The sequence below is a fragment of the Parasphingorhabdus pacifica genome (genome assembly GCF_054779195.1).
The window spans coordinates 115,343-172,535 of sequence record NZ_BAAGYS010000002.1 but is presented as its reverse complement, the minus strand read 5'-3'; the positions used below and the strand labels follow the sequence as shown (position 1 = coordinate 172,535).

General features: G+C 68.3%; 54 protein-coding genes and 1 pseudogene (2 of these 55 cut by a window edge). 37 read left to right on the top strand and 18 right to left on the bottom strand.

Translation table 11 applies throughout. The features are described 5' to 3' along the window. Nucleotides 1–74, bottom strand: partial view of a Gfo/Idh/MocA family protein gene (locus tag ACYVAN_RS00770; RefSeq protein WP_460954466.1) — the beginning only. The gene continues 979 nt to the left of window position 1, outside the view; 74 of the gene's 1,053 nt are visible here — the first part of the coding sequence; its start codon is at nt 72–74; the stop codon falls past the left edge of the window. A 95-nt stretch (nt 75–169) separates the two neighbouring features. Between ACYVAN_RS00770 and ACYVAN_RS00765 the strand changes: the two genes are divergently transcribed. The 3 genes from ACYVAN_RS00765 (at nt 170) to ACYVAN_RS00755 (ending at nt 3,543) form a co-directional block, all read left to right on the top strand. Continuing rightward, the gene (locus tag ACYVAN_RS00765) at nt 170–928 is read left to right on the top strand and encodes an IclR family transcriptional regulator (protein ID WP_460954464.1); all 759 of its coding nucleotides are present in this window, start codon (nt 170–172) and stop codon (nt 926–928) included. Nucleotides 929–1,069: 141 nt separating this feature from the next. Then, a complete protein-coding gene (locus ACYVAN_RS00760; protein WP_460954462.1) occupies nt 1,070–2,425 on the top strand; it encodes a M14 family zinc carboxypeptidase in 1,356 nt (451 codons plus the stop codon). A gap of 155 nt (nt 2,426–2,580) precedes the next feature. Further along, nucleotides 2,581–3,543, top strand: a complete 963-nt coding sequence (locus tag ACYVAN_RS00755) for an iron-siderophore ABC transporter substrate-binding protein (protein ID WP_460954460.1) — start codon at nt 2,581–2,583, stop codon at nt 3,541–3,543. Nucleotides 3,544–3,615: 72 nt separating this feature from the next. Here the strand turns inward: ACYVAN_RS00755 and ACYVAN_RS00750 are convergent, their stop codons facing one another. After that, nucleotides 3,616–3,822, bottom strand: a complete 207-nt coding sequence (locus tag ACYVAN_RS00750; RefSeq protein ID WP_460954458.1) for a DUF397 domain-containing protein — start codon at nt 3,820–3,822, stop codon at nt 3,616–3,618. A gap of 15 nt (nt 3,823–3,837) precedes the next feature. Then, nucleotides 3,838–4,698, bottom strand: a pseudogene (locus ACYVAN_RS00745) (helix-turn-helix domain-containing protein). Nucleotides 4,699–5,036: 338 nt separating this feature from the next. Between ACYVAN_RS00745 and ACYVAN_RS00740 the strand changes: the two are divergent. Continuing rightward, a complete protein-coding gene (locus ACYVAN_RS00740; RefSeq protein ID WP_460954456.1) occupies nt 5,037–5,300 on the top strand; it encodes a hypothetical protein in 264 nt (87 codons plus the stop codon). A 162-nt stretch (nt 5,301–5,462) separates the two neighbouring features. Here ACYVAN_RS00740 and ACYVAN_RS00735 read toward each other — a convergent pair whose 3' ends face one another. Next, nucleotides 5,463–5,999, bottom strand: coding sequence for a DUF3558 domain-containing protein (locus ACYVAN_RS00735; protein ID WP_460955263.1), 537 nt, complete (start codon nt 5,997–5,999; stop codon nt 5,463–5,465). Between the two features lie 13 nt (nt 6,000–6,012). Beyond that, the gene (locus ACYVAN_RS00730; RefSeq protein WP_460954454.1) at nt 6,013–6,315 is read right to left on the bottom strand and encodes a hypothetical protein; all 303 of its coding nucleotides are present in this window, start codon (nt 6,313–6,315) and stop codon (nt 6,013–6,015) included. Nucleotides 6,316–7,031: 716 nt separating this feature from the next. On the opposite strand from ACYVAN_RS00730, the gene ACYVAN_RS00725 reads away from it, so the two are divergent. Next, nucleotides 7,032–7,247, top strand: coding sequence for a hypothetical protein (locus tag ACYVAN_RS00725; protein ID WP_460954452.1), 216 nt, complete (start codon nt 7,032–7,034; stop codon nt 7,245–7,247). A 66-nt stretch (nt 7,248–7,313) separates the two neighbouring features. Here ACYVAN_RS00725 and ACYVAN_RS00720 read toward each other — a convergent pair whose 3' ends face one another. The 3 genes from ACYVAN_RS00720 to ACYVAN_RS00710 form a co-directional block, all read right to left on the bottom strand. Continuing rightward, nucleotides 7,314–7,574: a Txe/YoeB family addiction module toxin gene (locus ACYVAN_RS00720; protein ID WP_460954450.1), complete on the bottom strand. Its 261-nt coding sequence runs from the start codon at nt 7,572–7,574 to the stop codon at nt 7,314–7,316. Beyond that, nucleotides 7,571–7,822: a type II toxin-antitoxin system Phd/YefM family antitoxin gene (locus ACYVAN_RS00715; RefSeq protein WP_460954448.1), complete on the bottom strand. Its 252-nt coding sequence runs from the start codon at nt 7,820–7,822 to the stop codon at nt 7,571–7,573. Before ACYVAN_RS00715 ends, ACYVAN_RS00720 begins: the two co-directional genes overlap by 4 nt. Before the next feature lie 172 nt (nt 7,823–7,994). Then, the gene (locus ACYVAN_RS00710) at nt 7,995–8,828 is read right to left on the bottom strand and encodes a lysophospholipid acyltransferase family protein (RefSeq protein WP_460954446.1); all 834 of its coding nucleotides are present in this window, start codon (nt 8,826–8,828) and stop codon (nt 7,995–7,997) included. Nucleotides 8,829–8,971: 143 nt separating this feature from the next. Between ACYVAN_RS00710 and ACYVAN_RS00705 the strand changes: the two genes are divergently transcribed. Further along, nucleotides 8,972–11,668: a DNA translocase FtsK gene (locus ACYVAN_RS00705; RefSeq protein ID WP_460954444.1), complete on the top strand. Its 2,697-nt coding sequence runs from the start codon at nt 8,972–8,974 to the stop codon at nt 11,666–11,668. Nucleotides 11,669–11,907: 239 nt separating this feature from the next. Beyond that, nucleotides 11,908–13,182 (top strand): sialidase family protein, encoded by a 1,275-nt coding sequence (locus ACYVAN_RS00700; protein ID WP_460954442.1) that lies wholly within the window; start codon nt 11,908–11,910, stop codon nt 13,180–13,182. Between the two features lie 76 nt (nt 13,183–13,258). On the opposite strand, the gene ACYVAN_RS00695 is transcribed toward ACYVAN_RS00700, so the two are convergent. The 4 genes from ACYVAN_RS00695 to ACYVAN_RS00680 all read right to left on the bottom strand — a co-directional run bounded on the left by ACYVAN_RS00695 (nt 13,259) and on the right by ACYVAN_RS00680 (nt 16,267). Next, on the bottom strand, nt 13,259–14,473 hold the full coding sequence (locus ACYVAN_RS00695) for an alpha-hydroxy acid oxidase (RefSeq protein ID WP_460954440.1): 1,215 nt from the start codon (nt 14,471–14,473) through the stop codon (nt 13,259–13,261). Between the two features lie 143 nt (nt 14,474–14,616). Then, nucleotides 14,617–15,195, bottom strand: coding sequence for a phospholipase (locus ACYVAN_RS00690; RefSeq protein ID WP_460954438.1), 579 nt, complete (start codon nt 15,193–15,195; stop codon nt 14,617–14,619). A gap of 120 nt (nt 15,196–15,315) precedes the next feature. Further along, nucleotides 15,316–15,852, bottom strand: a complete 537-nt coding sequence (locus ACYVAN_RS00685; RefSeq protein WP_460954436.1) for an amino-acid N-acetyltransferase — start codon at nt 15,850–15,852, stop codon at nt 15,316–15,318. Nucleotides 15,853–16,003: 151 nt separating this feature from the next. Further along, the gene (locus ACYVAN_RS00680; protein ID WP_460954434.1) at nt 16,004–16,267 is read right to left on the bottom strand and encodes a hypothetical protein; all 264 of its coding nucleotides are present in this window, start codon (nt 16,265–16,267) and stop codon (nt 16,004–16,006) included. An 80-nt stretch (nt 16,268–16,347) separates the two neighbouring features. Between ACYVAN_RS00680 and pgsA the strand changes: the two genes are divergently transcribed. The 6 genes from pgsA (at nt 16,348) to ACYVAN_RS00650 (ending at nt 21,640) form a co-directional block, all read left to right on the top strand. Further along, entirely contained in the window at nt 16,348–16,980 is a 633-nt protein-coding gene (gene pgsA, locus ACYVAN_RS00675; RefSeq protein ID WP_460954432.1) for a CDP-diacylglycerol--glycerol-3-phosphate 3-phosphatidyltransferase, read from the top strand. Beyond that, on the top strand, nt 16,977–17,465 hold the full coding sequence (locus ACYVAN_RS00670) for a CinA family protein (RefSeq protein ID WP_460954430.1): 489 nt from the start codon (nt 16,977–16,979) through the stop codon (nt 17,463–17,465). The genes pgsA and ACYVAN_RS00670 overlap by 4 nt, the downstream gene beginning before the upstream one ends. A 204-nt stretch (nt 17,466–17,669) precedes the next feature. Further along, nucleotides 17,670–18,158 (top strand): helix-turn-helix domain-containing protein, encoded by a 489-nt coding sequence (locus tag ACYVAN_RS00665; RefSeq protein ID WP_460954427.1) that lies wholly within the window; start codon nt 17,670–17,672, stop codon nt 18,156–18,158. A gap of 335 nt (nt 18,159–18,493) precedes the next feature. Then, on the top strand, nt 18,494–19,321 hold the full coding sequence (locus tag ACYVAN_RS00660; protein ID WP_460955261.1) for a PspA/IM30 family protein: 828 nt from the start codon (nt 18,494–18,496) through the stop codon (nt 19,319–19,321). An 8-nt stretch (nt 19,322–19,329) separates the two neighbouring features. After that, nucleotides 19,330–20,208: a phage shock envelope stress response protein PspM gene (pspM, locus tag ACYVAN_RS00655; protein ID WP_460954425.1), complete on the top strand. Its 879-nt coding sequence runs from the start codon at nt 19,330–19,332 to the stop codon at nt 20,206–20,208. 226 nt (nt 20,209–20,434) lie between these two features. After that, a complete protein-coding gene (locus ACYVAN_RS00650) occupies nt 20,435–21,640 on the top strand; it encodes a uracil-xanthine permease family protein (RefSeq protein ID WP_460954423.1) in 1,206 nt (401 codons plus the stop codon). Between the two features lie 79 nt (nt 21,641–21,719). On the opposite strand, the gene ACYVAN_RS00645 is transcribed toward ACYVAN_RS00650, so the two are convergent. Together ACYVAN_RS00645 and ACYVAN_RS00640 are read right to left on the bottom strand one after the other, a co-directional pair. Further along, nucleotides 21,720–22,493, bottom strand: coding sequence for a DNA-formamidopyrimidine glycosylase family protein (locus tag ACYVAN_RS00645; protein ID WP_460954421.1), 774 nt, complete (start codon nt 22,491–22,493; stop codon nt 21,720–21,722). A gap of 73 nt (nt 22,494–22,566) precedes the next feature. Continuing rightward, the gene (locus ACYVAN_RS00640; RefSeq protein WP_460954419.1) at nt 22,567–23,424 is read right to left on the bottom strand and encodes a ParA family protein; all 858 of its coding nucleotides are present in this window, start codon (nt 23,422–23,424) and stop codon (nt 22,567–22,569) included. Nucleotides 23,425–23,528: 104 nt separating this feature from the next. On the opposite strand from ACYVAN_RS00640, the gene ACYVAN_RS00635 reads away from it, so the two are divergent. Further along, nucleotides 23,529–24,314 (top strand): methyltransferase domain-containing protein, encoded by a 786-nt coding sequence (locus tag ACYVAN_RS00635; RefSeq protein WP_460954417.1) that lies wholly within the window; start codon nt 23,529–23,531, stop codon nt 24,312–24,314. Between the two features lie 136 nt (nt 24,315–24,450). Then, on the top strand, nt 24,451–24,870 hold the full coding sequence (locus ACYVAN_RS00630) for a DUF3040 domain-containing protein (RefSeq protein WP_460954415.1): 420 nt from the start codon (nt 24,451–24,453) through the stop codon (nt 24,868–24,870). Nucleotides 24,871–25,170: 300 nt separating this feature from the next. On the opposite strand, the gene ACYVAN_RS00625 is transcribed toward ACYVAN_RS00630, so the two are convergent. From ACYVAN_RS00625 to ACYVAN_RS00615, 3 genes are read right to left on the bottom strand one after another with little or no spacing between them, the layout of a single operon-like run. After that, entirely contained in the window at nt 25,171–27,381 is a 2,211-nt protein-coding gene (locus ACYVAN_RS00625) for a transglutaminase family protein (RefSeq protein WP_460954413.1), read from the bottom strand. Continuing rightward, nucleotides 27,378–28,637, bottom strand: a complete 1,260-nt coding sequence (locus tag ACYVAN_RS00620; protein WP_460954411.1) for a DUF58 domain-containing protein — start codon at nt 28,635–28,637, stop codon at nt 27,378–27,380. Before ACYVAN_RS00620 ends, ACYVAN_RS00625 begins: the two co-directional genes overlap by 4 nt. 2 nt (nt 28,638–28,639) lie before the next feature. Further along, a complete protein-coding gene (locus ACYVAN_RS00615; RefSeq protein ID WP_460954409.1) occupies nt 28,640–29,689 on the bottom strand; it encodes an AAA family ATPase in 1,050 nt (349 codons plus the stop codon). A gap of 724 nt (nt 29,690–30,413) precedes the next feature. On the opposite strand from ACYVAN_RS00615, the gene mraZ reads away from it, so the two are divergent. From mraZ to ACYVAN_RS00545, 14 genes are all read left to right on the top strand, one after another. Beyond that, nucleotides 30,414–30,845, top strand: coding sequence for a division/cell wall cluster transcriptional repressor MraZ (gene mraZ, locus ACYVAN_RS00610; RefSeq protein ID WP_460954407.1), 432 nt, complete (start codon nt 30,414–30,416; stop codon nt 30,843–30,845). Nucleotides 30,846–31,095: 250 nt separating this feature from the next. Continuing rightward, the gene (gene rsmH / locus ACYVAN_RS00605; RefSeq protein ID WP_460954405.1) at nt 31,096–32,100 is read left to right on the top strand and encodes a 16S rRNA (cytosine(1402)-N(4))-methyltransferase RsmH; all 1,005 of its coding nucleotides are present in this window, start codon (nt 31,096–31,098) and stop codon (nt 32,098–32,100) included. Continuing rightward, the gene (locus ACYVAN_RS00600; RefSeq protein ID WP_460954403.1) at nt 32,097–32,885 is read left to right on the top strand and encodes a hypothetical protein; all 789 of its coding nucleotides are present in this window, start codon (nt 32,097–32,099) and stop codon (nt 32,883–32,885) included. Before rsmH ends, ACYVAN_RS00600 begins: the two co-directional genes overlap by 4 nt. Then, nucleotides 32,885–34,756 (top strand): peptidoglycan D,D-transpeptidase FtsI family protein, encoded by a 1,872-nt coding sequence (locus ACYVAN_RS00595; protein WP_460954401.1) that lies wholly within the window; start codon nt 32,885–32,887, stop codon nt 34,754–34,756. The genes ACYVAN_RS00600 and ACYVAN_RS00595 overlap by 1 nt, the downstream gene beginning before the upstream one ends. A gap of 122 nt (nt 34,757–34,878) precedes the next feature. Continuing rightward, nucleotides 34,879–36,483: a UDP-N-acetylmuramoyl-L-alanyl-D-glutamate--2,6-diaminopimelate ligase gene (locus ACYVAN_RS00590; RefSeq protein WP_460954399.1), complete on the top strand. Its 1,605-nt coding sequence runs from the start codon at nt 34,879–34,881 to the stop codon at nt 36,481–36,483. Beyond that, nucleotides 36,480–37,943: a UDP-N-acetylmuramoyl-tripeptide--D-alanyl-D-alanine ligase gene (locus ACYVAN_RS00585; protein WP_460954397.1), complete on the top strand. Its 1,464-nt coding sequence runs from the start codon at nt 36,480–36,482 to the stop codon at nt 37,941–37,943. Before ACYVAN_RS00590 ends, ACYVAN_RS00585 begins: the two co-directional genes overlap by 4 nt. Continuing rightward, nucleotides 37,940–39,016 (top strand): phospho-N-acetylmuramoyl-pentapeptide-transferase, encoded by a 1,077-nt coding sequence (gene mraY, locus ACYVAN_RS00580; protein ID WP_460954395.1) that lies wholly within the window; start codon nt 37,940–37,942, stop codon nt 39,014–39,016. Before ACYVAN_RS00585 ends, mraY begins: the two co-directional genes overlap by 4 nt. A gap of 100 nt (nt 39,017–39,116) precedes the next feature. After that, nucleotides 39,117–40,514, top strand: coding sequence for a UDP-N-acetylmuramoyl-L-alanine--D-glutamate ligase (gene murD, locus ACYVAN_RS00575; protein WP_460954393.1), 1,398 nt, complete (start codon nt 39,117–39,119; stop codon nt 40,512–40,514). An 8-nt stretch (nt 40,515–40,522) separates the two neighbouring features. Further along, complete coding sequence (gene ftsW, locus ACYVAN_RS00570; protein WP_460954391.1) at nt 40,523–41,965, top strand: putative lipid II flippase FtsW; 1,443 nt, start codon at nt 40,523–40,525, stop codon at nt 41,963–41,965. A 56-nt stretch (nt 41,966–42,021) separates the two neighbouring features. Further along, nucleotides 42,022–43,113 carry an undecaprenyldiphospho-muramoylpentapeptide beta-N-acetylglucosaminyltransferase gene (gene murG / locus ACYVAN_RS00565; protein WP_460954389.1) on the top strand — a complete coding sequence of 364 codons (1,092 nt, stop codon included), beginning with the start codon at nt 42,022–42,024 and terminating at the stop codon, nt 43,111–43,113. Beyond that, on the top strand, nt 43,110–44,609 hold the full coding sequence (gene murC, locus ACYVAN_RS00560; RefSeq protein ID WP_460954387.1) for a UDP-N-acetylmuramate--L-alanine ligase: 1,500 nt from the start codon (nt 43,110–43,112) through the stop codon (nt 44,607–44,609). The genes murG and murC overlap by 4 nt, the downstream gene beginning before the upstream one ends. Nucleotides 44,610–44,722: 113 nt before the next feature. Continuing rightward, nucleotides 44,723–45,352, top strand: coding sequence for a cell division protein FtsQ/DivIB (locus ACYVAN_RS00555; protein WP_460954385.1), 630 nt, complete (start codon nt 44,723–44,725; stop codon nt 45,350–45,352). A 111-nt stretch (nt 45,353–45,463) separates the two neighbouring features. Then, the gene (locus tag ACYVAN_RS00550; protein WP_460954383.1) at nt 45,464–46,711 is read left to right on the top strand and encodes a nitric oxide synthase oxygenase; all 1,248 of its coding nucleotides are present in this window, start codon (nt 45,464–45,466) and stop codon (nt 46,709–46,711) included. Nucleotides 46,712–46,831: 120 nt separating this feature from the next. Beyond that, nucleotides 46,832–47,806: a helix-turn-helix transcriptional regulator gene (locus ACYVAN_RS00545; RefSeq protein WP_460954381.1), complete on the top strand. Its 975-nt coding sequence runs from the start codon at nt 46,832–46,834 to the stop codon at nt 47,804–47,806. On the opposite strand, the gene ACYVAN_RS00540 is transcribed toward ACYVAN_RS00545, so the two are convergent. Next, on the bottom strand, nt 47,797–48,714 hold the full coding sequence (locus ACYVAN_RS00540; RefSeq protein ID WP_460954379.1) for an SDR family oxidoreductase: 918 nt from the start codon (nt 48,712–48,714) through the stop codon (nt 47,797–47,799). The genes ACYVAN_RS00545 and ACYVAN_RS00540 overlap by 10 nt on opposite strands. 504 nt (nt 48,715–49,218) lie before the next feature. Between ACYVAN_RS00540 and ftsZ the strand changes: the two genes are divergently transcribed. The 8 genes from ftsZ to ileS all read left to right on the top strand — a co-directional run. Further along, complete coding sequence (gene ftsZ, locus ACYVAN_RS00535) at nt 49,219–50,697, top strand: cell division protein FtsZ (RefSeq protein WP_460954377.1); 1,479 nt, start codon at nt 49,219–49,221, stop codon at nt 50,695–50,697. Nucleotides 50,698–50,793: 96 nt separating this feature from the next. Further along, nucleotides 50,794–51,549, top strand: a complete 756-nt coding sequence (gene pgeF / locus ACYVAN_RS00530; RefSeq protein WP_460954375.1) for a peptidoglycan editing factor PgeF — start codon at nt 50,794–50,796, stop codon at nt 51,547–51,549. Next, complete coding sequence (locus ACYVAN_RS00525; protein WP_460954373.1) at nt 51,546–52,289, top strand: YggS family pyridoxal phosphate-dependent enzyme; 744 nt, start codon at nt 51,546–51,548, stop codon at nt 52,287–52,289. The genes pgeF and ACYVAN_RS00525 overlap by 4 nt, the downstream gene beginning before the upstream one ends. A 70-nt stretch (nt 52,290–52,359) precedes the next feature. Beyond that, the gene (locus ACYVAN_RS00520) at nt 52,360–52,998 is read left to right on the top strand and encodes a cell division protein SepF (protein ID WP_460954371.1); all 639 of its coding nucleotides are present in this window, start codon (nt 52,360–52,362) and stop codon (nt 52,996–52,998) included. A 19-nt stretch (nt 52,999–53,017) separates the two neighbouring features. Beyond that, entirely contained in the window at nt 53,018–53,302 is a 285-nt protein-coding gene (locus tag ACYVAN_RS00515) for a YggT family protein (protein WP_460954369.1), read from the top strand. Between the two features lie 47 nt (nt 53,303–53,349). Further along, entirely contained in the window at nt 53,350–54,216 is an 867-nt protein-coding gene (wag31, locus tag ACYVAN_RS00510) for a DivIVA-like cell division protein Wag31 (protein ID WP_460954367.1), read from the top strand. A gap of 222 nt (nt 54,217–54,438) precedes the next feature. Then, on the top strand, nt 54,439–55,002 hold the full coding sequence (locus ACYVAN_RS00505; protein WP_460954365.1) for a hypothetical protein: 564 nt from the start codon (nt 54,439–54,441) through the stop codon (nt 55,000–55,002). A gap of 306 nt (nt 55,003–55,308) precedes the next feature. Then, on the top strand, nt 55,309–57,193 hold the 5' portion of the coding sequence (gene ileS / locus ACYVAN_RS00500; RefSeq protein ID WP_460954363.1) for an isoleucine--tRNA ligase. 1,301 nt of this gene lie beyond the right edge of the window; 1,885 of the gene's 3,186 nt are visible here — the first part of the coding sequence; it begins with the start codon at nt 55,309–55,311; its stop codon lies off the right edge, out of view.

Here is a 57,193-nt window from a genome sequence, read left to right as displayed (position 1 = left end):
AGCCGGGGGTGGTCCTGGACTCGTCGAGCGTGTTCGCGCCCGATCAAGCCGGCCCCGACGACGGCGATGCGCATGGAACGATCCTCAGTACTTTCAAATAATGGCAATAGCTGCTATATGTTGAATAGAAGGATGAAGTGACGGAATACACGTGTCAAGGAGGTCCCGGGTGACCGAACAGCGACAGGGCACGGTCGGCAAGGCGTTGGGACTGCTCACGCTGGTGGGTGAGTACCCGCACGGGGTCACCGCCGGGGAGATCACCGAGGTCGTCGACTACCCCTTCAGCACCGTCTACCGGCTGTTGAACTCGCTGCTCAGCGCGGAGTTCGTGGCATACGACCCGCAGGACAAACGCTATCGGCTGGGATTGCGGATCTACCAGCTGGGCCAGAAGGTCTCCAGCACGCAGGGCTTCGACGGGATGGCGCTGCCGGTGCTGCAACGGCTCACCGAACTTACCCGGGAAAGTTCGATCCTGTCGGTGCTCGACGGTTCCCAGTACCTGACGATCCACAAGGTCGACGGTCCCCAGTTCCGCATCACGACCGACCCCGGCGACCACGGTTCGCTGCACACCACGGCGGTGGGCAAGGCGCTGCTGGCCTTCGCCGACGAGCCGACCCGCACCCACCTGCTCGACACGGTGGAGCTCCGTGCGCGCACCGAGCACTCCGTCACCGACCGCGACCGACTCCGCGGCCAGGTGGAGCGGATCCGCGACCAGGGCTGGGTCGGCCAGAGTGAGGAGAACGACGAGGGCATGGTCGCCGTCGCCGTTCCGGTGTTGGCCGAGGGCGGCCGGTTGATCGCCGCGGTGGCCCTGGCGGCGCCGATCTTCCGGCGGACCCTGGACGAACTCCAGGAATGCCTTCCGGCGCTGCGCCAGGCCGCGGCCGAACTGTCCGTGAAGCTCCCACTTCGGTAGCGCCCGCGCGCTCCGGTTGCGCCCGCCCGCTCCGCCGATGCCACGGGCGGCGGGCGCCGGTACGGCTCCGTGGCAGAGTTCCCGTGTCGTCCCTCGTGCGGTGCATTCCTCGTGGAGGGGTCCTGCGGGAAAGGAACGGGTGTGTTCGAGCGAATCGCGGAACTGGTCGATGCGGTACCGGAGTTCGACCGGTTCGCGGGGGTCGACGAGTTGGTGGAAGCGATTCGGGAGATCGCTCGGCGGCACCCCGACCTGGCGGAGATGCACCGCATCGGCACCTCGCGCGACGGTGAACCGCTGTGGTCGCTGACCATCCGAGGTGGTGACCGGCAGGTGCTGGTCGTCGGCGGGGTGCATCCCAACGAGCCGATCGGGGGAGTGTCGGCGCTGCACCTGGCCCGAACCCTGGTCGCGGACGACGAGCTGCGCCGGGAATGGGGATGCACCTGGCACATCGTCGCCTGCATCGACCCGGACGGGACGCGGTTGAACGAGCCGTGGTTCGAGCCGCCGCTCACGATGGCCAAGTACGGCCGCTCGTTCTATCGGCCCGCGGCCGACGAGCAGGTCGAGTGGTCGTTCCCGTTCGCCTACAAGGACACCGTGTTCGACCGGGTGATGCCGGAGACCGAAGCGCTGATGCGGCTGATCGACGAGACCCGCCCGATGTTGTTGTGCTCGTTGCACAACGGCGAGTACGGCGGCGTCTTCCACTACCTCAGCGACACCAGTCCGCGGCTGAACGAGCAGCTCACGTCCATTCCGGACCGCCTCGGCCTGCCGCTGCACACGGGCGAGGGCGAGGCGCCGTTCATCGAGCAGCTCGCTCCGGCGATCTTCCGGGCGTTCACCGCCGAGCAGGAGTACGACTACCTCGAAGGGCTCGGTATCGATCCGGCCGAACGCGCGGGCGGGGAGTCGAGCCACGCCTACGCGAGCCGCTACGGCACGGCGTACCTGGCCACGGAGGTGCCGTACTGGGCGAACGCCGACGCGGACGACCACACCCGGCTGGCGGTGTCCTATTCGGACCTGCTGGGTGAGCGCGCGGAACTCACCCACGAGACCGCACGCGTGCTCACGGCGGCGTTCGACGCGGTCCGGCCCGCATTCCAGGTGCGTTCGCCGCAGCTGCGGGCGATGGAATGCTTCCTGCCGTTCCTGCGCATCGCGGCGGAAGCCGATCGGGTACGGGCAGGGCAGGAGGACGCGCTGCGTCCCGCTGTCGTCGCGGAACGGTTCATGGTCACGGCCACGACGCATTCGACGCGGGTCCGATTCGCGGGGATGTTGCTCTCGGCGCTGGGTTCGGAGATCGCGCGGGGCAACGACGCGGAGGTGCTGCGGGTGGAGCACGCCCGGCTGACGCGGGTTTTCGACCGCTGGGCAGCGGAGGCCGATGCCGACGTGCCACCCCGGCCGATCCCGATCCGAAAGCTGGTGGGTGTCCAATGTGGAGCGATGTTGGCCACTGCCGCTGATCTTCTCGACCGATAGCTCGTGCGGTGCTTCGACACGCTGTGATTCGGGCGAAATGTGGCGATTCGCGTGATGGGGAGCACGGACGCTGGTTCCGCGAAAAAGGTTAGGCTAACCTCATCATCCGTGTTCGGATGTGATCGTCCGATGCTTTCCAACGGATCGGAGCCGCCATGATCAGCAGAACAGGTCCATTCGCCGCCGCGATCCTCGCGCTGGTCCTGGCGCTCACTTCTTGCGGGGCCGCTGGCGGAAGTGACGGCGAATCGGCTGACGGACCGACGATCGAGACCATGTTCGGCCCGGTCACGGTTCCGGCGGAGCCGAAGCGCGTGGTGGCGCTCGGGTGGTCGGATGCCGAGATGGCCCTCGCGCTCGGGGTGGAACCGGTCGGCGTCAGCGACTGGCAGGGCTTCGGTGGCGATGGTGTCGGCCCTTGGGCGGAAGGTCTGTACACGGAGTCGCCGACCCGGCTCGGCACCACCGAGGTCAACTTCGAGGAGCTGGCAGCGCTCAAGCCCGACCTGATCCTCAACACCCGGTCTGCGGGCGAACCCACTCAGCACGAAACCCTCTCGAAGATCGCACCGACCGTCGCCCCACCGCCGGACACGCCGAGCTACGGCACGGAATGGCGCGAGCAGTTGCGCATGGTGTCGACGGCGCTGGGCAAGCAGTCCGAGGGGCAGCAGCGGATCGCCGAGGTGGAAGGTGTTTTCGACGAGGCCGCGCGGGAGCACCCGCGGTTCGCGGGCAAGACGGTGGGCGTCGCGGGCTACCACGGCCGCAAGTGGGGTGCTTACCTGTCGGGCGACCCGCGGGTGGATTTCATGCAGGACCTGGGCTTTCGGAACAAGCCGGAGATCGACGAGCTCGCGAATGACTCGTTCTACGTCGACGTCTCGAACGAACAGCTCGACCTGCTCAGCGCCGACCTGACGGTGGTCATGGCCATCAACGGCGATCCGGAGCAGATCCGCGAGGATCCCGTGCTCAACCAGATTTCCGCCGCTCGCGCCGGCAATCTCGTCGTCCTCGACGACCCGACCCTGGTGGCGGCCTTCTCCGCGGGCTCCACGCTCGGCATCAAGTACGCCATCGAACGCGCCGTCCCGCTGTTCGCCGAACACCTCTAAGACAGCGGAGCCTCTCAGGGCAGCGGGGCCTCGGGGCAACATCTCGGCGAGAAATCGCCCCGAGGCAGCCGCTCAGGTGTGGTGGCGGCTGGTCTTGAGGTGATTCAGGAAGTTGGACCAGGCGGTGTGGGGAAAGAGGAGCGTGCCACCGTCGCGGTCTTTGGTGTCCCGGACTCCGGTGACGCCGGGAACAAGCGCCACTTCAACGCACTCATTCTGGGTCCTGCTGTAGCTGCTCTTGAGCCACGTTGCGTTCCGCAGGTTGCTCTGCTGGGGCATGGTGGGGCCTCATCTTCACTCCGAGTGCTGTTCTCCCACCGATCGTATGAGATTGTGCGACTCCTTCGGGCCGAGCGAAGCGGCCTGCAGTCGGTTCCACAGCGTCGCGTAGGCCGCCACGGCGTCTTTTGCGTCCAGGTAGCGGGCATCGTCGAAGGATTCGACGTAGACGAATTCCAGGTCGGCAGCGATCCCGCGCGAGGGGATCTGCAACATCGTGAAGTCGTATGAGACCCCGCCGACGGGGCCGCTCGTCCGAAATGGCAGCACCTGGAGGTCGATGTTCGGTCGAAGCGCGATGCTTTCGAGGTAGCCGAGTTGTTCGCGCATGGTCGTGGCGTCGCCGACCTGTCGGCGAACGCAGGACTCGGACAGGACGAACGACATCCTTGGCGGATCGTCACGAGTCAGGAGTTATTGGCGTTCCTGACGCGCTTTCACATCCGCGTCGAGGCCATCGTCATCGCCTCGAATCGAGTCCGCGTGCAGCGCCCGGATGTACCTTTCGCTCTGCAAGATTCCAGGAACGATCTCACCTTGTGCTTGGCGAATGTTGTCGGCGTCGACCTCCAGGTCGATGTACATCCGGAACCACTCGGGGAAGACCGCTCGGTAGTCGCTCCAGCGGCCCCGAACGCTGCGGGTTCGCGCCAGTTCGAACATCCAGTCCATCTGTCCGGGGTCGACGTCGTAGAACTCCAGTAGGAGCTTCAGGTCGCCCTTGCTGATGCCGCCTTGTCCCAGTTCCAGGCGGCTGATCTTGCTGTCGGCGCAGTCCAGTTCTTTGGCGGCTTCGGCCTGTTCGCGCCCAGCTTTCAAGCGTGCGTGGCGGAGTTCATTTCCCAGCTGGAGCCGTCGCACGGTCGGGGTTGCCATCCATCACCTCCGTCAGAGTTACATGAGCAGTATTCAACATCTGCAACCGCAGGGGAATGACTCCATTGAGTGACTAGTAAAACCGCAAATGCAGTTTTACTCTTGCGATACGCAAGTGGATCAACTGGGAGTCGTTGGATGGATGTGCCGATGAATTCGGAGCAGGTGCTGTTGTTGCTGTTCATGGGGGCTGTGGCGGTGTTGCCGTGGGTGGTGATCGCGGTGGAATCGCGTGTGGTGCGGGATTGGCTCACGCGTCGAAGGGTTCGCCGAACCACCCGAGAAACGCGAAACCAAATCGCTTCCGTGGGGTTGTCGGAACTGCCGAATCGCGGTGAGTGCGTGTGCATGAATTCCGCGGGCGGCTACCGGTGACCGGGCCGCAGCCGGAAGAGCGCCACTTCTGGCTGCCGACGCCGGACCCTGATCAGCGCGCCCTGATCCGGCACGCGTTTCGCGGGGCGCGTTGGGAGAGCCAGCGCTCCGCCGACACCGTGTGCGGCAAGAAGGTCGCCATGGCCAAGCCGCACGAAGTGGACTGGTGCACCGCGCCCACCTGCGCCGACTGCAATCGAACCCTGATCGGCGAACAGCACTCGTGATCGTCGCTTCGCGCTGAGCGCGCCACCAGACTTTCCGAACCCGGTCCGATGCCGCGAGATGCCCCGAAATCCGGCATCGCACCGCGCGGCCGGTCGGTGCCTGTCTCTCCCCGCAGCACCGACCGGCCGCACCCACAGCTGTGCGAGGGTGCGAACTGCGACCTACGCGGGCAGCTTCGGCTCGATGAGCTGCGCGATCTCCGTTGCCTTCGTGCAGGGATCGTTACCCTCGATTTTGTCGGCGCGGTACTTGACGTGTACGGAGACCGACCCGCCACCAACCTCGATGATCTGATTGCAGATGCCCTGCCCCTGTGAGCCTGTGTTGACCACTTGGATGCCCTGCCGCTCACCAACTTGGTTGGGCTGGAAGACCCCAAAGTTGCTCCGCCTCTGCTCCCAATAGTCCAGCCCCTTCTGTTCAGCCTTGTAGACCGTCAGATACAGCACGTCGCCACGATGCCTACACCCAGGCTCCTCGATGCCTTGGTCTACCGGCTCACCTGCCGACTCAAGCTCGTTCGCTTGAAGGACCTCGGGCGGGACAGCCCCACAGGGGTCGAAACTCGCGAGTGGAGAGGGCTCTGCCGGTTCCGTAGTGGGCGCATTGGCATCGTCACCTGTGCCGCCTGCACAGCCAGAAAGCAATAGACCAGCAATGACGAGGACGGCAGCGGTCGCTGATCGTGTGGTACGCATGCTCATCATCAGATCAGATGTTCCGTCCCAAGTTGCGAGCGCTCTCGTCGTCTGTGTTCTGCATGTCCCTGGCAGAGTCCCGGTACGTCTGTGCCATCGCCTTCAAGATCCTCTCCATCTCCGTCAGAATGGCGACCAAGCCGACATCCTTGGCATTCACCTTCTCAGCGAACTTCTTTTCGACGTCTTGTCCGATAAAGCAATCGCCGTAGGCGCCATTCGCAATCAGCTGATCCGCATCGACAATGCAGTCAGCGACCTTGTCCGCCTTATCGTCGTAGACCTTGGCGACACGTTCGGCTGCTTCCGGGGCCATGACGAGTTGACCGTTGTCCACGGCGGCGCGTAAGCCCTGTGCCTGGCCACCAGTGCGCCCGCTTGCTGGGCGTAGCCTTCCATCCCCGTTGGTTCCACCGAGCCCCCTCCACGGCCGTGCAGCAGTGGTCACCCATTCGCGTGATCACGCGCGGAGATAGTACAAGGTTGATCACCGTTCCGAGGCGCGAACGCGAAAAGTTCCCGCGATCTATCCCAGTCGGCGCCTCCACCGGGCATCGGTCGATGGGGTCTAGCAGCGGGGCTCACTGTCGGGAGCGTCCAGTCCGCACGCCGTAGACCACGCGCCGGACCGCGCTCGGTCCGGAATCTCGCACCGGGGTCGTCGGGTTGTCGTAGTCGTCGGCAACCTTATGCGAGGTGACGACAATCGACTGTGTCTGACATGCGAAACGCTGATTTGTCAATCAACCTGGTCAAAATGGACTGTATGAATACTGTGATTATTGATAAGCCGACAATTGCGGCGGGCAGTTTCGCTCTCGTGATCGATCGCGTTAGTGTTGTGGCGATTGCAGGGCCGTATACACGGGGGACGAGAAAAGTGCGCACCGGTCGACGTCCTCACCTTGTGATCGGCGTGGTCATTTCGTGTTCTTCGTCGCCCACGTCGCGATCGTCGGATTCGGGTGCTGGAAGTTCCGGTCGGGGTCGAATGGCTGGCGGGTGTTTTTCACGATCATTTCAGCTTGCTACGTGATCGCCGTCCCCTTCGGCTTGGTTGACCCGGGATCCAGCTTGGCGCAGAAGGTGTTCAGCGTGGTGATCGGAACGCTGGCGGTCGCGGGACTGGTATGTGCGTGGTGGCCGGAAACCAACCGGTACTTCCGCGAAATCGCGAACTACCGGAGCGCGGTGAAGGCGCAAAAGTACGCGGAATTCATGCGGAACAATCCGCAGCCCTGGAGATGAGGTTCCACGATCTCCGACCCGTGCAAGCGCCACGCTGCTCGCCCACGGGGTATTGGTCAACGCGGCTCAATGTCCGTAGTGATAGCGGCATGCGGCGATGCGGATCTCGTCCTCGTCGATCTTGTACACGAGGCGGTGCTCGTCGGTGATCCGGCGTGACCAATATCCGTGGAAGCCGTGCTTGAGGGGTTCGGGTTTGCCGATCCCCTCGTTGCCGTTGCGTTCCACATCCTTGATCAACGTGTTGATCCGTTTGAGGGTCTTGCGGTCCTGGGTCTGCCACCAGACGTAGTCGTCCCAGGCGTTTTCGTCCCAGACCAGCTTCATTCGGCGAGGTCCCGCTCGGTGCCCCCGCCATGTTCGAGCCGGTCGATCGAGGCCAGCAGTCGCCGAGCGTTCTCAGGGCTCTTGAGTAGGTATGCGGTCTCTTTCAGCGCTTCGTAGTCCTCCAGCGCGACCATGACCACCGGATCGTGGCCGGCACGGGTGATCACGACCTCCTCGCGGTCGTCGACGACCGAATCGAGCGTTTCGGCGTACTTCGCGCGCGACTCGGAGTACGACATCGTCTTCATGGTCCACCTCCAACGGTATGTACAGAAAACTGTACGCCATAGAAGAACTGCGTGGCCAGCATGCCCTCGGGTATCCACGTGCCCGGCACAGGACCGCGGCCGACATGTCAGCTGAGCACCTCGTACCGAGATTGAACCGCCCCGGGGCACCTCTCACTCGATACCCGAGGACTCAGCGGCGCCAGGGGCTGGGTTTGCCGGTCCTCGGGTGGGTCGGGTCCACGTGATGCGGGGTGTCCGGTTCGTCGGCGCGCAGTGGGGCCAGGTCCTCGGTGATCGCGCGCATGATGCGGTCGCGGGCGCGAGTCGCGTCGCCCGGCTGCTCGGCGGAGAGATCTCCGAGGTCCACGGGTTCGCCGAAGTGCACCCGCAGGGTCGGGCGGCGCCACAGTGCCCGCAACCACGAGCCGAACAGGCCCAGCAGGTCCGCCTTGCTGCCCGGTCGCACCATGCCGTACTTCATGGTCTCGTGTGCGCCCCACTGGCTGACCGGGACGACCGGCGCCTTCGCCGCCAGCGCCATCCGGGCCACACCGGTCTTGCCGCGCTCCGGCCACAGTCCCGGCTCCAGGCTGATCCGTCCCTCCGGATACACCAGGATCGGCCGGTGATCGTCGTCCAGCGCGTCCACGGCCCGCCCCAACGCCTCGGTGGCGGTGCGCTCGCCCCGATCCACCCGCACGTGCCCGGACTTGCGCAGTACCGGGCCGAGCACCGGCGCATCGAACAACCCGCCGGTGGCGAGGAACCGGGGAGCCACCCGGCGCCGCTCGCACGCGGCCAGCAGCACCAGCGCGTCGATGTTGCCGATGTGGTTGGCGGCCAGCACCAGCGGCCTGCCGCGAACATCGTCCGGAACGTCGCCGCTCACCACCAGGCGACCCGTCAACCCGACCACCAGGCGGTCCAGCCGCATCACCGCACGCCACAGCCGCGGAGTTTCCCGGAAGAGGGATTCACGGTCGCTGCGGCGTGTCGGATCGTTCGGCACGGGGACGGAAGCCATGATGGTCCATGGTTCCACGAACGGACCTCACACCCAACGACTCGCTACCCGGACGACAGTGACCGGCTGAGGCTCGCCGAGTCCCGGCCGCACGGCTGTGGCTGGTGTGACGGGAGAGGCGGGACGGCGATACCGTGTGGAGCATGGCGAGCCGGACAGGTGGAGCTCAGGGCAGCAACCCGCGGAGCAAGGCGCAGGGGTCGACGCGCTCCACGGGCGCGGCTAAGAGCGGAACCGCGAAGAGCACGAGCAAACCGCAGAGCGGCGCCGCCACCAAATCCGGAGGCGCCACCAAATCCGGAGGCGCCACCAAATCCGGCACTGCGAAATCCGGGCCCGCGAAGTCCGGATCCTCGAACAAGTCCGGTGCCGCCACGAAACGTACTTCCGCTAGCAAGGGCGGTTCGAGCAGCGCCAAACCCCGTTCCGGTTCGACCCACGCGCCCGCCAACCGAAAACCGGCCTCGGGTGGCGCGCGCAAGACCCAGAGCAACAGCCGCCCACCGCTGAGCATGGCCTGGGCGAAGGAGCTCGACCCGGCGCACCGCAGGGGAGCCCTCGCGCTCGTCTACCTCGCGTTCGCCGTGATCGCCGCCGCCGGGATCTGGTGGCAGGCGGGTGGACCCATCGGCCAGTGGACCGACTGGGTGCTCCGGTTCGTCATCGGCTCCGCAGCGGTCGTCCTGCCCGGCGTGCTGCTGCTCGTGGCCGGGATACTGATGGTCACCGAAACCAACCCGCAGGCGCGGCCCCGCGTGATCGTCGGGACGGTGCTGCTGGCCCTCAGCGTGCTCGGCGTGCTGCACATCGGCGCTGGCTCGCCCGCCCCTGACGCGTTGCAGGAATGGCCGCACGCCGGGGGAATCATCGGATTCGTCGCCGGTGGCCCGCTGGCGCAGGGGCTCACCGCCTGGGTGGCGATTCCGGTCCTCGTGCTGGTCGGACTGTTCGGGTTGCTGCTGCTGACCGACACGCCACCCCAGGACCTGCTGCGCCGCATGGTGGAAACCGACGACGAGTCCACTGCGGACGAAGCCGACGAGGACTCCGAGCAGCCCACGACCAAGCTCCGGCGCCCGTCCCGGCGTAGGCAAGGGGCGATGGCCGACGGCTCGCAGATGTCGCTGGAAGACGTCGAGGACGACTCCGGAACGAAGAGCGGAGCAGCCAAGGCCGGTGCGGCGAAGACCGGGGACAAGACGTCCGGCGCGGCGAAGGCCAAGGCGCTCGCCCCCACCGCACCCGAAGACGTGCCCGCCAACGACACCGGCGGCGAGGAGACCGCGAAGAGCGGCAAGACCGGCAAGCAGGGCAAGGCGGAACAGCTGACCATCAGCCGCACCGTCGAAGGCGACTACAAGCTGCCGCCGCTGGACGCCCTCACCGACGGCGAGCCGCCCAAGACCCGCAGCAAGGTCAACGAGTCGATGATCGAGGCGATCACCGGCGTCCTGGACCAGTTCAACATCGACGCCCAGGTCACCGGGTTCACCCGGGGGCCGACCGTGACCCGCTACGAGGTCGAGCTCGGCCCCGGCGTCAAGGTCGAGAAGATCACCGCGCTGACCAAGAACATCGCCTACGCCGCCGCCACCGACAACGTGCGGCTGCTGGCGCCCATCCCGGGCAAGTCCGCCGTCGGCATCGAAGTGCCCAACAGCGACCGCGAGATGGTCCGGCTGGGCGACGTGCTGCGTTCCTCCAAGGCAGCCAGCGACACGCACCCGCTGGTGATGGGCCTCGGCAAGGACATCGAAGGCCACATGGTCACCGCGAACCTCTCCAAGATGCCGCACCTGCTGTGCGCGGGTTCGACGGGTTCCGGTAAGTCCAGCTTCGTCAACTCGATGCTCGTCTCGCTGCTCGCCCGCTCCACCCCGGACGAGGTCCGGATGATCCTGATCGACCCGAAGATGGTGGAGCTGACCCCGTACGAGGGCATCCCGCACCTGATCACGCCGATCATCACCCAGCCGAAGAAGGCCGCTGCCGCGCTCGGTTGGCTGGTCGACGAGATGGAACAGCGCTACCAGGACATGCAGGCCAACCGGGTGCGCCACATCGACGACTTCAACGAGCGGGTGCGCTCGGGCGAGATCACCGCGCCGCCGGGCAGCGAGCGGGAATACCGGCCGTACCCGTACATCCTGGCGATCGTCGACGAGCTCGCCGACCTGATGATGACCGCGCCACGGGACGTCGAGGACGCCATCGTGCGCATCACGCAGAAGGCGCGCGCTGCCGGGATCCACCTGGTGCTCGCCACCCAGCGACCGTCGGTCGACGTGGTCACCGGCCTGATCAAGACGAATGTGCCGTCCCGGCTGGCGTTCGCCACCTCCTCGCTGACCGACTCCCGAGTCATCCTCGACCAGCCGGGAGCCGAGAAGCTGATCGGCATGGGCGATGCGCTGTACCTGCCGATGGGCGGGTCCCGCCCCGCCCGCGTGCAGGGCTCGTTCGTCAGCGACGACGAGATCCACCGCGTGGTCTCCTACACCAAGCAGCAGGCCGAACCGGACTACACCGAAGGCGTCACCGCAGCGAAGGCAGGCGAGAAAAAGGAAGTCGATTCCGACATCGGCGACGACCTCGACGTACTGCTGCAGGCCACCGAACTGGTGGTGACCAGCCAGTTCGGATCGACCTCGATGTTGCAGCGCAAGCTCCGCGTCGGGTTCGCCAAGGCCGGTCGGCTGATGGACCTGCTGGAGTCGCGCGGGGTCGTCGCTGCCTCGGAGGGCTCGAAGGCGCGCGACGTGCTCATCAAGCCGGAAGAGCTGGAGAACACGTTGCACGCGATGCGCGGTGGCCCACCACCCGACGAGGGCGAGGACTGATTCTTCCGGCCGGTCGTTTCCGCCCGTTCACGATTTCGCGACGAGTCCGAAGGATCGCGTTTTCGCGCTCGTCACGTATTTCCCGAATCGGGCGGACGTTGCTCCGTTCGTCGTGATCCGATTGCCCCGAATGGAATGCGTGGAACGGTTTCACGTCCGATCTTGTGCGATATATTCGCCGCTTGCTGACGTCGAATCGGTTTCGTCGGCACCGGAGACGCCGCACGAGAGGTTTCGGAATGAACGGCAGGAAGGTTCGGGCGTGCCTGGCCATCGCGCTGTCCGCGGTGCTGGTGACAGGCGGCCACCAGGTGGCTTCCGGGGCGGCGCCGCCGACCGAGGGGGATGCCGGGGCGACGGACGTGGAGAAGGGCGAGATGTTCCGCCAGGGCGGCAGCAGCTACCCGCGGCTGGTCCGGCTGGAGCACGGCGGTCTCGCCAACGGTCGCATCCTTGCCAGCATGACGACCTATGTGGACAACGCCGGACGTGCTGTTTTCTACGAGAGTTGGGACGACGGCGCGACGTTCGAGCAGGTCGGCGAGATTCGCGATCCCGCGGGCGAGAACGCCGAGGGCATGTGCTGCTCGTCGCTCTACGAGCTGCCCGAACGGGTCGGCGACATGCCAGCCGGAACCCTCCTGTGGGCGGGCACCGCGGGCATCGGCGCCGACGAGGACGAACGCCGGAGCAGCATCCGGCTGTGGCGCAGCGATGACCACGGCCGCAGTTGGGAATTCGTTTCGAACGTCGCCACCGCCGGGGTCGGACCGGGAATCTGGGAACCCGAGTTCACCGTTTCCGAGCAGGGCGATCTGGTCGCCTTCTATTCCGACGACATGGGTTCCGAACACGATCAGAGACTGGTGCAGGTGCGTTCTCGGGACGGGATCAACTGGACCGAACCCGAAGATACGGTGAAAAACGACGAATTCACGGTCCGCCCCGGAATGTCCGGTATTCGACGGCTTCCCGACGGCACCTACGTGATGGTCTACGAGGTGTGCAATTACGACCCGGTGCACACCTGCACCGTGTGGATGCGCACCTCCCGCGACGGCTGGGACTGGGGAGATCCGTACGACCTGGGCACCGAGATCGTTTCGGAGTCGGGCACCCAACCGCTCGGTACGCCGACGATCGCGTGGGCTCCCGGGGACGGACCGAACGGGCGGCTGCTGCTGGCCTACCAGATGCTCGGAAACGACGACGGTGGTTTCGCGCCGGGCAACGGCAAGACGCTGATGGTCAACGACGACCCGTCGGACCTCTCGTCCGGTTGGCGGGAATTCCCGGCTCCGGTGCGGATCAGCCACAACGAGGGCAGCACCTGCCGGAACTTCAGCCCCTCGATGGTGCCCACCCGGGACGGTGCTTCGGTCGTGCACATCACCACCGACTACGAGAAGTACATCGGCGGTCCCTGCGAGGCGTTCTTCGCGACCGGCCCCATCGGGTCGAACGCGGGGGTCTCCGCGACGCCGCAGCCGCTCGATCCCCGCACAGCTCGCTGACCCGCTGCCCGCGCGGACGAGACCGGCGGCGGCCCGGTACCGAACGGCGATTTCGGTACCGGGCCGGGCGGCGGAATCAGGCGCGGAGCGTGGCGTGGCTCGTGTCGAGCTGGTCGAGGGAGGAGACCCCGAGCAGCTGCATCGTGCGGACGATCTCGGTGCGCAGGATGTCCACCGCTCGCTGCGCCCCGCGCTCGCCGCCTGCCATCAACCCGTAAAGGTAGGCCCGGCCGACCAGGCACGAATCCGCTCCGCGCGCGAGGGCGGCGACGATGTCGGCGCCGTTGAGGATGCCGGTGTCCAACATGACCTCCGCGCGGTCGCCGACCGCGTCGCGAACCCTCGGCAGCAGTTCGAGCATGGTCGGGGCCCGGTCCAGCTGGCGGCCGCCGTGGTTGGACAGGACCACAGCGTCGGCCCCCAGATCGACGACCCGTCCGGCGTCGGCGGAATTCTGGATGCCCTTGATGATCAGTGGCCCGTCCCAGATGCCGCGCAGCCATTCCAGGTCGGCGAAGGTCAGCGAGGGATCGAACATCTCGTTGATCAGTTCGGCCACGGTCCCTTCCCAGCGGGAGAACGAGGCGAACGAGAGCGGCTCGGTGGTGAGCAGGTTGAACCACCAGGCCGGGTGCATCGCCCCGTCGAGAACCGTCTTCAACGTGAGGCTGGGCGGAATGGTCAGGCCGTTACGGACGTCGCGCATCCGAGCGCCCCCCACCGGGGTGTCCACGGTGAGCATCAGCGCCTCGTAGCCGGAATCCTTGGCGCGCTGGACCAGGTCGCGGCCCGCCTCGCGGTCGCGCCACACGTAGAGCTGGAACCACTTGCGGGCGTCCGGGGCCGCGGTCGCGGTGTCCTCGATGGAGGTGGTGCCCATCGTGGACAGCCCGTAGGGGATGCCTGTCCGCTCGGCGACGCGGGCGACGGCGGGCTCGCCCTCGTGGTTCATCATCCGGGTGAACCCGGTGGGGGCGAGCGAGAACGGCAGTGTCGATGTGCGGCCCAGTACCTTCCGCGAAGTGTCCACGGTCGACACGTCCCGCAGCACGTTCGGGTGGAATTCGACGTTGCGGAAGGCTCCCCGAGCCCGCCGGAGGCTGGTCTCGCTCTCGGCGGCTCCGTCGGTGTAGTCGAAGACCGCGCGAGGGGTTCGGCGCAGGGCGATGGATCTCAGATCACCGATGGTGTGGGCTCCGGCCAGCCGCCTTTCGGTGGGGTTGAAGTTCGGCGGGGCGAACCGGAGCAGCGGACGAAGTTCCGACCATCGGGGTACCTGCCGTCGCACCATGCGATTACCGTCCTTCCCTCGTTGAGGTGGTATACCTCCGTGTGGGGCACGTTACCCACCCGAACGGGTGGAACCGCATGGACCGAGCGAGTGTTTTCGGCACGGTGGCGGAGGTTCCGGGTCGCGCGGTGTGCGTGACGGCGTCAGTGCGGCAACCGGAAGTGGACGACGTCGCCGTTCCGGTCGGTGGCGTCCCAGGCGACCTGGCGGCCCGCGCGGTCGGTCACGGGCCGGATCTCGGCCTGTTCGATGGCCTCGGCGGTGGAGGTCGCGACTCCGCCGAACTCGCGCACCGCCCAGTAGTAGACCTCCGCAGTTCCGTGGCACAGCGGTTCGGCGCCTGCACAGATGGAGTGCATGTCGGACCTGAAGTTGTCGTCGATGTCCAGCCGGTTCTCCTCGGTGAAGCGCTGCTGGACGGTGTAGTTGCGGTAGCCGAAGTCGTGCCGGTGGCAGCTGTCGGTGAACTCGTACCCGAACGGTTCGTCCGGGGACAGCGAGCAACCGTCCGAGGACCAGTCGAGCCGGTCGGCGTGCGGCCGCTGGGCGCGGGTGGCGGCGAAGCGGGGGAGCGAGTAGTCGAACAGGTACTCGTCGGTGATCTCTTCCAGATCGTCCGGGTCGAAGTCGGCGTGCGCGGTTCCAGCGGCCAGCAGCAGGGCTGTAGCGGCCGTGAGGGCACCGGCGAGGGGGTGGAAGCGGCGGGAGGCGCTGCGGGCCACGGGAGCTCCTTCTCGGTCGGCTCTGCTCTCCGCGTTGTATCCGTGCGCAGGCCGATTTCCGGTGCCCTTCCCGGCGCGTCGTGGCGAATTCCCCGGTTCGTGCCCCTGTCGGTCGGCGGGCTACCCGTCGTCGAGTTCGAGCAGCATGCGGGTGTTGCCGAGCGTGTTCGGCTTGACGTAGGGCAGGTCGAGGAACTCGGCGACGCCCTCGTCGGCGGAGCGGCGCATCTCGGCGTACACCTCGGGACTGACGGGTGCGCCGTCGATCGGCCGGAACCCGTGCCGCGCGAAGAACGAGGTCTCGAAGGTGAGGACGAAGATCCGGGTCAGGCCGAGTTCCTCGGCCAGTTCGACGAGCTTGCGCACGACCCCGTGGCCGACGCCGTGGCCGCGTGCGGCGGGGTCCACGGCGACCGTGCGGATCTCCGCGAGGTCTTCCCAGAGCACGTGCAGGGCGCCGCACCCCACCAGGCGCGGTCGGTGATCGGGAAGGTGCTGCTCGGCCACCCAGAACTCCTGGACGTGCTCGTAGAGGGTGACGAGCTCTTTCTCGAGCAGAACTCCGCCCGCGTAGGTGTCGACCAGTTCTTTGATGGTCCGGACGTCGCCGATCCGGGCTCGACGAATCAATATTTCTTCGGATGCATAGCCATGCATGGAAGCATGTTAACCGCTAACGCGCGTGCGCGCGACACCCTCCGCCCGTCTCCGTCCGGCGCGCGCCGCGGCCCGTATCCTCCGTGAACGGGTGTCCTTGAAGGTGTGCGAGCGACTACATCCGCGGAGCGCCCGCTAGGCTCAGCGCATGTCACCTCGGCACGTCGCCACGGCCCTGCGCGGCCGCGCGCTCGCCGAAGTCGGCCCGTGCGAGTTCGCGCGAACACCGCACGAACCGGATCGGGCAGGCAGGCGGGTCGAGGGCCGGATCGGATCCGACGGGCGCGCACCCGCCCGGAGCGGGTGTGCGCGAGACGATGAACGCGCCGGGCGTGTCGAGCATCGGAGTGCCGGGAGCGATGGTGCATGTCTGGTCGATGGTGCCGGGAATGTCACGGTCGGTACCGTGCTGCACTGCCGCGTCGTCGGCGAGGATGTGGATCTCGTGGCGCGTCGGGGCGGTCGGTCAGAGTACGAACAGTCGGGGGAGAGTCCATGACGGCGGAGAGTGCGGCATCCGGTCCCGCCGCTGCAGGCGGGCGTAATACGTCCGCTGTGCCACTGCTGAACATCGCCAACGTGCTGACCATGTCCCGGCTCGTTCTGGTGCCGTTCTTCCTGCTGGCACTGCTCTGGGACGACGGGGACAACGTGCTGTGGCGGTGGGTGGCCACGGCGGTCTTCCTCGTGGCTTCGATCACCGACCGGATCGACGGGGACCTCGCTCGCAAGCGCGGGCTGGTGACCGAATTCGGCAAGATCGCGGACCCGATCGCGGACAAGGCGCTGACCGGCGCCGCCTTGATCGGCCTCAGCCTGCTCGGCGATCTGTCGTGGTGGATCACCGGGGTCATCATCGCGCGAGAGCTGCTGGTGACGTTGCTGCGGTTCTGGGTCATCCGGCACGGCGTGATCCCGGCGAGTCGCGGCGGCAAGCTCAAGGCCCTGTTGCAGGCGGTCGCGATCGGGCTCTACCTGGTTCCGCTCGGCGACGGCGGTGACCTGGTTCGATGGACGGTCATGGGGGCCGCGGTGCTGGCCACCGTGGCGACCGGGCTCGACTACGTGGTCCGGGCCGTCCGGCTGCGGGCAGTGGGCAGGCGCGCCCGGAAACGGCATGATTCATGATCGAGGCGCTGGGAGTGCCCGAACAACGGGTGCGGGCGGTGCTGGAGGCGCTGCAGCAGCGCGGTGAGACGGTGGCGACGGCGGAGTCGCTGACCGCCGGACTGCTCTCGGCAGCACTGACCGATGTGGCCGGTGCGAGCGCCGTCGTGCGCGGTGGCATGATCGTGTACGCCACCGAGCTCAAGGCCGATCTGCTGGGCGTGGATCGCGGCTTGCTGGCTGAGCACGGGGCGGTGCACCCGCTGGTGGCGGAATCGCTCGCGGACGGTGTCCGGTCGCGGTGCCGGGCGGACTGGGGGATCGGACTGACGGGCGTCGCCGGTCCGGACCGGCAGGACGGTGTCGAGCCCGGAACGGTGCACATCGGTATCGCCGGTCCGGAACGCACTTCGGTACGGACCGTGCGTCATGAGGGTGATCGGCACGCGGTGCGGGCTGCCGCCGTTCGAGTGGCGTTGGAACACTTCGAGGACCTGCTTCGTTGACTGTGCAGGTACGCCTGGAAGGATCCGTGAACTGAGAAAACACATTGAAGACGCTCGCTCGATCGCACCTGCGGCAGCGGCGGAACGGACGTTCGCCCTCGGCGGACTTGGAGCCGATCACTCTCGCCGAGCCGTTGCGATGAGTAACGTGGAGAGCGTTGACGCGTAGCGCACGATGTAGGCGAAGAAGAAGGGAGGCGCGCGATGACCGTATTGCTACGGGAGGCGGTCGGTGAACGACTGCGCCGCGCCCGGACCGCTCAGTCTCGTACGCTGCGGGACGTCTCGCGCGCCGCCAGGGTGAGCCTCGGCTACCTGTCGGAGGTCGAGCGCGGACGCAAGGAGGCGTCGAGCGAACTGCTCTCCTCGATTTGCGGTGCTTTGGACTTGCCGTTGCCGGAGCTGCTGGTGACCGTGGCCGGCGATCTCGACGGTTCGGAACCGGTGCTGACCCCAGGCGTCGTCGAGCCGGCTACCCCGGCCGAGATCGACGGTGGTTCGTTGGTGCCGAGCCTGATCGGTACCGAGCTGGCCGACACCGATCTGCCCGACGGAGAGCTTGCCGGTGCCGAGGCACGGGCAGGCGACGCCCGGGTGAGCTCGGAGGAGGGCGACCTGCGGTTGCAGCCCGTGCTCAGCCAGCGGATCAGCGCGCCACCGCGGACCTCCGGCGGTGTCGTGGTGGCGGCCTGAGCGAATGACATCCCGGCGGTCGCGTGTGCGGCCGCCGGTCCGGGTTTCCGGTGCGATGGTCCGCGGTCGATGCTCTCCGGGATATGTGGGCCCCGCGGGTCCGGTGCCCTCCGGCCGTCGAGCGGGGGACCCCGGACGTTCAGCTGCGTCGGGTCCCTGGTTCGATCATGTGTGACTGGTTCGATCCTCCTGGGAAAACCTCCTGGCGTTCGGTCCGGTTCTGGTAGAACCGGGCAAAGCGACCTGAGACGATGGATCGAGCAGGCACACTTGAGGCACGTGAGGCAACCGGCGCACGTGCGGCCCGACGCATGAGAAGAAAGCAGGCGGAGGAGATGGCCAATCCGTTCGTGAAGGCCTGGAAGTACCTGATGGCGTCCTTCTCGTCCAAGGTCGACGAACACGCGGACCCGAAGGTGCAGATCCAGCAGGCCATCGAAGAGGCGCAGCGGCAGCACCAGACCCTTTCGCAGCAGGCCGCGTCGGTGATCGGAAACCAGCGGCAGCTGGAAATGAAGCTCAACCGCCAGCTCGGAGAGGTCGAGAAGCTGCAGCAGTCCGCGCGGCAGTCGCTGACGATGGCGGACCAGGCCCGGGCCGAAGGTGACGAGCAGAAGGCGCAGAAGTACGAGGAGACCGCCTCGCACCTGGCGGGCCAGCTGGTGACCGCCGAGCAGGGCGTCGAAGACCTCAAGGCGCTGCACGACCAGTCGCTGGGTGCCGCTGAGCAGGCCAAGCAGGCGGTCGAGCGCAACTCCCAGGTGTTGCAGCAGAAGATCGCGGAGCGCACGAAGCTGCTCAGCCAGCTCGAGCAGGCCAAGATGCAGGAACAGGTGTCGAGCTCGCTGCAGCAGATGACCGAGGTCTCCGCGCCTGGTAGCACGCCGTCGCTGGATGAGGTTCGCGACAAGATCGAGAACCGTTACTCGACGGCCCTCGGCCAGGCGGAGCTCGCGAAGGACAGCACGCAGGGCCGGATGCTGGAGGTCGAGCAGGCGTCGGTGGACGCTGCCGGGCAGAGCAGGCTGGCACAGCTGCGCGCTTCGATGGGTGGTGGTGAGCAGCAGCAGGTGACCGGCGGCCAGCAGACCACCGGCAACGAGGCTGCCGAGCCCGCGACCCAGCCGCAGCAGCAGCAGAACCCGCAGACCGGGCAAGCCTGAGAGGCGAAATGCGGCCGCGCAAGAACGAACTCGCCGAGTTGGGGGATACCGCGCTGCGGCAGTTGCGCGGTCCCGTCTTGACGGGTGTCCGCAAGCGGATCGCGCGGTGGCGCGATCCGCGTGAGCGGCTGTTGCGTCGGCGCAAGCGGGCCAAGCAGGGCACAGTGGCCGGTGCGACGGCGACCGGAACGTTCGGTGCGGGATCGGCTGTGTCGTTCTCGCCGTCGCTGCTGGGCATTCAGGACCCGGCTGCGCTCGGGGCGGCGCTCGATCTGGGCGGTTTCGCGCTGGGAACGGTCGCGGTGGCCTCCGGCGCGGCCACGATCGCCGGGGCGGTCAAGTACCGCAGGTTGAAGCGCACTCCGCTGCCGGCCGCTGCGCCGGAGCCGGTGGAGCTTCCCGTTCGTGGCTCGGCCGCCTTCGAACCGATGCGGCGGTTGCGGGACGCGGAGCAGAGCCTGCACGAGGTGCTGGGACAGCTCTCGTCGACCGGCGCGGGCGGTGAGGCGGCGAGCGATGCGCGTTCCGCCGCTGACGGCATCGCGAGCGCGTTGCGAGAGGTCGCGACCAAGGTGACGGCCGTGGAGGCCGTCGTTCCGCACTCGCCGGTCGCCGATCGCGGGCAACTGGAAGCGGAGGTCGTGCGGTTGCGCTCGGAACTGGACGAGGGCGTGGACGGTTACGGAGGGCTGGTCGCGGCCGCGGGACGCGCGGTAGCGGCGACGAGCGCCCCGGAGCAGAAGCACCTCATGCAGGACGCCACCGACCGGTTGGCCGGGCTCGCCAAGGCGTTGCACGAGGTCTCCGGGGCCAATGCTCCCGAGTCACTGCCGGAGGCCCCGGAGGAGTCACCGCAGGAGCGCGACGTCGGCGGGAACCGGATCTGAAAACGCCATGTGACGTTCGGCAACCAGACGCGAAAAATCTGCACGAATCAACCCGGGGCGGGTTGATTCGTCGATGCTGAATAGTAACCTTCCCAAGGTCACCACAGGCAGTGGCGATGTCCCCGCGTGAATGGGGAAGTCGGGGAGGAAGATTGTGGCCTTGTGGACCGTGCACGGCAACGGTCGAACCTTGGGGAACGACGCCGTCGTAGGGTCCGAGGAGCGAGTGAGCTGGCCGCGAACGGTCGGCTTCGGAATGCAGCACCTGCTGGCGATGTTCGGCACGACGACGTTCGTCCCGCTGCTGACCGGATTTCCGGTAGCGACGACGATGCTGTTCTCCGGGCTGGGAACGTTGTTGTTCCTGCTCGTGACGCGCAACCGGGTGCCGAGCTACCTGGGATCCTCGCTCGCGTTCATCGTGCCGCTCGGTGCGGCCGCCGAGCGGGGCGCGGCCGGTCCTGCCGCGCTACTCGGCGGGATCATCGTGGTCGGCCTCGTGGTCGTCGCGGTCGGTGTCGCGGTGAAGGCGCTCGGGGTGCGACTGCTCGAATCGGCGATGCCACCGGTGGTGACCGGCGCGATCGTGCTCATGCTCGGCCTGAGCATGGCGCCCCAAGCGGTGTCGTCGGTCGAGAAGCAGCCGAGCGCCGCGGCGATCACGCTCGTGGTGATCGTGCTGGGAACGGTGCTCACGCGCGGGATGTTCTGCCGCACGGCGGTGCTGTGCGGTGTGCTGCTCGGGTGGGGTTACGCGGCCTCGCTGGGCGAGTTGGACGCCACTCGGGTGGCGGCCCTGCAGGACGCCGCATGGTTCGCGCTGCCCGATCTGATCGCACCGCAGGTGCACCTGTCGGTGATGCCGTTCGTGCTGCCGCTGGTCCTCGTGCTGGTGGCCCAAACGGTCGGTCACGTCAAAGCGGTCTCCGCCATCACCGGGCGCAACCTCGACGGTAGCGTCGGCGACGCGCTCATCGGTGGCGGACTCGCCACGACCCTGTCCGGATCGGCGGGCGGCTCTGCGGTGAGCACGAACGCGGCCAACATCGGAGTCATGGCCGCGACGCGGGTCTACTCCACGGCGGCGTGCATGGTGGCGGCCCTGCTGGCGATCGTGCTCTCGTTCTCCCCCAAGCTCGCCGCCCTGCTCAACACGATTCCGCTGTCGGTACTGGGCGGGGCAAGCCTGATCCTCTTCGGCATACTCGCGCTGGTCGGGGCGCGGATCTGGCTGGAGGCCCGCGTCGACTTCGCCGACCCGGTCAACCTCGCGGTTCTGGGCACGGCCCTGATCGCCGCGGTGGGTGACCTGACGCTGGCCCTCGGGGACCTGCGAGTGACCGGTGTGGTGTGGGGGTCGGTGGCCGTGCTGGTGGGTTATCCGGTGTTGCGCGGCGTGGTGGACGCCCTCGACGAGCGACGGGCGGAATGATCCGGGGGCGGCCATTCCCCATCGGACCGGCGTGATCGCGTTGCGCGCCCGGACGAGTTCCCGAAACGCGGCCGAAGCTTCACGGCTGGCAGTGCGGGCACCGGTAGGTGACTCGGTCGTCGGGACCTTGGACACCGCGCTCCACGGGCCCGGCGCACCGCAGGCACAATCGGCGCTCGTACACCCAGTGACGCGCGCTGGCGCGGGGATTTCCGGTCGTCGTTTGTTCCGGGTGCCACGCGTTGCGCAGCAGCAGTTCCCGGCAGCGGCGTACCGCTTCGGTGAGATCGACCCGCCCGACGGGGGTCCGCGGTGAACATCCGAGCAGGAAGCAGACTTCGGTCTTGTAGAGGTTCCCGACGCCGGCCATCGCGGTCTGGTCCAGCAGCGCCAGCCCGATTTCGCGGTCCGGGTCGGAACCCAGCCGACGAACGGCTTCGGCCGCGTGCTCGCCGCTCCAGTCCAGGGCCAGGAGATCGGGCCCCAGATGGCCGATGAGCCGATGTTCGTCGTCGGTGGGGATTACCCGCAGGTCGTGCACGTTGAAGCCGACAGCGACGCGTTGAGGGTGCGAGAGCACGGCCCGTGCCTGATGCGCCGGGCGTCGCCACCGGGAGCCGGGCGAGTAGAGGTGCCAGGAACCGTCCATCCGCAGGTGGCTGTGCAGCGTGCGGTCCGTGTCGAACCGGATCAGCAGGTGTTTGCCGACCGGTATCACCGCCCGCACGGTCCAGCCGTCGAGAGACACCGTCGACAGCCGGGGGTGTCGCAGCTCGCCGTGCGTGAGGGTCCTGCCCGCCAACGCCTCGTGGAGCCGGTGGCAGGTCAGGAAAACCGTGTCGCCTTCCGGCACGGCCCGGTCACCTTCGCCCGGCCGTGGTGCTCGGCACGGTTCCGCGAGTCCGGTGCTCGGGTGGCACGGTCGCTCACGCTTCCGCTTCGAGCTCGTCGTCGAAGTCCTCCGGCTCAGCGTCGAACTCGGTCGACTCGTAACGCCGGGACCGGCCTGCGCGGAGGGCGCGCGCCAGCAGCAGGTTGAACGCCAGCGCGACCTCGCGCGCGCCTGGCGTGCCCCACCGGTGGATCGGCAGGCACGCCCCCTGCGCCTGCTGGACGGCCAAGCGGTCCGGTAGCGCGACCGGCATCACCAGCGGCCCGAAGATCTCCCGGAGTTCCTCGATCCGGAACTGGTGCTCGTGCGAGCGCGGCCGAACCCGGTTGACCACCACCCCGAGCGGTTGCAGCTCGGGGTTGTTCTCGGTGCGTTCGGCCTGGACCGCTTCGAACGCCCGTTGCACCCCGGAGACCGCGAAGATCGTCGGTTCGGTCACGAGCAATGCGCGCCCGGCGGCCACCAGCGCCGATCGGGTCAGCCGCCCCAGCGATGGTGGGCAGTCCAACAGCACGAGCTGGTACGGCGGCTCGTCCTCGTCGCCGATGTCGTCCAATTCGGACAGAGCTTCGGTGAGGCGGGAGAGGTTCCGGGCGTCCAACCCGCCGTTGTGCGATTCGGCGTCCTCGGACCCCACCAGCACATCGACCTCATCACCCCATCCGCTCGGTGCGATCGCGGCCCGCAGGACTTCCGGCCGTGGATCGGACAACACGTCGACGAGGCTCTGGTCCGTCTGCTCGGGTTCGAGGGCGGCAGTGGCGTTGCACTGTGGATCGAGGTCGACGACCAGGGTCCGCGCCCCGCGGCGCATCGCCGCCGACGCGAGACCGAGTACCACGGTCGTCTTGCCGACGCCGCCCTTGAGACTCAGCACTGCCACCGTATGCACGCCCGTAGCCTACGGAATGGTGCGGGGGTGGCGTGTGCTGCTGCGCATTCCGTGATCCCACGCCAGGTGAACGGGTCGGTTGACCCGGCATTACGCTTTCGGGCATGAGATCCGACGCGGTCCACCGGGTGCTGGAAGCCGAACTCGCCGATGCCCGCCGACGGCGCGGCGGTCGATCGCCGCAGGTGCTCGACGTCGGCGGCGGGAGCGGAGTGTGGGCGGTTCCGCTGGCCTCGGCCGGGTGTCAGGTCACGGTCGTGGATCCCAGCCCCAACGCGTTGGCGACGCTGCAACGCCGCGCCGCGGACGCCCTCGTCGCGGACCGGATCACCGCGCTGCAGGGCGACACGGACGCGCTGCACCCGGTCACACCGGAAGGCGGGGCGGATCTCGTCCTCGGCCACGGCCTGCTGGAGTACGTCGACGACGCGCCCTCGGCGCTGGCGGCGCTCGTTGCTGCCGTGGCGCCGGGTGGAGCGGTCTCCGTGCTCGTGGCGAACCGGTACGCGGCCGTGCTCGCGCGGGCGCTCGCCGGCCGGGTTCCGGAGGCGCTGCGGTTGTTCCGGCACCCCGACGGCAGGCTCGACGATTCGGCGGCCGACACCGTCCAACGGCGGTTCGACTCCGAACAGCTGATGCGTGTGCTCGGTGACGCGGGTCTGGAGGTCGAGCTCATCCAGGGGCAGGGGGTCTTCAGCGATCTCGTGCCGGGTTCCGTCTTCGACAGCGCGGGCGGGGCCGCGGAGTCATTGGAAGAGCTCGAACAGGCCGCCGCCGTTCACTCTCCGCTACGGGATATCGCGACTCGGCTGCACGCAATAGGCAGGTCGAATGAGCCGTCCTTGCCCCGAGAGGATGATGTCGGCAACCCGGCACGGCGTTCGTCATAGGACCGGGTAGTCCTCACGTCGCTCGAACCGTATCCTCGTGGGTGACGCCCCCAAGCGTTCGCCGGAACTCCCAGCTCGAGCGGCCCCCGCCCGAGTATCCGGCGCCACTACAGACACCAGTGCCGGAGGAGGAGCCATGCCACTCTCCGAGCACGAGCAGCGACTGCTCGACCAGATCGAGCGCGCGCTCTACGCCGAGGATCCGAAGTTCGCCTCCAACGTGCGGGGAGGGCGGTTGCACCGTCCTTCCAGACGTCGGCGCATGCAGGGCATCGCCGTCTTCACGTTGGGGTTGATCCTGCTGGTGCTTGGCGTGGTGATACCGGTCAAGCCGGCCGATATCCCCGTGGTGAGCGTGGTCGGCTTCCTCGTGATGTTCGGCGGAGCAGTGATCGTCCTGTCCGCGATGCGTGGTGGCGGGGAGGACGCCGAGTCGGAAGCGGAGGGAGAGAGTCCCCCCGGTGGGGCCGGTGCGAGCCGGAACAAGCCGGAACCGGGGAGAAGTTCCTTCGCGCAGCGGATGGAGGAGCGCTTCCGAAAGCGCTTCGACCATTGAGTCGATTTCCGATGGCGTAGTCGTCGACCGGCCCTGTCCGGGGCCGGTCGACGACTACGTGTCCGGGGTCTCTCACGTCTCCGGGCATGCCCAGGCCGGGGTGCGTTCCCCGGATTGTTCCCGTGTGCGGGACTCGTCCGTCGGCTGTCCTCGTCCTGAGGCTCTCCGGCCCGACGATGGCCGTCCGGTGCCTCACCGCCGGTCGGGCCTCGCCGCTCAGCTCCGGTTGTCAGCGCCCGCTTGGCAGCTCCGGTTATCGGGCCCGCTGGTGGGCCGGCCCCTCGTTGTCAGGGGTGGTTGTCAGGGGCGGTTGTCACCGAGGTCCACGACCGAGCGGGGCAACAGCCTGGCTCGCCAGTCGAGCGGTTCGTGCCGTCGCAGGCTGCCCACGATCTCGTGGAGCACATTCGGCAGATCGATTCCCGAGGAGACGCCGGGCGGCCCGTACCACTCCTGCTCGACGGCACCGACCAGCGCGCGGATCGCGGTGGCGCCGGACTCGTCCAGACCGTGTCGTTCCACGATTCCCTCGGCCGCCTTCCGCGCGGTTGTCGACGCGGACGGCCGGTTCCCCCGATCGTGTGATTCGTCGAGCACCTCGTGCCACGCGGTTCCCGCCGCACCGGGGGCGCCCTCGGTGACCGCGTGCAGTCGCCTCCTGCGGCGCAGTTCCCGCATGCCGATCGGTCCCAGCGACACCGCGAGCAGTAGCACCAGCAGCGCGACGGCGGGACCGAGCAGGCCGGTTCCGGAGCCGCCGTTCGCGGATCCCGCGTCCGGATCGCCCGCCGATCGCTCGGGGGCCGGACCCGGTTCCGCGCCGTTCGAAGGTGTGGGCTGCTCGGGTGCGGCTTCCTCGCCGGGTGCGGGCCGAGCCCCGCGTCCGTCGTCCAGCGGCGTCGGGTCGAACGTCGTCCACCCGTAGCCCGGGAAGTACGCCTCGACCCACGCGTGGGCGTCGTTGGTGGTGATGATCCGTTCGTTCCCCTCCTGGCTACCGGAGGTGAAACCCACGGCCACGCGGGACGGGATGCCCACCGAGCGCAACAACACCGCCAGCGAGGACGCGTACTGCTCGCAGAAGCCGCGCTTGCCCCGGAACAGGAAGTCCGACAGTGCACCACCGCCCGCGGGCGGTGCCGTGTTCAGGTCGTAGACGAAGCCGTTGGCCGGGTCGGTGAAATACCGGGTGAGGGAGACGGCCTGGTCGAACTTGGTGGAGTCATCGGAGGTGAGCCTCTCGGCCAAATCGATGATCTTCGGCGGGATGCCCCGGATGTCGAGGTAGGCGGGGTCCACGTCGACCGGGCCTCGTGCGTGGCGCAACTGCTCGGGAGTGGGATCCGGCAGGATCAGATCTTCGGTGTAGGGCTTGCTCGCCTGCGGGGTCTGGGTGAAGACGATCCCGGCCGCCGGGTCATAGCGCCAGTCCGCGCCCATCCCGGAGACGTTGGTGGGAATGCCGAACACCGGTAGCCAGGGATCCCGGTACCCGATCGGTTCGATCCGCACCCTGGCAGGGTCACCCTGCACGCGGTCGGTTCCCTCGGGAAGTGGAAGGTCGGCTCCGGTGCCGACTCCTTTGGTGAGCCCTTCGAGCTGCCAACCTCGTTCCGGTTCGAACTTCCGCAGCGTCATCGCCCGCAGGTATGTGTCGTGCGGCAAGCCGCGCACGCGGAAGAGATCGACTGACTGATCACGATTGAGCTGGCCGCGCAACGAGGTGAACGGCCGCAGACCGATACCGCCGGTCGCCGACCCGTCATCGTCCCGACTGGATCCCGGAAGCCTGCCCTCGGTGCCGACACCGGTGAAGGCGGCACCCATGATCAGGGCGAACACGACCGCCGTCGCCGTCACCGCCGCGCCGTGCGAACCGAGCAGGGTGCGCACCACGGCCTCTCGGGGCTCGCGCCCGCTCCAGCGCCGATGTTGCCCGCCAGAGGTGAGCAGCAGGGCGAAACCCGCCGCCCCCGATACGAAGGCCCCCCAGGGCAGGAGCTGGTCGGCCATCGAGGCCGGAACCGCGAACACGCACAGCAAAACCAACCCGGCCACGGCGGGCACCCCGGCGGACACGGCGATGGCGTCCACGAGCACGGCGACCAGCCCCAGACCCAGCGCCAGCAGGCAACGCAGGCCGGCGTCGGTGGCGACCGGTGGTGTCCCGTCCCGAAGGCTCCCGAACGCTTCGGTGACCACGCCGGTCAGCTCGACCACCGCGCTCGGACCGGGCAGCACGCCGAGCAGCGCTTCGCCGGAGTAGACGACGCCGAGCAGGTAGAGCACGGCTGTCAGCTGCGCCAGCACGGTCAGTGCCGACCACCAGCGGTATCGCCTGCCCAGCACGCCGACACCCGCAACCAGGCCGATGGTCAGCATCGACGGCGGCACCCAGCGGAAGTCGGCCACCACGCCCATGAGCGCGGCGGAGGTCAACAGCACTGACAGCGCGGCAGCGAGGGTGGTGATCACGGAGACGTTGAAGGTCCGGCCGGTCCGGGGGATCACGACGTCACCTCCGTGGACTGCCCGTGCCTGCTCGCTCGGCACAGCTGGGACCAGGCGGTCGCCACCGCCGAACCGGGACCGTCGACCACCACGACCGTCCACCCCGCCGCCCGCAGCCTGCGGGCGGTCGCCTCCGGGGCGAACCCGCCGTCCGTGGCATCGCCGTTCCAGGCGCGGACGTCGAGCAGCAGCGCGAGGCTCCGCGCTCCCTGCGGTCGCAGCTTCGTCAGTTCCGCCACTCCGACCGCCGTGGTCGCGCCGAGAACCGCGATGAGTTCCTGCCCGTTCCCGGGGTCCCGTCCACACGAGAGGTCCCGTTGCGCGGTGGGCTGCACCGCCGCCAACGCGTCGAGCGCGGCCTCGTTGCCCGACCCGCCGGTGGACGGATCCGACCCGCCGGCCAGTACCTGTCCGTTCTCGGTGACCAGGCGAACCTGCCGTCCGTGCTGGTGCAGGTGGGTGCAGATGCTCGCTACCGCCGAGATCCCCCACTCGACGCTGGATCGAGCGCCGGTGCCCCGGTGGGCGGCGGACCTGCGGTCCAGCAGGACGGTACTTCCGCCGTGCCACGGGCGTTCTTCCGCGCGCACCATCAGTTCGTCCCGGCGAGCGGTGTTCTTCCAGTGCACGCGCCGCAGCTCGTCACCGTGGCGGTACTGGCGCACCGTGATGTCGTCCTCCCCGTGCCCCGAGCGAACCCGGATGGTCCCGTCCTCGTCGGTGCCGAGACCGGAACCGGACGGCAGGTCGCCGAGGGGAGTGATGTGGGGCAGGGCGATGAGGCGACTCCGGCCGGCCAGCTCCTGTTCGAACTCGCAGAGCCCGAACGGATCGCCGATCCGCGTGCGCAGCGGTCCCACCTGATGCATTCCGCGAAGGGCGGGGGTGACGGGGTACTCCAGCATCGCCGTCGTGCGGGTGCCGGATGCCTCGAGGCGGAAGTGCGGCCGCCCGCCCAGCGCGTGCGGCACGCCGTCGTCGAGCAGGAGCCCGCCGATGGGCAACCGCCCGGTGCCGCCGATGCGTAGCCGGACGGCGGCCTTCGTGCCTACCTGGAGCCGGGTCGGCTCGATCTCGCGGCGGGCGGTGAGCCCGTAGCGGGTGCGCCCCGCCAGAGCGAGCGCGAGCAGGGGCAGCACCGCGACGAACACCGCCACCCGGAGCAGGTCGCGCTCGTCGAGCACGAGAGCGCACAGTCCAGCGGCCACGCCCGCGGCGAGCAGGCAGCGTCCCCGGATGGTCAGACCGGAAAGCATGGTTACCTTCGATCGGATCCGGAGTCACCGCCCGGGACCGGAGTCCGTTCGATCAGCCGGTGGACCAGGTCGGTGGCCGAGCGCCGGGTCGCACGTGCCTCGCTGGTCAGGACGAGCCGGTGCGCCAGAACCGGGGTGGCGACCGCCTGCACGTCATCGGGAGTCACGAACGTGCGCCCGGACAGGGCTGCTTCGGCGCGAGCGGCCCGCACCAGCTGGAGGGTCGAGCGGGGAGAGGCGCCGAGGCGGAGTTCGGGGAGTTTGCGGGTGGCGGTCACGAGCTCGACGGCGTATCGCCGGATCTCGGTGCTCAGATGCACCTCCTGCACCGCGCGCAGCAGTTGTTCGATGTGCGCGGTGTCGGTGACCGGGTCGATCTCCTGCAGTGGCTGCCCGCCTGCGTGCTCGTCGACCATCGCCAGTTCGGCCTGCGCGTCGGGATAACCGATCGATACCCGCGCGGTGAACCGGTCCCGCTGCGCTTCCGGCAGGGCGTAGGTGCCTTCCATCTCGATGGGGTTCTGGGTGGCGATCACCATGAACGGCTCCGCCAGCGGATAGGTCGCGCCGTCGACGGTGACCTGCCCTTCTTCCATGCACTCCAACAACGCGGACTGCGTTTTCGGCGAGGCCCGGTTGATCTCGTCGCCGACGATGATGTTGGCGAACACCGGTCCGGGGCGGAATTCGAACGACTCGTTCCGGCGGTTGTAGATGGACACGCCGGTGATGTCGCTGGGCAGCAGGTCGGGGGTGAACTGGATCCGGCTCACCGTGCAGTTGATCGAGTGGGCGAGCGCCTTGGCCAACGAGGTCTTGCCGACTCCGGGCACGTCCTCGACGAGAAGGTGTCCTCGGGAGAGCAGGGTGACGAGAGCGATTCGCACGACATCGGGCTTGCCGACGAGGACCTGCTCGATGTTCGCGGCGACCCGTCGCACCGTGGAATGCAGGGCGTCGACGCTGATGTCTCCGTTGAGAACGGGACTCTGCCCGTTCGAGTCGCCGTTCGCGGCGACCGTCGTACCGGACGGGTCCATCTTGGGCGTCACGCAACCTCCAGGTGCTTCCGCGGGCCTCCGGGCTGACGATCCGTCGGCGCAGAGCGCTCGCGCACCGGGCCCATGCTGCCCGCGAGCGACAGTCGACTTGCCTCGGTAGCCACGTCAGCGTGCCGGTAGGAGTGTGTCAAACGGGGCTCGGCTTTCCGGTGGCGGAGTCGTCGGCGGAGCTGTCGGGGAGTCATCGGTGGAGTCGTCCGCCCGCGCCGCCGGGCGGTTCGAGCGTTCCCCACCTCGCCCCACCACGGCAACCGCCGTCGCGCGTAGTAGCCCTGCCGACACCCTCCAAGACTCGAAGAAGAGCATAACCGTGCTGGCGGTGGCTGTGGTGCGCGTGCTCGCCGCTTGATCCCCCCACCGCGCCCCCTGGCATGGCGAGTCGTGCTCACCTGCGGAAACGAGTTGAACATTCCGCTGTGGACCGTCGCGTTTCGTGTTGACGGCGGGGTGGAGTGGGGTACTGTGGTGCAGGGTGGGGCAGACGGGGGCTCCATTCAGCAGATGGTCCGGAAGACGAGATCCCACTGGAATATCCGGCAGCGGAACCTCCCGTGGAACATTCCCTCCGCGGAAGTTCTCGGGAAGTGGCTGGGGATGCGCCGTGGTGGTCGTTACCGCTCCGAGCGAGTCGTAGCGGTGTCGAGCCGAGGTGGGGTCGAGCCGCCGGTCCGGTTGTATCGGCCTGTCGGCGAGTTCGGTGGAGGTGGGATCCGGGATGTTCCTCGGTACCCACAACCCGAAACTCGACGACAAGGGACGACTGACGCTGCCGGCGCGGTTCCGGGAGGCGATGGCGGGGGGATTGATGGTCACGAAGGGCCAGGACCACTGCCTGTACGTGTTCCCTCGCGCCGAGTTCGAACAGATGGCGCGCAAGGTCGCCGAGGCCCCGTTCACCAACGAATCCGTCCGCGCCTACCAGCGGTACCTGTTCGCGGGTACCGATGAGCAGCGCCCGGACGGGCAGGGGCGGATCCCGATCGCACCCGAACTGCGGAAGTACGCGGGACTGTCCAAGGAGTGCGTGGTCATCGGTGCGATCAACCGGTTGGAAATCTGGAACGCCGACCGCTGGCAGACCTACCTGGACGAGCATGAAGAGGGATACGCGCAGGCACGGGAGGAGGTTCTGCCCGGAGTTTTCTGACGCGGTCGCTCGGGCCTCGTGAGGCCTCGGTCCGCTCGATCGCCGCTTACCTGGTGCAACTTCCCCGGCGCCAGGGCGCGGTGGGCGGACTGGGACCTGACGGAGCCCGGCGAGGCGGAAATGCCGGTGTCGAGTGCACTGCGGGTCGGGCGAGACCCCCGCAGTGCACGTTGGCATTGGGCGCACGTTGGCACTGGACGGGCGGCTGGTTATGCACGACGAACAAGGCACACGGGAGGGAGGGATCGCCGTGGCCGACGACGAACAGCGGAATCGGGACCCGATCGACGGACCGAGCGGTTCCGCCCATGAGCGGCACGTACCGGTGGCGCTGGCGCGCAGCTTGGAGCTGCTGGCTCCCGCGCTGTCGGGTGGGCCCGCGGTCGTGGTGGACGCGACGCTGGGCATGGGTGGTCATGCCGAGGCGCTGCTCGAAGCGCACCCGGAGCTCACGCTGATCGGTCTGGACCGCGATCCGGAAGCGTTGCGGCTGGCGGGCGAGCGGTTGGCACCCCATTCCGCGCGCACGCACCTGGTCCACGCCGTCTACGACGAGTGGGGTGAGGTGCTGGCGGATCTCGGCATGTCCAAAGTGGATGGTGTGCTGTTCGATCTCGGGGTTTCCTCGTTGCAGTTGGACGAAGCCGAGCGCGGCTTCGCTTACGCGCAGGACGCTCCGCTGGACATGCGGATGGATTCCGAGGCCCGGTTCACGGCCGCCGACGTGCTCAACACGTACTCGGTCGGAGCGCTCGCGAGGGTTCTGCGCGAGTACGGCGAGGAGAAGTTCGCCTCGAAGATCGCGTCCGCGATCGTCCGCGAGCGCGAGCGGGAACCGTTCACCCGCAGCGACCGGCTCGTTCAGCTGCTCTACGACGCGGTGCCCGCGGCCAGCCGCCGCACCGGAGGACACCCGGCCAAACGCACCTTCCAGGCGTTGCGCATCGAAGTGAACGCCGAGTTGGACGTGTTGCGCGGAGCAGTGCCTGCCGCGCTGGACTCATTGCGGGTCGGTGGCCGGATGGTCGTCCTGTCCTACCACTCGCTGGAGGACCGCATCGTGAAGCGAGCGCTGGCCGAGCGCGCCAAGTCGCGCACTCCGCTCGACCTGCCGGTCGAGCTTCCCGGACACGGGCCGGAACTGCGATTGCTCACCCGGGGAGCCGAGCTCGCCGACGAACGGGAAACGGTGGCCAATCCCAGGGCCGCCTCGGTGCGGCTGCGGGCCGCGGAGCGGATCAAGGAGGCGGCATGACAGCACCGACTCGCGCCAAGGGAGCCGCTTCGCGGGCCACCAAGGGAGATCGCGACCAGACCAAACGCGACCAGACCAAACGCGATCAGACCAAACGCACGTCGAAGTCGGAGAAGTCCTCGACGCGTACCCGCACGAGCACCGCGGAGCGGGGCGGCACCCGGCGGGAGGAACGCCGGGACCGGTCAAGTGGAGCGGGAGCGGAACGCAGGCCCCGCACCCAGCGGCAGAGTGCCGAGGAACCGCAGCGCCGCAGGTTGGTCCGGCCCGAGACCAGGGCGAAGGCGAAGCAGCTGCAGACCAAGGTCGCAGGCGCGCGGGGACCGCTGGTGATCGCCGTGATGTCGCTGCTGGGCATCGGGCTGGTGTCCACGCTGTGGCTGTCTATCGCGGCGGTCGGCGGCACCTACGAGCTGCGCAAGGCCGAAGAGCGCACCAACCAGCTCAGCGAGCAGAAGGAACTGCTGGTGCGCGAGGTCAGCAACATGGACTCGACGCCTGCGTTGCAACGTCGTGCCGAGCAGTTGGGTCTGGTTCAGGGGCCGGACCCGGCTTACCTGGTCCAGAACCCGGACGGCACGACCCGTCTGGTCGGTGAGCCGGAGGAGGCGAAGCGTCCCGCACCACCGCAGCCGCCCGAGCCCCAGCAGCCGCCCGAACCTCAGCGGCCGCCCGGGAACCAGCAGCCGGATACCCAGCGGCCTGCGGACCAGCGGCCCGCGGACGAACGGGGTGCGGCCGCGCAACGCCAGGGTGAGCACGTACCGGCCGCCGAGGTGCGGTAATGGCGCAGCGCAAGACCCGTGGGGTGCGGGGAAAGCGCCGCACGGCGCGCACCGATGTCGCAGGCAGTCAGCGACGGCTCGCGGTGGGACGGATCCTCCTGGTGGTCGCACTTGTGCTGACCGGGGGAAAGCTGATCCAGCTGCAGGGCTTCCAAGCCAGCGCGCTCTCGGAGAAATCGCTCCAGCAGCGGGTCACGAACGAGGCGATCCCAGCCGAACGCGGATCCATCATCGACCGGAGCGGGAACGTGCTGGCGTTCAGCAGTGAAGCGCGGCAGCTCTACGCGAACCCGCGAAGTCTGGGCGAGAATCAGGACGAGGAGCACCGGAAGGATCCCAGCGAGCCGACCGGTGCGGAGTACAAGCGGGAGATCGCCGCCCACATCCACCGGGTTCTCGGAGCTCGGCTTTCCGAGGAAGAAGTCCTGAACAAGCTGACGTCCGGAAGGGGCTTCACGTATTTCGGGCCGCTGATCGACCCGGGCAAAGCCCGCAGCATCACCGAGGAATACCCGGAGATCGGCGCGGAGTACCGAGCGACGCGCGAGTACCCGGCCGGTGCGGTGGGGGCTCATTTGGTCGGTGCCGCGAACTGGCGCTCGAACGAGGATGTGGACGAGCAGAAGGTACGCGGGCTCTTCGGTCTGGAGGCCACGCTGGACGAGGTGCTCATCGGTGAGGACGGCGCGCGCGTGTCGGACACCGCGATGGGCAGCGACCTCGTTATCCCGGGAACCGAGCGCGAACTCAAACCGGCCACTCCCGGGTCCGATGTGGAGCTGACGATCGATTCCGATCTGCAGTACAAGCTGCAGCAGAAGCTGACCGACTACGTCGCCAGGGCCGGAGCCAAGGGCGGGAGTGCCGTGGTGCTCGACGCGAAGACCGGCGGCGTCTACGGGCTCGCGAACGATCGCACCTTCGACCCCGGCAACAGCGAAACGTGGACCACCGAGAACCTCAGCAACCGGGCCGTGACCACACCGTTCGAACCGGGGTCGGTGAACAAGGTGATCACGGCTGCCGGTGCCATCGAGGACGGCATCGTTCGGCCCGAGACGGTGCTGCAGGTTCCCGGCAAGATCGAAGTGGCCGACCGGGTGATCAGGGACGCGTGGCCGCACGGCACGGTGCCGCTGACCTTCACCGGCGTCCTGGCCAAATCGTCCAACGTGGGCACTCTGATGACCGCCCAGAAGATGGGGAAGGACCGATTCGCCGAGCTGACGGCGAAGTTCGGTCTCGGCCAACGCACCGGGATCGAGTTGGGTGGCGAAAGCGCCGGTGTCGTGCCCGCGCGTGAAAGTTGGTCGGGTTCGACCTTCGCGAACCTGCCGATCGGCCAGGGACTGTCCATGACCGTGTTGCAGATGGCCGGGATGTACCAGGCCATCGCCAACGACGGTGTTCGCGTCCCGCCGCGCGTGGTCGCGGCCGAGATCGGCCCCGAAGGGAAGCGAACCCCGACGCCGCGTCCGGAAGGCGTGCGGGTGGTGAGTTCGGACACCGCGAAGACGGTCCGGAACATGTTGCGCGCTGTCGTGCAGGACGCGCCCGGCCAGACGGGAACGGGTGAGGACGCCGCGCTGGAGGGCTACCAGGTCGCGGGGAAGACGGGGACCGCGCAGCAGGTCGATCCCGATTGCGGCTGCTACAGCAACGAAAAGCACTGGATCACCTTCGCCGGCATCCTCCCGGCCGGCGACCCACGATTCGTGGTGGGGATCATGCTCGACGCGCCCTCCGGCGGCACGCCGGAGAGCTCCTCGGCGGCACCGCTGTTCCACGAGATCGCCTCGTACCTGACGCAGCGTTATCAGATCCGGCTGTCCGACAAGCCCGCACCGGAACAGGTCCTGAAGGTTCGCTGAGGACGGGCCCGGCCGGATGTCCCGGCCGGGCCGGCCCGCCGACGAGCTGATCCGGGCGAAGATCGAAGCTGCGGGCGACCATGAGGATGCCCCGCCGAGCGGTACCGGTAACCTTCCACGACGTGCCTTCCGCGGTCGCCAAAGCCCCGCCTCGCCCGTCCAGGGTCGAGCCGGTGCCCATCGAGCAGCTCGCCGATTCGATCGGCGCGCGAATCCATGTCGTTCCTGGTCATCGCCGGGATGTCGTTGCCGCGACGCAGGTGAGCGGAGCGACCCTCCGGGCGCAGCACGTTCAGCGAGGGGACCTGTTCGCCGCGCTGCCCGGAACACGGGTCCACGGAGCCGACTTCGCGGCCGAGGCGTTGGCTTCCGGCGCGGTCGCCGTTCTCACCGACGAGGTCGGCATCGATCGGGCTTCCCTCGACGAACACCCCGCCGTGGTCGACGGGAGCGCGGTGCTGCTGGTGCACGAGGATCCGCGCGCGGTGCTGGGCGACGCGGCGGCGCTGGTCTACGGCAACCCCTCGCAGCGATTGACGATCTTCGGTGTCACGGGTACCTCCGGTAAGACCACCACCGCGTATCTGCTCGATTCGGCGCTGTGCGCTGCCGGTTACACGACCGGATTGGTCGGAACCGTGGAGACGCGGATCGCGGGGGAGCGGATGGAAAGCGCTTTCACGACCCCGGAAGCTCCCGATCTGCAGGCGTTGCTGGCGGTCATGGTCGAGCAGGATGTGACCCACGTTTCCATGGAGGTCTCCAGCCACGCGCTCGCACTCGGCCGGGTCTCCGGCACCAGGTTCGCGGTGGGCGCGTTCTCGAACCTCTCGCAGGACCACCTCGACTTCCACCGGGACCTCGACGACTACTTCCTGGCCAAGGCGCTGCTCTTCGACGGCCGTTCGGAGCGCGAGGTCGTGTGCACCGACGCGGAGTGGGGCGGCCGGCTGGTCAAGCCGGGCACCGTGACCGTGTCGACGACCGGTGCGGCGGCGTGGACCGTTTCGGACGTGGCGGCCTTCCCCACCGGTGAGCAACGGTTCGTGGCGCACGGACCGGAAGGTGCCGAGCTGGACATCCGCTTGCGGTTGCCCGGGCCGTTCAACGTCGCCAACGCGCTCCTCGCGGTCGGCATGCTGCGGGCGGCGGACGTGCCCGTCGAGGCCGTCGAGCGAGGGTTGGCCGAGGTGGACGTTCCGGGACGCATGGAGCGTGTCGTGGCCGGGCAGGAGTTCACCGCCGTGGTGGACTACTCGCACAAGCCCGGGGCCGTGGCTGCCGTGCTCGACGCGGCGCGGGCCCAGGTGGCGGGCGAGGTCATCGTGGTTCTCGGGTGCGGCGGTGACCGCGACGTCGCCAAACGCCCGCTCATGGGCGAGGCCGCGGCGTCCCGGTCCGACCTACTGATCGTGACCGACGACAATCCACGTAGCGAGGAGCCGGCCGAGATCCGGGCGGCCATGCTCGCGGGCGCTCAAGAACTTCCCGCCGAACAGCGGGGCGAAGTGATCGAGATCGGTGATCGCCGGGAGGCCATTGCCGAAGCCGTCCGGCGGGCCTGCGACGGTGATGTCGTCGTGGTCGCGGGCAAGGGGCACGAAACGGGCCAGGAGGTGGCGGGGGTGGTGCACCCCTTTTCGGATCGCGAGGAGCTGACCGCGTCATTGCTGCGGCGCATGCGCTCGACGACCGCTACCGGAGCCAGCAACGAGGAGGCAACGTGATCCGGCTCAGCCTGGCTGACATCGCCCGAGTGGTCGGCGGCAGGCTTCACCGCACGGACGGCTCGGAAGTCGTTTCGGCGGAAGTGGAGTTCGATTCGCGCAAGCTCGAACCGGGCGGCTTGTTCGTGGCCGTGCCCGGCGAGCGCGTCGATGGCCACGACTACGCGGCGAGCGCGGTCGCGGATGGCGCCGCGGGCGTACTGGCCGCGCGGGAGGTCGATGCCCCCGCGGTCGTGGTGCCGCCGGTTCCGGCGGACGAGGAATCGAACGTGATGGTCCTGGCGGGCGACGCGGACGGTTCGGGTGCGGCGGTGCTGGCGGCGCTGGCGAAGCTCTCCCGCCACGTGGTGGACCGGTTGCCGGATCTGACCGTGGTGGGGGTGACCGGTTCGTCCGGCAAGACTTCCACCAAGGACCTGGTCGCCCAGCTGCTCGAACCGATGGGGCCGACGGTGGCACCGCCTGGTTCCTTCAACAACGAACTGGGGCATCCGTGGACCGCGCTGCGGTCCGGGACCGACACCCGGCACCTGGTGCTCGAACTGTCCGCGCGAGGCGTCGGCCACATCGCCGAACTGTGCGAGGCGGCGCCCCCGAAGATCGGCGCGGTGCTCAACGTCGGCAGTGCGCATCTGGGCGAGTTCGGCTCCCAGGAGGCGGTGGCCCGCGCGAAGGGCGAACTGGTCGAGGCGCTGCCCGCCGACGGGGTCGCGGTGCTCAACGCCGACGATCCGCTGGTGGCCGCGATGGCCGAGCGCACCCGGGCCAAGGTGGTTCTGGTCGGGGAGAGCCCCGCTGCGGTGGTTCGTGCCGAGAACGTCGAAGTCGACGAGCAGGCCCGTGCGAGCTTCGACCTGGTGACCTCGCAGGGTTCCGCCGCGGTGAGCTTGCCGTTGCACGGCGAGCACCACGTGAGCAACGCGCTGACCGCCGCGGCCGTCGCGCTCGAACTGGGCGCGACCGTGGACGAGGTCGCCCGACGGCTCGGTGGTGTCCGTCGGGTGTCGGCGCGCCGCATGGAGGTCGCGGAGACCGGCGACGGCGTGACCGTCGTCAACGATGCGTACAACGCGAACCCCGAGTCGGTGCGTGCGGCGCTGAAGTCGCTCGCGGCGATGACTCGGACACGACCCGGGCGGGCTTGGGCCGTGCTCGGCGTGATGGGTGAACTGGGCGACGCCGGTGCGGACGCCCACGACGAGATCGGGCGGCTCGCCGTTCGGTTGAACATCGACCGGCTCGTGGTGGTCGGTGAGCAGGCTGCCGGCATGCATCACGGTGCGTCGCTGGAAGGGTCATGGGGAGAGGAGTCGGTTCTGGTGCCGGATGTCGATGCCGCCGTCGCGCTGTTGCGCGCCGAGCTGCGTCCCGGTGATGTCGTGTTGACCAAGGCATCGAAGGTCGCCGCGTTGTGGCGGGTCGCCGAGACCCTGCTGGGGCAGGAGGGGGATCCGGCGTGAAGAGCATCCTCGTCGCCGCTGCGGTTTCGTTGGTCGTCTCGATCCTGTTCACGCCCTACCTGATCCGGGTCTTCTCGAAGCAGGGCTTCGGCCAGGAGATCCGGGAGGAGGTTCAGAAGTCGCACTCGGCCAAGCGCGGCACCCCCACCATGGGTGGGATGGCGATCATCGTCGCGATGTGGGTCGGCTATCTGGTCACGCACGTGACCGTGTCGGACCAGCTGCCGTCGGCCTCCGGTCTCCTCGTGCTCGGGCTGACGACCGCGCTGGGCATCGTCGGCTTCCTCGACGACTTCATCAAGATCCGCAAGCAGCGGAACCTGGGGCTGAACAAGACCGCCAAGCTGGTCGGTCAGCTGTTGGCCGCGGTGCTGTTCGCGATCCTGGCCATGCAGTTCGCGGACCAGAACGACATCACGCCGGCTTCGGTGCACCTGTCGTTCATTCGCGACATCACGGTCATCTCTTTCGGCGGCGTCGGCTTCGTGATCTTCGCCTACATCGCGATCAGCGGGTGGTCGAACGCGGTGAACTTCACCGACGGCATGGACGGCCTCGCCGGTGGCACGGCCGCGATGGTGCTGGCCACCTACGTGCTGATCTCCTTCTGGCAGTTGCGCTACGCGTGCTCGGCGCCGACCGGTCCGAGCCCCGCCTGCTACCAGGTACGGGACCCGCTGGATGTCGCGGTGGTCGCGGCGGCGGCGATGGCGGCCTGTATCGGCTTCCTGTGGTGGAACGCGGCACCGGCGAAGATCTTCATGGGTGACACCGGTTCGCTGGCCATCGGTGGCCTGGTCGCCGGTCTGTCCATGGTCACCCGCACCGAGCTGTTGATGATCATCATCGGTGGCCTGTTCGTGGTCGAGGCACTATCGGTGGTGCTCCAGATCGTGGTCTTCCGCAGCACTCGGCGCAGGTTGTTCCGGATGGCACCGTTCCACCACCACTTCGAACTGGCCGGTTGGGCCGAAACAACCGTGATCATCCGGTTCTGGGTACTGGCGGCGATCAGTTGTCTGTTCGGCGTGGGCTTGTTCTACGCCGACTGGCTGGCGCTGACCGGCGCGTGAGGAGTCGTACCGACGGGGCTCCGCGGGGCCCCGTCAAGCGCGGGGCCGAGCTGGTCGGAGCGTCGCGGCGTCGACGTGGGCGTTCGAGGAGGAGCGAGCGGTGAAAACGGGGTTGCGGGATCGCAGGGTGCTGGTCGCGGGTGCTGGTGTGTCCGGACGCTCGGCGGCCGAAGCGCTGCTCGCCGAGGGGGCGGCGGTGACCGTCACCGACGGTTCGGAGGACCGGCTTGCGGCGTTGGCTTCGCTGGGCAGCCGGGGAGCGGAATTCGTCGCCGGCTTGAGCGAACCGCCGCAGGAGACCGACCTGGTCGTGACGAGCCCTGGCTGGCGTCCCGAAGCCCCGTTGCTCGCCGCCGCGGCACAAGCCGGCATCGAAGTGATCGGTGAGGTCGAACTGGCGTGGCGGCTGGACCAGCAGAAATTTGAGCCGGCGACCTGGTTGGCAGTGACCGGCACGAACGGCAAGACCACGACTGTCGGCATGCTGGAGTCGATCCTGCGTGCTTCCGGAGCGGACGCGGTGGCGTGCGGCAACGTCGGACTGCCGGTGGTGGACGCGGTGCGCGCTGGTCACCGGGTGCTGGCCGTGGAGCTGTCGAGCTTCCAGCTGTACTGGTCCGAATCGCTCGCCGCGCGCGCGGCGGTCGTACTCAACCTCGCCGACGACCACCTCGACTGGCACGGTTCGGCCGCCGCCTACGGATCGGCGAAAGCACGCGTGTACAGGCATGGTGCGATCGCGGTCCACAACGCCGACGACGAGCCATCGGCATGGCTGAGCAGCGCCGTGGACGATACCGAGCGCGTCGCCTTCACAGCGTCGGAACCGGTGCAGGGGCAGTTGGGCGTGGTCGACGGGACTCTGCTGGACCGTGCCTTCGGTACCGCGGTCCCGCTGGCCACGCTCGCCGACGTGCATCCCGCTGGGCCCCACAACGTGGCCAACGCCCTGGCCGCCGCCGCGTTGGCGCGGGCGTACGGGGTCGAACCGGACGCCGTGGCCGAGGGGCTTCGCGCGTTCGAACCGGGCGCGCACCGGTCGATCCCGGTGGCCGAAGCGGCCGGAGTGACCTATGTGGACGATTCGAAGGCGACGAACCCGCACGCGGCTGCCGCCGCGCTGCGTGCCCACTCGCGGGTGGTGTGGATAGCGGGCGGACTCCTCAAGGGCGCCGATGCCGAGGAACTCGTCGCCGCCAACGCGGACCGGCTCGACGCGGTGGTCCTGATCGGCCAAGACCGCGCGCGATTCGCGGAGGCGTTGGCCCGACACGCCCCGGAAGTTCCGGTTCGCGAGGTCGAAGCGGGAGACGATACGGGCATGCGGCAAGCCGTCGTCGTCGCTCGTGAACTCGCGACCCCCGGCTCCGTGGTCTTGTTGGCTCCCGCCGCCGCGTCGATGGACATGTTCACCGACTACGCGCACCGTGGCCGTGCCTTCGCCGAGGCGGTGGACGGCGTGCTGTCGGCGTCCGCCGAGCAGACCGGCGGGGGGTGACCGGGGTAGTGCCCGCCAACACCCGCACCGCAACCAAGACCGCCCGGAGCATCAGCAGCCGCCCCCGCTCGGGCAAACCCGGTACGCTGCGCGCCGTCTTCGCGCCGCTGACGGCCTGGCTCACTCGGCCACTGGCGTCGTTCCACCTGCTCCTCGCAGTGTTCGGCCTGCTGACGGTGTTCGGACTCGTCATGGTCCTGTCCGCCTCCAGCGTGGACTCGTTCAGCACCGCCGGCTCGTCCTACAGCGTCTTCGGCAGGCAGGTGATGTACTGCCTCGTCGGCTTGGTGCTGTTCTACCTGGCGTTGCGCGTGCCGGTGCGGTTGATGCGCCGTTACAGCCTGGTGCTGTTCGTCATCTGCCTCGTGCTGCTCGGACTCGTGCTCACCCCGCTGGGCGTAGAACGCAACGGAGCGCAGAGCTGGTTCATCCTGGGCGGTGTGTCGTTCCAGCCGGTCGAGTTCGCCAAGGGTGCGTTCGCCCTGTGGGGAGCGCACGTGCTGGTGACCAAGCGCGGCCTGTTGGGCCAGTACCGCCACCTGCTGGTGCCCGTGGTTCCGGCAGCGTTGCTGATGTTCACGCTGGTGATGTTGCAGCCCGACTTCGGCTCCAACATCACGTTGTTCCTGGTGCTGATCGGCCTGCTCTGGTTCGCGGGAGCACCGCTGCGGCTGTTCCTGGTCATCCTGCTCTCCGCCGCGACCAGCGCGGTGGTGCTGGCGACCGCTGCCGACTACCGGATGGCGCGGTTGACCGCGTTCTTCGACGCCACAGCCGACCCGTCCGGACGTGGTTACCACGCCAGGCAGGCTCAGTTCGCGCTCGCCGACGGCGGCATGTTCGGCCGCGGACTGGGACAGGGCTGGTCGAAGTGGCAATACCTGCCGAACGCGCACAACGACTTCATCTTCGCCGTCATCGGTGAAGAGCTCGGCTTCGTCGGTTGCCTCGTGGTGCTGATCCTCTTCGGGATCACGCTCTACGTGGGGATGCGGATCGCCGCCCGCAACACCGACCCGTTCATCAGGTTGGTCGCGGCGACCCTTACCGTGTGGCTGGTCGGGCAGGCCGCGATCAACGTCGGCTACGTCGTCGGACTGCTACCGATCACCGGACTACCGCTGCCGTTGATCTCTTCCGGCGGCAGTTCCGTGGTGACGACCATGCTCGTCTTCGGCCTGCTGGCGAACTTCGCCCGGCACGAGCCGGAAGCGATCGCCGCGCTACGGTCGCTGGGGCCGGGACGGGTCGGCAGACTGCTGCGCCTGCCCACTCCCGCACCTTATCGCCCGCCCGCGAGGCGACGTCCGGCGCGGACGCCGACCAATCGGCCCGGTACGAAGAACACCGGTGCGCAACCCACCCGTCGCGGAGGCGGTGACGCACGGACGCGGAGCGCGTCTCGCAGCGGACCCGGCAACCGGACGCAGACACGAGGAGGACATCGTTGAGCGGGCAACCGTCGGGTCCCAGCCAGTTCCCGGATTTCGAAGGTGCGGGGGGATCGGTGGCACGCCGAGCACCCTCGGTCGTGGTCGCCGGCGGTGGCACGGCCGGACACATCGAACCCGCGCTCGCCCTCGCCGATGCCGTCCGGCGGCTGCGTCCGGACGCGCGAGTGACCGCGCTGGGCACTGAGCGGGGGCTGGAGAACCAGCTCGTTCCCGCTCGCGGCTACCAGCTGGAACTGGTTCCACCGGTGCCGATGCCGCGCAAACCCAGCACCGAGCTGCTGCGGATGCCGGTGAAGGTCCGGGAGTCGGTACGGCAGACCCGGAACGTGCTGGATCAGGTCCGAGCCGACGTGGTCGTCGGCTTCGGCGGCTACGTGTCCCTGCCCGCCTACCTCGCAGCCAGGGGCCGGACGCCGATCCTCGTCCACGAGGCCAACGCCCGCGCGGGGCTGGCGAACAAGGTCGGTGCTCGACTCGCCGAGCGGGTCCTGGCGGCTACCCCCGACAGCGGGCTGCCCGGCGCGGAGGTCATCGGTATCCCGCTGCGGGAGTCGATCACCACGCTGAACCGGGCTGCGCTGCGCGCGCAGGCGCGGGCGCACTTCGGCCTGCACCCGAGCGCACCCACCATCCTGGTCTTCGGCGGTTCGCAGGGTGCCCACACGCTCAACACGGCGTTCTCCGGTGCGGCGGAGTCGCTCGGTCGGGCAGGAGTGGGTGTCCTCCACGCGCACGGTCCGAAGAACACCATGGCGGTGCAGCGGGTGCCGGGCGCGCCCGAGTACTCCGCCGTGCCCTACCTCGAACGCATGGACCTGGCTTATGCCGCCGCCGACCTGGTGGTGTGCCGGTCCGGTGCGATGACGGTCGCGGAGGTTTCGGCGGTGGGACTTCCCGCGGTGTTCGTCCCGCTGCCGCACGGCAACGGGGAGCAGGCGCTCAACGCACAGCCCGTGGTCGGCACCGGTGGTGCGACGCTGATTCCCGATGAGGACCTGACGCCGCAGAAGGTGATCGAGTCGGTGCTGCCGCTGGCGCGCGACGCCCAACGGCTGCAGGAGATGAGCCGTGCGACGCTGGGCAGCGGTCATCGCGAGGCGGACCGCGTACTGGCCCAGATCGTGCTGGAGGTGGCTGGGCGATGAGAACCGATGCGGTCGGCGGGGAATTCTCGGAGTGGCGAAGGCCCTCCGAGGAGGAGCTGGAAGCGGTGCTGGCCAGGGTGCACCTCGTGGGCATCGGCGGGGCAGGCATGAGCGGCATCGCCCGTATCCTGCTCGCCAGGGGCAAGCAGGTGTCCGGATCGGATGCCCGCGATTCCCGCACGGTGCTCGCGCTGCGTGCACAGGGGGCGGAGATCGCGCTCGGTCACCAGGCCGAGAACCTCGACCAGTTCTCCACGGACCCCACTGCCATCGTGGTGTCCACGGCGATCCGCTCGGACAATCCGGAACTCGTCGAGGCCGAGCGGCGCGGAGTCCGGGTGCTGCGTCGTGCCGAGGCACTGGCGGTGCTGATGGCCGATCACCGGGTCGCCTGCGTGGCGGGAACCCACGGCAAGACGTCGACCACGTCGATGCTGACCGTGGCGATGCAGCACTGCAGGCTCGACCCGTCGTTCGCGATCGGCGGCGACCTCAACGATTCCGGAGCCAACGCCCACCACGGCGAGGGCGGCACCTTCATCGCCGAAGCGGACGAGAGCGACGGATCGTTCCTGGTGTTCGCTCCGTCGGTCGCGGTGGTGACCAATGTGGAACCCGATCACTTGGACCACCACGGTACGGCCGACGCCTACACCGCGGTTTTCGACGACTTCGTCCGGAGGATCGAGCCGGGCGGTGTGCTCATCGCCTCCTCCGACGACGAGGGGTCGGCCGCGCTCGCGGACCAGGCGGAGGCCGCAGGGGTGCGGGTGCGCCGGTACGGTCATTCGGCGGTGGGGCCCGGGGATGCGCGCATCGTCGGATACCGGCCGGAGGACGGTTCCGGTGTGGCGACGGTGGAACTCACCGATGAGGACGGCAGCTCGAACCGCCTCGACGTGTACGTGTCGGTTCCCGGAGAGCACATGGCGGGCAACGCCGTCGCCGCGCTGCTCGCCGGCATCGAGCTCGGCGCTCCCCTGGACGGATTGCTGGAAGGCCTGGCGGCCTTCGGTGGCGTGCGCAGACGATTCGAGTTCAAGGGGCACTCCGGTGGTGTCCGCGTGTACGACGACTACGCCCACCACCCGACGGAGGTGGAGGCGCAACTGCGGGCGGCCCGCCCCGTCGTACGCGGAAACGGGCGGCTGATCGTGGTTTTCCAACCGCACCTGTTCTCCCGAACGGCTGCGTTCTCCGTCGAGTTCGCGACCGCGCTGGGGCTCGCCGACGAGGTCGTGGTCCTCGACGTCTACGGCGCACGAGAAGATCCGCAGCCGGGGGTCACGGGCGCGCTGATCGCCGACGAGATCCCGTTGCCCACGGAGCGGGTGCATTACGTCCCGTCGCTGACCGAGGCCGCACCCGCCGTCGTCGGTCTCGCAGGCCCTGGTGACCTGGTGCTGACGATGGGGGCCGGGGACGTCACGATGCTCGGCTCCGAGATCCTCGCCGAGATCGATCGTGCTTCCTCCGGGGAGGTCCCGGAGGGATGAGCACCCCGTCGCGTGGTCGCGCACCGAATCGGCCCGGGGCACGCAGCACCCGGGGTCGGCCGGTTCGTGGTGGCGCGACCGAACGCCGGTGGACCCGTGTGGTGCCGCCGGTCGTGCTGACCGTACTCACGATCGCCGTGGTCGTCGTGTACTTCACGCCCGTGCTCGGAGTCCGCTCGGTCGAGGTCGAGGGCAACGAGATGCTCGGTGACCAGGAGGTACGCGCGGCCGCGGGAGTGCGGATGGGCGTGCCCATGCTGCGGGTCGACTCCGACGAGATCGGCGGGCGGCTTCGACGGATGCGCGAGTTGAAGTCGGTCGACGTGTCGCTGGCCTGGCCATCGACCGTGCGATTGGAAGTCGTCGAGCGCGTCCCCGCGGTCTACATGGTCGGCGCCGACGGCGTGCACCTGGTCGACGCCTCGGGAACACCGTTCAGGAAGGTTCCGGAGCGGCCTCCCGCTCTGCCCGAACTCAAGGTGAACACGGCGGCTCCCGACGATCCGGCTACCCGCGCGGCGTTGGCGGCGTTGACCTCGCTGGGGCCCGAGGTCCGGGCCGAGGTGGTGGCGGTCGAGGTGAAGGCGAACATCGATGTCCGCCTGCTGCTGACCGGTGATCGCCAGGTCGAGTGGGGCGAGAACGAGCAGGTCGAACGCAAGGCCGCGATCCTGCCGCCGCTGCTCACCCGCCCGGGAAAGACGTACGACGTGACGAGTCCGGAACTGCCGACCGTGGCATGAACCGGGCAAGCGTTCGGGACATGTCACGGGAACGGTGGCGTCTTCCGGGGTTCGTGAAAGAGTTCCGCGCGGCTCGCAGCCGGGGGCCCGAATGGGCGCTAACGTGTGGGCGTGTTCAGGCTGAGCGACGAGGCACCGGAAACGTTCTTCTCCGCTCGAACGTCGGCAGCCCAGCCGACCCGGGTGCTGCCACGCGTCGCCGCTCCAGGGCGGGTCGGCATCGGTTCGGTGGACGTGGACGTGGACGTTGCCGAGGAATTCCTCCGACTCTTCCACACCGAGCACTCCGGAAGCGGATCGCTCGGGCAACGGCTGGCGCGGATGCGCCGGGACGTCGAAACGACCGGGACCTATCAGCACACCGTGGCCGAACTCGCTTTCGGCGTACGAGTGGCCTGGCGCAACAGCGCCCGCTGCATCGGCAGGCTGCACTGGGATCACCTGGAGGTCCGCGATCTGCGTGACGTGCACACCGCGGACGAGGTCGCCGCGCACTGCGTCGAGCATCTGAGGGCGGCCGCGAACTCGGGCGATGTTCGCCCGGTGGTCAGCGTTTTCCCGCCGGAGCAGCCCGGGCGGCCCGCCCCGCGGATCTGGAACGAGCAGCTCATCCGGTACGCGGGCTACGAGCGCACCGACGGCAGCGTCCTCGGCGATCCGCGCTACCGCGAGTTCACCTCGTCGATGATCCGGCGGGGCTGGCGGCCACCGTCACCGCGGGGTCCGTTCGACGTGTTGCCGCTGGTGGTCGAGACCGCTGACGACGGTGTGCGCATGTTCAACCTGCCCGAAGACGCGGTGCGCGAAGTGCCGTTGCGGCACCCGGAGCTGTCCTGGTTCGTCGACCTGGGGCTTCGCTGGCACGCGGTACCGGCGGTCAGCAGGATGCGCCTGTCGATCGGCGGGATCTCATACCCGGCGGCGCCGTTCAACGGCTGGCACATGGGCACCGAGATCGGTGCACGAAGCCTCGCCGACGCGAATCGGTACAACCTGGTGCCGCTGGTGGCCGAACGGATGGGGCTGGACGTTTCGCGGGAGGATTCGCTGTGGCGTGATCGGGCGCTGGTCGAACTCAATCGCGCGGTGCTGTACTCGTTCGCCGAGGACGGGGTGACCATCACCGACCACCACACCGAGTCCCGGCGATTCGTGGCGCACCTGCAGCGGGAAGAGGCTGCCGGGCGCACCTGCCCGGTCGACCGGAGTTGGATCGTGCCGCCGATGTCCGGTTCACAGACGCCGGTCTTCCACCACCACTACGAGGAGGTCGAGCAGCGCCCCGACGACCCCGGTTTCCGCACCGACGACGAAGCACTGCACCGGGCCCTGCACGGCGAACCCGCCCGCTTCGAGTGACCGGCTCCCGCGGACGGCGACCGCGGGGCGGGCAGTGGTGGGCGAATCGCGGTTGGTGTCGGACCCGTTTGGTATAGCCGACACGAGACTTCCGATACCACCGGAAGGAGTGAGGTTTCGTTGCGGGCGTCGAGACTGATCTCGTTGCTGTGCTTGCTGCAGGTGCGCGGTTTCATGACGGCCGCCGAACTCGCTCACGAATTGGACGTGTCCGAGCGGACCGTGGCCCGCGACGTGCGGGCACTGGACGAGGCAGGAGTCCCGATCTACGCCGAACGCGGCAGAACGGGAGGGTACCGGCTCGTCGGCGGTTACCGGGCCAAGCTCAACGGTCTGCACCGGTCCGAGGCGGACGCGCTGTTCCTCACCGGAGTGCCGTCGGCGACCCGGGACCTGGGAATGGCCGAAGCGGTCACCAACGCCCGGTTCAAGGTGTCGGCGGCGTTGGCGCCGTCGTTCCGCGACGCACCCGATCGGGTGGAACGGCGTTTCCACCTCGACGCACCGCAGTGGTTCCGGGAAGCACCGGCACCACCCTTGTTGACCGAACTGGCCGCCGCGCTCTGGAACGACCGCAGGGTGCTGACCGAGTACCGGCGCGGTGCGTCCGAGGTGAACCGGACGCTCGACCCGCACGGCCTGGTGCTAAAGGCGGGCGTTTGGTACGTCGTGGCGCGGCGGGACGAGCGGTTCCTGGTGTACCGGGCCGACCGCTTCGTCCGGGTCGAGCCCGAGGGGCGGACCTTCGAGCGCGACGAGCGATTCAACCTGCGCGCGTTCTGGGAGCAGCGCGCCGAGGAGTTCGCCCGATCACTGCTGTCCGAGCGGATCGAGGTGCGGATCAGCCCGACCGGCGTGGCGGGATTGGGCGTGCTCGGGAACCGGGATGTGGTGGCCGAAGCACTGGCAGCGGGCGCGTCCGACGAGCAGGGCTGGCTCACCGTGACCCTGCCCGTCGAATCGATGGAAGTCGCCTACGACCAGATGCTGGCTCTCGGCCCGGAGGTCGAGATCCTGAAGCCGGAGCAGCTCCGCACCCGGATGGCGGCGGCCGCCGCCCGGGCCGCCGCCCTCTACGGAGTCGGTCAGCGATAACCTGTGTCGTCGGCCGGTTTACCCGCTTGCGCCACCTCCACGATGTAGCGCCACGCGTCGGGCCGGGTTCCGTCCACGTCGTCGAATCCGTACACCGGGGCCAATCCGCCGCTGGACAGCGACTGCCCGTTCCACCGCTGCCGCTCCGGATCGCCGGCCAGTGCCACCACCGCCCGCCCCACGAAGGCAGGCGTCTCCGAGATGCAGAAGTGCGGTTGGTCGACCGTTGCCGCCCGCCAGTCGTCCTCCGTGACGCCGAATTCGTCCAGCATCATCTCCGAGCGCAGCCATCCCGGTGTGAGCGAGACGGCAACACCGTCGTGCGGACGCAGCTCCTCGGCGAGCCCGAACGCCATCCGGTGCGCCGCGACTTTGGCGAGGTCGAAGAAGGCGCCACCTTCGGTCCGGTAGTTCCGTTCGTTGTATTCGGCGGTGCCATCGGTTACCTCGACCACCAGTCCACCCGGCTGTTCGACGAGCAGACCGAGCGCGAAGTGGCTGGTGATCATGTGGGCCTCGATGCCGGTGCGGAGCCGTCGCAGTCCCTTGTCCAGGGAATGCCGCCATATCGGCACGTTCCACTCCATCAGGTGCTCGCCACCCAGATCGTTGACCAGCACGTCGAGCCGCCCCTGCTCGGCCCGGATCCGATCGACGAGTCCGCCAACCTCCACGGTGTCCGTGTGGTCCACCGGGACGGCCACGCCGCGGCCACCGGCCGCGTCCACCAGTTCCGCGGTGTCCTCAATGGTCTCGGATCGGCCGTAGTCGGAGCGGTGGTACCGCGTCGTGCGCCCGGTGGCGTAGACCGTGGCCCCCGCCGCGCCCAGCTCGACGGCGATACCGCGCCCCGCACCCCGGGTCGCCCCCGCCACCAGGGCAACGGTGCCTTCCAATGCTTTCCCCATGCGTATCCCTTGCCTCGATCGGTCGGAACGATGTCCGTACCGCCGATGCTGCTCCTGAATCCGGACATCGCCAGTCGGGTTTTCCCGAGAATCGGACGAGATCCGAAACTCGCGAGTGCCTCGACCCTGGCGGGGGCGCGCGCTGTACGGTGGGGGGCGGTGATCACGTTCGCGTGGACACCGCACAAGGGGAGGAACGAGCTCGGCTCGAACCACCGCGCCGCGGCCGGTGGGTGGACGTGCCGGGGCTTCGACCGCGTCGGCAGGAGCGGATGACGAATTTCGGGTACTGAGACACGCCCGCGACATCAACTCCGGCGTGGCTGCTGGACTCAGGGGCACTCTGGTGCCTACCGTCCGCACCGGGTACGGGGTGGAGATCACTCCGATCTCGTATCCGACATTCGAAGTTCTCGGCGTCGGGCGGACGGTATCCCGCAAATGACCGTCCGCGCGGTCGTCAGCAGTAGAGAGCGCAGAGCCACGATCAGGAAGGCGGATCCGATGACGCCCCCGCACAACTATCTCGCGGTGATCAAGGTCGTCGGCATCGGTGGCGGTGGCGTCAATGCCGTGAACCGCATGATCGAGGTCGGGCTCAAGGGTGTCGAGTTCATCGCGGTGAACACCGACGCGCAAGCCCTGCTGATGTCCGACGCCGACGTCAAGCTCGACATCGGCCGCGAACTGACTCGCGGCCTCGGGGCCGGTGCGGCTCCCGAGGTCGGACACAAGGCGGCTGAGGACCACAAGGAAGAGATCGAAGAAGTTCTCAAGGGCGCGGACATGGTGTTCGTGACCGCCGGTGAAGGCGGCGGTACCGGAACCGGCGGTGCGCCCGTGATCGCGTCGGTCGCCCGCAAGCTCGGTGCGCTGACCATCGGTGTGGTCACTCGTCCGTTCTCCTTCGAGGGAAAGCGGCGTGCCAACCAGGCCGAGCAGGGGATCAAGGAACTCCGCGACGAGTGCGACACGCTCATCGTGATTCCGAACGACCGGCTGCTGCAGCTCGGCGACATCGGGGTCAGCCTGATGGATGCCTTCCGGTCGGCAGACGAGGTGCTGCTCTCCGGTGTGCAGGGCATCACCGACCTGATCACCACGCCGGGGCTGATCAACCTCGACTTCGCGGACGTCAAGAGCGTCATGTCCGGAGCGGGCAGCGCCCTGATGGGTATCGGCTCCGCGAGAGGTGAGGGCAGAGCCGTGCAAGCCGCGCAGAAGGCGATCAACTCGCCACTGCTGGAAGCCTCGATGGAAGGCGCACACGGTGTGCTGCTGGCCATAGCGGGCGGCTCCGACCTCGGCTTGTTCGAGATCAACGAATCCGCTTCGCTGGTGCAGGAATCGGCGCACCCGGAAGCCAACATCATCTTCGGTACGGTGATCGACGATTCACTCGGCGACGAGGTGCGCGTGACGGTGATAGCCGCCGGATTCGACGCCGGAACGCCCACGCACAAGAAGCTCGACCCCACCAAGGTCGGGTCGAAGGGCGACTCGGCGCAGGTCACTGACGGACAGGTCCTGAGCAGCACCACGACACCCGCCGAGCAGGACGGTGCCGAACAGCCGCAGGCCCAGGCGCCACAGCAGCAGGCTCCGCAGGCCCAGCCCCAGCAGGCCCAACCGCAGCAGGTCCAGCCCCAGCAGGTCCCACCGCAGCAGTCCCAGGCACCGCAGGCCCAGGCGGGCTACCAGCCGTCGGGGGAACAGCCGCAGCAGGACAACGCGGTTCCGGACGGCTACCGGGCTCAGCCGGACCCGGCCGACCAGCGCGGTGAGACCGCACCGCGCAGCGGGCCTGCCTACGGCGGTGACGGTGCGGCCGGTGGCGAACAGGGTGTTTCGGTTCCGTCCCGGGCCGGTGGTTATCCGACGCACGGTGGCGCCGGGATGTCCGGTTCGCTGCCGAACAAGGCCGTGCCGGTTTCGGACGACAACGACGACGACGTCGACATCCCACCGTTCATGCGTCGCTGATCGCTTCGAGTCGATGAGCGAGAATCGGCACCGGAACGCCATCGCGTTCCGGTGCCGACGTGTGTTCGGCCCTTGAACCTTGGTGGGAGGCTTGCAGTGCGGATTCGTCGTGTGATCACCACGCGGGAGGGCGGTAGCTCTCGGCCACCGTTCGACTCGTTCAACCTGGGTGGCCGCGTGGGTGACGATCCGGTGTCGCTGGCGGCCAACGAGCGCAAACTGGCAGCGGGAATCGGGTTGGAGCAGGACCGCCTGGTGTGGATGGAACAGATCCACGGCAGGACCGCGACGGTGGTCGACGGGCCGCGTTCGGAACCGGTCGAGGCCACGGACGCGCTGGTGACGGCCGAGCCGAACCTGGCGCTGGTCGCGCTGACCGCGGACTGCGTTCCGGTGTTGCTGGGCGACCCGCGGACCGGAGTCGTCGCCGCGGTGCACGCCGGACGGCTGGGCGCGCGCGTCGGCGTGGTGGTCTCGGCACTGGAGAGCATGTGTGCCGCGGGTGCCGGCCTGGACCGCATCGAGGCGTTGCTCGGGCCGGCGGCCTGCGGGCAGTGCTACGAGGTCCCACAGCAGATGCAGGAAGACGTGGAAGAGCACCTTCCGGGCAGCGCGTGCAAGACCCGCAAGGGTACGCATGGTCTGGATATCCGCGCCGGTCTGTGGGAACAACTCGCGGCTGCGGGCGTGGCTCGGATCGGTGTCGATCCACGTTGCACGATGGAAAGCCCCGAGCTCTTCAGCCACCGTCGGGACGGAGGTCGGACGGGCCGGTTCGCCGCGGTGATCTGGGCGGACCCGGAAGCGGATCCCGAAGCGGAGCCCGTGGCCGACCCGGAGGTGGGCCGATGAGTGAGTCGAGTCCGAAGCTCAGACGGGAGCAACTCGCCGCGGCGGTGCGATCCGTGCGGGACCGGATCGACGCGGCCTGCCATGCCGCGGGCCGCTCTCCGAACGAGGTCGAGCTCCTCGCCGTGACCAAAACCTTTCCCGCCTCGGATGCGGCACTGCTGGCCGATCTGGGATTGGTGGACTTCGCGGAGAACCGGGAGCAGGAGGCCCGGGACAAGGTCGCGGAGTTCGGTGAGTTGCGACCCGCCGCCGATGTCCGTTGGCACATGGTGGGGCAGCTGCAGCGGAACAAGGCGCGGGCGGTGGTCCGCTGGGCGGACGTCGTCGAGTCGGTGGGCAGCGCGCGGTTGGTGGAGGCGTTGCGGCGGGCCGCTGGCAACGCGCTCGAATCGGGTGAACGGAAGCGCCCGCTGGATCTACTCGTTCAGGTGAGTCTCGACGGCGTTCCCGAGCGGGGCGGTTGCTTGCCGGAAGAGGTCCTCGAACTGGCCGGAATGATCACACGCACGTGTGAGCTTCGCCTCCGCGGCCTGATGGCTGTGGCGCCGCTCGACGGCCCGCCGGATGTGGCGTTCGCCACTCTTTCGAAGATCGCCGGGCAAGTGCGAGAGTCCTACCCCGAAGCTATCGACATCTCGGCGGGAATGAGTACCGACCTTGAGAGTGCGATAGCGCACGGTTCGACACGTGTGCGTGTCGGAACCGCGCTGCTTGGGGGCCGGCAGTTAATCTCGCCTTAGTCGTATCGGGGGGTCGAGGGTCGGCCGATCCGTGCTCGGCGCAAAGGAGTCGCGGAGGAAGGGCATGCCGATGAGCGCGATGCACAAGCTGAAGGCCTACTTCGGCATGGTCCCGGCCGATGAAGTCGACGAGTACGACGACGAAATCACCTACCGCGACCGCTATGCCGCGGACACCGGCGACCACGCGCCCTACGAAGCTCAGCCGGACCGGTTGAGCAGTCGGAGGCGCGCCGTCGGGGGCATTCGTGGTGGCTACCAGGAGGCGGGGGACGAAGAGGACGACTACGTCGAAGACTTCCGCGAGGTGAAGCGTCCTCGCAGGCAGTGGTCCGCGGAGACGTCCGGTCGTGGATCGCTCGCTGCCGAGTCGCAGTGGGACCCCGCGTCGCGGCTGCGAGCGGTGACCGACACCGGCAGCCACTTCAACTTGAGTAAGATCACAACCCTGCATCCCCGGAGTTACAGCGAAGCGCGGACAATCGGGGAGCAGTACCGGGACGGAACCCCGGTGATCATGAATCTGACCGAGATGGACGAGGCGGATGCCAAGCGACTGGTGGACTTCGCGGCCGGACTGGCGTTCGCGATGCGGGGCTCGATCGAGAAGGTCACCAATCGGGTGTTCTTGCTCTCACCGCCCAATGTCGATGTCGCGGCGGAAGACAAGAGGCGCCTCGCGGAGGGGGCCTTTTTCAACTATGGCTGAGTGGTGGCAGAGTTGAGTCGTGGAACTGCCGCAGATTGTCCTGTTCTATCTACTGTTCTTCTTCTGGCTGCTGCTCACGGCGCGTATCGTGGCCGAGCTCGTCCGTGCGTTCGCCCGCGACTGGCGACCCGCCGGGGGGGTTGCAATCGCGTTGGAGAGCATCTACACAGTGACCGACCCGCCCGTGCGGATGTTGCGTCGGGTGATTCCGACCGTCCGGATCGGCGGCGTCGGCCTAGACCTATCGATTATGGTGCTGCTGCTGGTCGTGTTCATATTGATGCGACTGGTGCAACCCGGGTGACGGGGAACCCGGGCGACCCGCAGCCGAGGAGTGCGTGAGGTGATCTTGTGGGCTTGACCCCCGCCGACGTTCATAACGTCGCGTTCAGCAAACCTCCGATCGGTAAGCGGGGCTACAACGAGGACGAGGTAGATGCATTCCTCGACCTGGTTGAAGCCGAGCTTGCCCGGCTGGTTGAGGAGAACAACGACCTGCGGAGCCAGGTGGAGCAGCTGGAGTCCCAGCTGCAATCGGCTCAGGTCGATCTCGACGACGCCCGCACCCAAGCGGCGTCGACGACCTCCTCCACCGCAGCCGCACCCGTGGAGGAACCCCGCCGGCTCGCCCCGGTGCCGGCGCCGGCCGCGGCGGAACAGACGTCCCCCGGTGGTGATCACCATGTGCAGGCCGCGAAGGTCCTGGGCCTCGCGCAGGAGATGGCCGACCGTCTGACCGGTGAGGCGAAGGCCGAAGCGGACGGGATGCTTTCCGAAGCGCGGACGAAATCCGAGCAACTGCTCTCGGACGCCAGGGCGAAGTCCGACAGCATGGTCAACGAGGCCCGTACCCGGGCCGAGACGATGCTCAACGACGCACGCACCAGGGCTGAAACCCTGGAACGGCAGGCCAGGGAGAAGGCTTCTGGCCTGGAGCGCGACGCGCAGCGCAAGCACTCCGAGGTGATGGGCAACATCACGCAGGAGAAGAACGCGCTGGAGAAGAAGATCGACACCTTGCGCACGTTCGAGCGCGAGTACCGGACCAGGCTGCAGACCTACCTGGAATCCCAGCTGCGCGAGTTGGAGGATCGTGGCTCCGCCGCACCGGCGGAGAACAGCGCCGGCGGCGGCAGCGGCAGCGGCAGCGGGAGCCGTTCTTCGAGCGGCCAGCAGAACAGCTACAGCTTCGGGGCAAGGGCCGCCGAAGCGGGCTAGCGTTCGACTTCGGGTGCGGGGCGGCCTTCGGGGCCGCTCCCGCCCCGGTCGGCCCACTCGGTCCGTTTCCGGGCGGGTGGGTAGGTCCGCGATGCTCCGAGGCGAGGGTTGGCCGCCGGGCAAGCCGGAAACCGCGTGGTGCCGAGGTTACGGTCAGAGCGGTCTCGGACGGTCTTCGAGACGGTTCTGTGGTGACTCCGGAGGGCGGGGATCGGCTTGTTGGTGAGCGTTCTGTTGCTGGTTCTCGTGGCCGGTGGCGTACTGGCCGGTTCGGTCGTCACGGACCGTCCGGAGTGGGCATGGTTGGCGGTACTGCTGTGTGCGGCCGGTGTGATGCTGCTGGGTGTGGAACGTTTTCGACGTCGGCGGAAAGCGAGCTCGACGACGGCGGAATCGTCCGCTACCGGGGAGGAGCAGCAGCCCGGACGGCACGACGGCACGCGTCTGTCGGATACGACCGGCCCACCGGAGACGGAGCCCGACCGGGCGGGCGAGCCGGCCCAGCCGCCGACCGAGCCGCCGACCGTTGATGTGCATGCGGCAGCGGGACACGACCCCGGTGAAGAGCGCGCCGACGTGGCTGACTCGATCGTGGTGTCCGAACTGGACGTCGAGGTCTTCGTGGTCGACGAACACCCCCGCTACCATCTCACCCGCTGCGGGTGGCTCGCTCGGCGAGAAGTGCTGCCATTGCCGCTGGTCGAGGCCCGACAGTTGGGTTTCACCCCCTGCGCGCGGTGCAGGCCGGACGCGACGTTGGCCGCCCGGCAGCGGGTGGCGAGCTGAGGCAGCGCCGGTGTCAAGGTTGGTCGACGGCCGCGCTATGCTGGGTGAGCAGTGGCGATGATCCGGCGATCACCGGGGAGCTTCCGGAAGAACGGGTGACCAGTTCGCCTCAGTAGAACCGGACGGGTCGGCCCGTCACAGCCGGTGAACGAGTGGTCGCTCCGTGGCCGTGCCGGTCGCGAGCGGCAAACGGGGTGGTACCGCGGATCTCGTGCGCATGCGGCACGAGGTGTCGTCCCCGTGTGGACATCGATCTTCGACGTCCGTGCGGCGGAATTCACGACACACCGCGAGGAGCAATCCGCGATGGCTTATCCCAAGGTTCGGTTCGGCGACGCGTCCGAGGACCGCGCCGATACTTCAGCCGCACCCGAGCACGGTGTGGCCGCGCAGCCGTCGTTTCCCCGCATCGAGCACCAAGTGCTGGACTTCTGGGCCGGGGACAAGACGTTCCAGGCCAGTGTTGAGGCGCGGGAAACGGGTACCAACGGCTCGAACGAGTTCGTTTTCTACGACGGCCCCCCGTTCGCCAACGGCTTGCCCCACTACGGTCACCTGCTGACCGGCTACGTGAAGGACGCGGTGCCGCGCTATCAGACGATGCGCGGTCGGCGCGTGGAACGGCGTTTCGGCTGGGACTGCCACGGGCTGCCCGCCGAGGTCGAGGCCGAGAAGCAGCTGGGGATCTCGGCGAAGTCGGAGATCGAGGCGATGGGGGTCGCCGAGTTCAACGAAGCCTGCCGATCCTCGGTGCTGCGCTACACCGACGAGTGGGAGAACTACGTCACCCGGCAGGCGCGCTGGGTGGACTTCGACAACGACTACAAGACTCTCGACCCGGACTACATGGAAAGCGTCATGTGGGCCTTCAAGACGCTTTGGGAGAAGGGTCTGGTTTACGAGGGCTTCCGGGTGCTCTGGTACTGCTGGCGTTGCGAGACGCCGTTGTCGAACACCGAGACCCGGATGGACGATGTCTACCGGCAGCGCCAGGACCCGGCGGTGACGGTGGGACTGCGGTTGACCGCTCCGGGCGAGGAGTTCGACGGCGCGCAGGCGCTGGTGTGGACGACGACCCCGTGGACGCTGCCGTCGAACCTCGCGGCCGCGGTGCACCCGGACGTCGACTACGTGCTGGTCGCCCCTGGTGGAGGCAAGCAACGCTACGTCCTGGCCGAGGCGCGGTTGTCCGCCTACGCGCGGGAGTTCGGTGAGGACATCGCTGATCACGTCATCGCCCGATTCAAGGGCAACGACCTGCTCGGAACCTCCTACGAGCCGCCGTTCGACTTCTTCGCCGGGCGGGAAAACGCCCACCGGGTGCTGGCGGCCGACTACGTCACCACCGACGACGGTACGGGAATCGTGCACATCGCCCCGGCCTTCGGTGAGGACGACAAGTTGGTCACCGACGCCGCGGGTATCGAGCCGGTCATCCCGGTCGACGGGCACGGCAAGTTCACCGCCGAGGTAGCGCCGTACGAAGGCTTGCAGGTTTTCGACGCCAACAAGTCGATCATCCGCGACCTGAAGGACGCGGGCCTGCTGGTCCGGCATGAGACCTACGACCACCCGTACCCGCACTGCTGGCGGTGCGACAACGCGCTGATCCAGCGGGCGGTGTCGTCCTGGTTCGTGGCCGTGACTCAGTTCCGGGATCGCATGGTCGAGCTCAACCAGCGGATCAACTGGGTGCCGGAGCACATCCGGGACGGACAGTTCGGCAGGTGGCTGGAGAACGCGCGGGACTGGAACATCTCCCGCAACCGCTACTGGGGCTCGCCGATCCCGGTGTGGGTTTCGGACGATCCGGAGTATCCGCGGACCGATGTCTACGGGTCGATGGAGGAGTTGGAGCGCGATTTCGGCGTCCGACCGAGCGACCTGCACCGCCCGAACATCGACCGGCTGACCCGACCGAACCCGGACGACCCGTCCGGGCGGTCGACGATGCGTCGGGTGCCGGAGGTACTGGACTGCTGGTTCGAGTCGGGGTCGATGCCGTTCGCCCAGGTGCACTACCCGTTCGAGAACGCGGGCTGGTTCGAGCACCACTACCCGGGTGACTTCATCGTGGAGTACAACGGCCAGACCCGCGGCTGGTTCTACACGCTCCACGTGCTGGCCACCGCGCTGTTCGACCGGCCGGCGTTCTCCAACGTGGTGGCGCACGGGATCGTGCTCGGCGAGG

Bases quoted from the DNA above. Each gene is read 5' to 3' on its own strand.
- ACYVAN_RS00755 (WP_460954460.1), top strand. From the start codon at position 2,581: ATGATCAGCAGAACAGGTCCATTCGCCGCCGCGATCCTCGCGCTGGTC.
- ACYVAN_RS00750 (WP_460954458.1), bottom strand. From the start codon at position 3,822: ATGCCCCAGCAGAGCAACCTGCGGAACGCAACGTGGCTCAAGAGCAGC.
- ACYVAN_RS00735 (WP_460955263.1), bottom strand. From the start codon at position 5,999: ATGCGTACCACACGATCAGCGACCGCTGCCGTCCTCGTCATTGCTGGT.
- ACYVAN_RS00730 (WP_460954454.1), bottom strand. From the start codon at position 6,315: ATGGCCCCGGAAGCAGCCGAACGTGTCGCCAAGGTCTACGACGATAAG.
- ACYVAN_RS00720 (WP_460954450.1), bottom strand. From the start codon at position 7,574: ATGAAGCTGGTCTGGGACGAAAACGCCTGGGACGACTACGTCTGGTGG.
- ACYVAN_RS00715 (WP_460954448.1), bottom strand. From the start codon at position 7,822: ATGAAGACGATGTCGTACTCCGAGTCGCGCGCGAAGTACGCCGAAACG.
- ACYVAN_RS00710 (WP_460954446.1), bottom strand. From the start codon at position 8,828: ATGGCTTCCGTCCCCGTGCCGAACGATCCGACACGCCGCAGCGACCGT.
- ACYVAN_RS00705 (WP_460954444.1), top strand. From the start codon at position 8,972: ATGGCGAGCCGGACAGGTGGAGCTCAGGGCAGCAACCCGCGGAGCAAG.
- ACYVAN_RS00700 (WP_460954442.1), top strand. From the start codon at position 11,908: ATGAACGGCAGGAAGGTTCGGGCGTGCCTGGCCATCGCGCTGTCCGCG.
- ACYVAN_RS00695 (WP_460954440.1), bottom strand. From the start codon at position 14,473: ATGGTGCGACGGCAGGTACCCCGATGGTCGGAACTTCGTCCGCTGCTC.
- ACYVAN_RS00685 (WP_460954436.1), bottom strand. From the start codon at position 15,852: ATGCATGGCTATGCATCCGAAGAAATATTGATTCGTCGAGCCCGGATC.
- pgsA (WP_460954432.1), top strand. From the start codon at position 16,348: ATGACGGCGGAGAGTGCGGCATCCGGTCCCGCCGCTGCAGGCGGGCGT.
- ACYVAN_RS00670 (WP_460954430.1), top strand. From the start codon at position 16,977: ATGATCGAGGCGCTGGGAGTGCCCGAACAACGGGTGCGGGCGGTGCTG.
- ACYVAN_RS00665 (WP_460954427.1), top strand. From the start codon at position 17,670: ATGACCGTATTGCTACGGGAGGCGGTCGGTGAACGACTGCGCCGCGCC.
- ACYVAN_RS00660 (WP_460955261.1), top strand. From the start codon at position 18,494: ATGGCCAATCCGTTCGTGAAGGCCTGGAAGTACCTGATGGCGTCCTTC.
- pspM (WP_460954425.1), top strand. From the start codon at position 19,330: ATGCGGCCGCGCAAGAACGAACTCGCCGAGTTGGGGGATACCGCGCTG.
- ACYVAN_RS00635 (WP_460954417.1), top strand. From the start codon at position 23,529: ATGAGATCCGACGCGGTCCACCGGGTGCTGGAAGCCGAACTCGCCGAT.
- ACYVAN_RS00630 (WP_460954415.1), top strand. From the start codon at position 24,451: ATGCCACTCTCCGAGCACGAGCAGCGACTGCTCGACCAGATCGAGCGC.
- ACYVAN_RS00620 (WP_460954411.1), bottom strand. From the start codon at position 28,637: ATGCTTTCCGGTCTGACCATCCGGGGACGCTGCCTGCTCGCCGCGGGC.
- mraZ (WP_460954407.1), top strand. From the start codon at position 30,414: ATGTTCCTCGGTACCCACAACCCGAAACTCGACGACAAGGGACGACTG.
- ACYVAN_RS00600 (WP_460954403.1), top strand. From the start codon at position 32,097: ATGACAGCACCGACTCGCGCCAAGGGAGCCGCTTCGCGGGCCACCAAG.
- ACYVAN_RS00595 (WP_460954401.1), top strand. From the start codon at position 32,885: ATGGCGCAGCGCAAGACCCGTGGGGTGCGGGGAAAGCGCCGCACGGCG.
- murC (WP_460954387.1), top strand. From the start codon at position 43,110: ATGAGAACCGATGCGGTCGGCGGGGAATTCTCGGAGTGGCGAAGGCCC.
- ACYVAN_RS00540 (WP_460954379.1), bottom strand. From the start codon at position 48,714: ATGGGGAAAGCATTGGAAGGCACCGTTGCCCTGGTGGCGGGGGCGACC.
- ftsZ (WP_460954377.1), top strand. From the start codon at position 49,219: ATGACGCCCCCGCACAACTATCTCGCGGTGATCAAGGTCGTCGGCATC.
- ACYVAN_RS00525 (WP_460954373.1), top strand. From the start codon at position 51,546: ATGAGTGAGTCGAGTCCGAAGCTCAGACGGGAGCAACTCGCCGCGGCG.
- ACYVAN_RS00520 (WP_460954371.1), top strand. From the start codon at position 52,360: ATGAGCGCGATGCACAAGCTGAAGGCCTACTTCGGCATGGTCCCGGCC.